We start from the raw sequence: 55,958 nt of genomic DNA on the forward strand, positions 1-55,958 counted from the left end.
GGGCCAGCACCGGCGGGGGCGGCGTCTGTCCGGGCGGCAGCGCGTCAGGCGCGCGTTCGCCGGCAGGGCCCATGCCGCGGATGAAGCGGTACAGGGCACGGCGGTCCTCCTCGGTCATGTCACGCAGGGCGAAGTCCGGCATGATCGGCCGCGCACGCAGGTGGGCGCTGTACTCCAGCCACTGTTCCTCGCTCAGTTCCTGCATGCGCAGGCGCAGGTTGGTCGCGTAGGTGGTGCCCCAGGGGCCGCTGTAACCCAGCGGCGCCGAGCCGGTCAGCCACACTTCCTTTGGCACCTGGCCCTGGTTTTCCGCATAGCCCGGCGTGTGGCAGTCGTTGCAGCCGGCGACGCGGACCAGGTATTCGCCGCGGGCGACCAGGTCGACGGCAGCGCTGGCGGTGGCCGCGGCATCGGGCGGTGCGGTGGCGGTGACCGCGGGCTGGCAGGCGCCGAGCAGGAACAGGGTCGGGAACAGGAAGGCGACGAGGGCCTGGCGGATGGAACTGGCTTGCATGGAAGGCTCGCATTGGGATGTGTGACTGGCTGGATAACGCCGGTCGCACGCCGGCGAGGCCAGCCGCCTGATGCTCCCCTACGACAGTCACGGTGACTTCGGGCACGGGCCCGTTTCCGCGTCACGGGTGAAAAACGACTTGGGCTGCACGCCGCCATCGGCGAGAATCGCCAGTCCCCACCTCCAACCGGAATGCCGCATGCCCCGCAAGATCGTCGCCAGGAAATCGCCCATCCACGGCAATGGCGTGTTCGCCGTGGCGCCACTTGCCAAGGGCGAGCGCGTCATCGAATACAAGGGGCAGCGGCGCAGCCACGACGACGTCGACAACGACAGCGGTGGCGACGTCGACAGCGGCCACACCTTCCTGTTCACCCTCAACGACGACTGGGTCATCGATGCCACCCGCAGCGGCAACGACGCGCGCTGGATCAACCACAGCTGCGATCCGAACTGCGAAGCGGTGATCGAGGAAGCGGACGGCGGCGACAACCGCAAGGACCGGGTGTTCATCGAGGCGATCCGCGACATCGCCCCGGGCGAGGAGCTGTCCTACAACTACGGCATCACCCTGGCCGAGCGGCATACGCCGCGGCTGAAGAAGATCTGGGCCTGCCTGTGCGGCTCGCCCAAGTGCACCGGGACGATGCTGCAGCCCAAGAGCTGAGCGCGCTGTTCCGCGGCCGGCGCCAGTGCGCCAGTACGCCGGTGCGCATCGTCATGGGTCGGAATGCAGGGCGCCGGCCATGCCGCCGACGTCGCGGTTGAACGTGACCACCAGCCGGCCGTCCTGCACGCCGGCCGACTGCACCGCCAAGCCGCCCAGCAGCGCGGCCATCGTCGGATCGATCCGGTAGACCGGCTCCTTGCGCGCGTAGTCGGCCAGCCATGCATTGAGCAGCTCACGGCTGCCGTCGTCCAGGCTGCCGCTGCCGCTCGGGGGATGGAACGCGTCGATCCGAGGCTGGTCGAGGAAGAAGGCCGCCTGCGCGGTGTCGTAGCGCAACGCGCTGGTCAACTCGAGCTGACCCATCGGTACGGGCGCGCCGCCGGCAGTGGCGAGCGCCAGGTCCATGCCCAGTTGCATCCGCGTCCCTGGCGGGAGCGCCAGCCGTGGCCGGCTGACGGTGACCTCGAACAGGCCGCCGAGCATGTCCTGGCTATGCGGGAACTGCCCTTCGAGGAACTGCTGGGCATCGGCGGCGGCGATCGAGACCTGCCGACCCTGCACGCGCGGCGCTGCGTGCGCTGCGATTGCAACGACCAGGAGGATGAGGAACAGGACGATGGCTGGCAGGCCGGGGTGCGGACGCATGGGCGCAATCCTTGTGGGATGCCGCCATCTTCCCGGCCGCGGGTGAATTGCAGGTTAGCGATCAGTCCAGCGCAGGTTGCAGCGAGGCCGAGGTGATCTCCCAGCCCTGGCCGTCGATGCGCGCGCGCAGGCGATACCAGCCCTGTATTCGCGCCTGGCCGGGGCCGGTCTCCAGGCGCAGGCGCACCGGGATCTCGAACGCGCGCGGTGGCGATTGGCGATCGAGGGCCACTGGCGCATCGTTGAGGATGCGCATGCTGCGCAGGTCCGGAATGCCGCGCAGCAGCGCATCGCCGGCGGGCGTGCCCGGGTTGCCGCCGGTCCAGTAGGCATCGGCGCGGCTGCGGTCAGCGCCGGGCAATGCGCCCAGGTAGGCATGCAACGCCGATGCCGCCTGCTCGGCCGCGGTCGCCGTAGCGCGATCGGCTGCCGCAGCGCCCGGCGCACCTGCATCGGCCGGGGTCGCTGCGCCCGCGTCGGAAGGGGCTGCATCGGGCGCGATCACCGCCGGCGTTTCGGCCGCGGGGTGCCTCTGGCAGGACCAGTAGGCCAGCGGCAGGACGAGCAGCGCGGGCAGCAGCAGGCGCAGGGATGACCGGTCGGACATGGGGACGTGCCGGTGTGGGCTGGCGGCAGGATAGCGCGCGGCCGACGTCGTGCGCCGCCGCGCGACGACGCGTGGGTCAGGCGGGAGGCACGCCCACCCGCTGCAGCAGCGCGCCCAGCGGCGCGCGAAGTTCGGCGAGCGGATCCTCGGACGTCCCTGGCGGGCGGCGGGCAAGCCCGTCCAGCAGGCGCAGTCCAACCACCAGGGCGGTGCGTTCGTCGCCGCTGAAACCGGGCAGGCGCTGCGTGCCTTCGACCAGGCGCATCCAGTCATCGCCGCATGCCTGGTCGAATTCGATGCTGCAACGCCCGCGGCAGGGCAGGCCGTCACGTTCGACCGGAGTGACCGTGATCCGGTAGCGGTGCGGGGAGGGAGGCATGGCTTGAACCTTGTTCGTATGACATGGACAAGGTAGGCCCGGTGCCGCACCAGAACGAGGGGGATGGCCACGATGGACCGTTCCACCGGGGCCGGATGTGGTTCAGCGCGCGGCACGCATCCGCGGCAGCGGGTCGAGCGCACCGTCTTCGCCATAGATGCCGTAGTGCAGGTGCGGGGGCGTCGTCCGCGCGTTGCCGGTGTTGCCCACCGTGCCGATCCGGGTGCCCGGCAGGATCACGTCGCCTTCGGCCAGCGCTGGAGACCAGTCGTCCAGATGCGCGTAATAGTGCCGTTCGCCGGCCGGACCCAGCACCCAGACTTGGCGTCCGCCGAGTCCGCGCTCGCGGATCGACAGGACCACGCCGCGCGTGGTGCTGCTGACCGGGGTGCCGCGCGCGGCGAAGATGTCGATGCCGGCGTGCTCGCGGTCGGCTCCGCGCGGCGCACCGAAGGTGGCGGCGATCTGGCCGGGTGCGACACCCTGCACGGGGACCGGCAGCGACGACGGCGGCGGCATCCGCGACAGTTCCCACAGCGCGCGTGGACGTTCCAGGAACGGCTGTCGCCAGGCCCAGGCCGCAAGCGCGAACAGGATGCCGGCGAGGACCGCAGCCAGGAGCAGGCGCGCCAGCCGGGCGGCGATGGAGCGAGGGAGCGGTTTCGCAGGCGTGGCCACGGACCGAGTTTCGCGGTCACGCCGCGAGCGTAGCGTGACCTGCGACCCGGCTTGCACGCACGTCCTGCGCGACCCCGTAAAAAGAAAGGGCGGCATCGCTGCCGCCCCTTCTGGAAACCTTGGATCTCGCGCCAATCAGGCCGCGGCGTCCTTGAGCTTCTTCAGCGGACGCACCTTCACCTTGACCGAAGCCGGCTTGGCAGCGAACCACTGCTCTTCCTTGGTGAAAGGGTTGATGCCCTTGCGCTTGGCCTTGGCCGGAACCTTGACCGAGGTGATCTTGAACAGGCCCGGCAGGGTGAAGCTGCCAACGCCCTTCTTGCTGATCGCGCCGGAAACGGCGTCTTCGACCGCAGCCAGCACGGCCTTGACGTCCTTGGCGGCCACGCCGCTGGCTTCGGCCAGATGCTTGACCAGGGCGGACTTGCCCAGCACTTCCTTCAGCGGCTTGGCAGCAGCCGGAGCCGCCTTCTTCGGAGCGGCCTTCGCCGCTTTCGGCGCGGCCTTCTTGGCGGCCGGCTTCTTGGTGGTCTTCGCCATAACTTTCCTGTTCCGTTCGAATTGGATGGATTTTTCGGGTACCGACTGCGTCGGCAAGGCGAATGTAGGCCATGCGCGGCCCGCCGCCAAGGGGAAAAGCAGGAAAAATCGCGGCAAACGCGATCCGGGCCGGGGCGCGGGCGGGCGCCGGGGCTGGATCGACCTGCCTTCAGCGGCTGGCGGCGATGTCCTCGGCCCTGCGGATGCGCTTGCGCTCGGCCACCTTTTCGCCCGCTTCCCGCTCGCGTGCATCGCGCACCATCTCGGTCAACCAGCCCACCAGGACGTCGGTATAGGCCTTCTGTTGCGGCTTGCCGGAGAAGGCGTGGTCGGCATCGGCGATCCGCCGCCGGGTAAGCGATGCAGCCGTGGCCAGTGCGGCGGCGTAGTTCTCGATGACCGGGTGCGGCACGATTTCGTCGTGCTCGGCTTCCACCAGCAGGACGTCGCCGCCGAAGCCATGGCATGCGGCCAAGGCGCGGTTGTCCTGCCAGGGCAGCGGACGGCGGCGGAACGCATGCAGGTCCGGATCCTCGTGCAGCCTGCGCTTGGGCAGGTCCCAGCCCTCGTCCTTGTAGAGGGCGGGCGATCGCAGTGCCAGCCAGCGCACCGGCCTCAGCGCGGTCAGCAGGCTCGACAGGTAACCGCCATAGCTGATGCCGACCACCGCGATCGCAGCCGGGTCCACGTCGGGACGGGCGACGAACCAGTCGTAGGCGGCGAGCAGGTCGTCGAGGTTCTGCGGACGGCTCACCGTTTCCCATTGCGCCGCCGTGCGTTCGTGTCCGCGCAGGTCGAAGGTCAGGCAGACGCAGCCGATGCCCGCGGCCTGGCGTGCGCGGCCCAGGTCATGTTCCTGGCTGCCGCCCCAGCCATGCACGAACAGCACGCCCGGCAGCAGCGGCGCGGGCGAGAGCAGGGTGCCGGAAACCTGTTCCTGCCCGGTGCCTATCTCGACGGTATCAAGCCGGACTTCCATCGCCTCCTTCCACCCGTGCGTACTTGAGCGCCGGTCCGGATGCGGCCGCCGGATCGTGGTAACTCACCTGGGCGCCCTGCGGAACGGGCTGGCCCGGATCGTGCGACTCGTGGCAGGAGACGTCCAGCACCGCAGGCGCCCCCGGTTGCAGGAATGCGGCCAGGGCCAGGATCTCCGCCGGCGAGGCGCCGCCCATCCGCCATGACTGTTCGAGGACGCCGCAGCGCCAGCGGCCCTGCGCATCGTGCCCGGCCACCACGTCGTAGTTGCGGCGCGAGGCGAAGAAGCCCGGATACGCCGCCGACACCGCCGCGTCGTAGCGCATCGCCTGGCGCAACGCCGCGCGTTCGGCCGGGTCAGCGGCGATCGCTTCCAGCGCGTCGAGTCCACCCTGCAGCACCCGCAGGTGCGAGCCGCCATAGACTTCGTTGCCGTTCCCGTCATCGATCTGGCGTTGCGTGCCCAGGTAGGCCAGCCGCCGGCCCGCGACGCGGATTTCGCCGACGCTGCAGGTGGTGGCGTGCTCCAGGTTCTGCTCGAGCACGACACCGTGGCGTCGCACCGTGTCGCGGTCGAGCGTGGCGACGACGTCGCGCAACGTGGCGGCGTCGGTGAACAGATGCTGGCCGTTGCCACCACGTGCCTGCGCCTCCTTGAGCCGGACCGTCCCGCCCGACGCAAGCAGGAGCTGTCCGGCAGCTTCGATCAAGTCCGCATCGAACACGCTGAAGCCGGAAAGCACGGCACCGGCCAGGCCGGCCGAAAGGCGCGGCTGCCAGCCGGGCGGCGCCGGTGAGGTCGCGGTAGGCAAAGGGTGGGTGATGACCTTGCTGGCGACGAAGGCATGCGGCACCACGCCGCCGAACAGGTCGTCCTCATCGATGATTCCCAGCGCCGCGGCCTGTGCCGCATCGAGCGTCTCGTCGGGGACGAAGTACGGCCGGGCCGACGCTGCATGCCCGGACTCATACTCGCCACCGAACTCCCAGCCAAACAGCGTCGCCAGCCGCTGCGCCACCCATGCCTGGCTGGCGCGCTCGTGCGTGCAGCGTGGCTGGGCGTCGGCGCGCAGGGTGAACACGGTACGCGGCGCGGCGGCGGGAGATTTCGATGCCATGCGGACCTTCCTGGGAACCTGGCCCCACGCTGCCCGTTCACGGGTGAACCGTCCGCGAAGGCGCCAGTCGTCGCGTCGTCGCCCGCATGACATTCAGCGCATCGTCGCGCCGCGCACACGGAGTCGCGACGCTGCTGCGCCTAGATTGTGCATATCCGTCGCAGCCATCGGAGGGACAGCATGCCCGGCAAGGCGAAAAAGCGGATCAATCCGCCGCAGAAGCAGGCACGCCAGCCTGGTGTGCAACGCGCCATGCGCCCGGCACCCGTGGTCGTTCGTGATGGATACCGTGGCAGCGGGCGCCTGTCCGGAAAGGTCGCGCTGGTGACGGGTGGCGACAGCGGGATCGGCCAGGCCGTGGCGGTCCACTTCGCCCTGGAGGGCGCGAAGGTGGCGATCGCGTATCTGTCACCGCGCGAAGCCGACGATGCCGCCGAAACCATCCGGCGGGTGGAAGCCGCAGGCGGCGAATGCCTGGCGGTACGCGTGGACCTGCGCACGCCGGCCAAGTGCCGTCGGCTTGTCGAGCGCGTGGCAAGGCATTTCGGATCGCTCGACGTGCTGGTAAATAACCACGCCCAGCAGTACCCGGTGGAGGAGGCGGAGGAACTCACCCCGGCGCGGGTCCGGGCGACCTTCGAGAACAACCTGTTCTCGTTCTTCTGGCTGGTCGACGCGGCATTGCCGCACCTGCGCCGTGGCAGCTGCATCATCAACACCGGTTCGGTCACCGGCGCGCGTGGCCACGCCACCCTGCTGGACTACGCCTCGACCAAGGGCGGCATCCACGCGATGACCTTCTCGCTGGCCCAGTCGCTGGCCGATCGCGGGATCCGGGTCAACGCAGTGGCACCGGGTCCGATCTGGACCCCGCTGATCCCCGCTTCGTTCAAGCCCAGGCAGGTGGCCGAGTTCGGCTCGGACACGCTGATGAAGCGGCCGGGACAGCCGGCCGAGGTCGCGCCCGCCTACGTCTACCTGGCCAGCGAGGACGCGAGCTTCGTCACCGGCCAGATCATCCACGTCAATGGCGGCAGCCATATCGCCGCCTGACGGATACGACGGCGTGGCGGGTCACACCGCCTGCGCGAACAGGACCCCGAAGGCGGGCAGGCGCACGCGGCCGTCGACCACCGCAACGGCAGGCAGGCCGTGTCCGTGCACGGCCTGCCAGTCACCGGTCGGCAGCGCGAGTTCGGCCGGGTCCGCGGACAGGTTGAAGGCGGCGAGCAGGGCCTGCCCCTCGCCGTCGCGGACGAAGGCCAGGACCGGTTCGGCGGTTTCGAGGAAGGCGATGTCGCCGCGCACCAGCGCCGGCTGTTCTTTGCGCCACGCCATGAACGCGCGGAACGCATTGAGCACCGAGTCCGGGTCGGCATCCTGCGCGGCCACCGACAACGCGCGGTGCGCGTCGGACACCGGCAGCCAGGGCGTGCCACGGCTGAAGCCGGCATCGGCATCGCCGGTCCACGGCATCGGCGTGCGGCAGCCGTCGCGGCCCTTGAAGTTCGGCCAGAAGGTGATGCCATAGGGATCCTGCAGCGCCTCGAACGGCACGTCGGCTTCGGGCAGCCCCAGTTCCTCGCCCTGGTAGATGCAGACCGAGCCGCGCAGCGAGCAGACCAGCGCGACCAGCAGGCGCGCCAGTTGCGGGGACGGGTTGGCACCGCCCCAGCGGGTCACCGCGCGGCGCACGTCGTGGTTGGACACGGCCCAGCACGGCCAGCCCTCGGTCATCGCCGCTTCGAGGCGCGAGACCGTGTCGCGGATGTAGCCGGCGCTGAAATCGTCGACCAGCAGCTCGAAGCTGTAACCCATGTGCAGGCGGTTGCCGGAGGTGTATTCGGCGGTGGTGGCCAGCGAGTCCTCGGAGGAGATCTCGCCCAGGGTTACCGCGCCCGGATAGCGGTCGAGCAGGGCACGCACGCGTTCCAGGAACGGGATGTTCTCCGGCTGGGTGTTGTTGTGCCAGTGGTACTGGAAGGCGTACGGATTGTCGGCGCTGAAGCCGCGGCCCACCCGCATCTCCACCGGCTTGGCCGGGTTGTCGCGCAGCTGGGCGTCGTGGAAGCAGAAGTTGATCGAATCCAGGCGGAAGCCGTCCACGCCCCGGTCCAGCCAGAACTGCACGTAGTCCAGGGTGGCCTGCTGCACGTCGGGGTTGTGGAAGTTGAGGTCCGGCTGCGAGGACAGGAAGTTGTGCAGGTAGTACTGGCAGCGGCGCGGCTCCCAGCGCCAGGCCACGCCGCCGAACAGCGACATCCAGTTGTTGGGCGGGGTGCCGTCTTCGCTTGCGTCGGCCCACACGTACCAGTCGGCCTTGGGGTTGTCGCGGCTCTGCCGGCTCTCGCGGAACCATTCGTGCTGGTCGGAGGTGTGGCTGAACACCTGGTCGATCATCACTTTCAGGCCCAGCGCGTGCGCCTTGGCCAGCAGCCGGTCGAAGTCTTCCAGCGTGCCGAACAGCGGATCCACCGCGCGCTGGTCGGCGATGTCGTAGCCGAAGTCGGCCATCGGCGACTTGAAGAACGGCGAGATCCAGATCGCGTCCACACCCAGCGAGGCCACGTAGTCGAGCCGGTCGACGATGCCGGGCAGGTCGCCCACGCCGTCGCCGTCGGTGTCCAGGAAGCTGCGCGGGTATATCTGGTAGATGACGGCGCCGCGCCACCAGGGGGAGTGACTCATAGGGGTTCCATTCCGGTCTGGCCAGCAGACCGCGCTCCGGGCGGCCCGACATGCGGAAAGTGCCGCCGCGCCACCCGCGGGTGGCGCGGCGGAAGCCCCGCCACGGGCGTGGCGGGGTGGGAGGTGACGTCAGAAGCGGTAGTTCACGCCGAAGGTAATGGTGCGGCCCCATTCGATGAACTCGAGGGGACGGTCCTTGCTGCCGGCGTAGGTCTGGTAGGCCTCGTTGGTCAGGTTGCTGCCCTGCAGGAGCAAGGTCATCCCGGCCAGGCTGCCGCTGCTGAAGCTGTAGCTGAGCTGGGCGTCGGTGATGTTCTCGCCGACCACGTAGCGCAGCGAACGGTTGCCGTTGAAGTTGCCGATCTCGCCGATGAAGTCCGAACGGCGGCGCTGGTTGACGCGGGCTTCGAAACCGTTGCGCTCGTAGTACAGCGTCCAGTTGTAGACCCGGTCAGACAGGCCCGGCAGGGCGATCGGGTCGCTGCCCACGCTCGACGCGCTTTCCGGATCGAGGATCTCGATGTCGCTGTCGAAGAAGCTGGCGCTGGCGACCATGCCGAAGCCGGTCAGCGCATCGCTGAACAGTTCGAACGGTAGCGAGGCGGTCAGCTCCAGGCCCTGCAGCGCGCCGCCCTTGCCGTTGAACGGCGCGGTGAAGTTGCCGGTGTTCTGCACGACGGCGCCCGGCGGCAGCGTATTGGCATTGGCCTCCATCCAGGCGGCGACCTGGTCGGTGAAGTCGTAGTCGTCGCGGGTCTGGGTGTAGATGTAGCTGCGCAGGTCCTTGTAGAAGTAGGCCGCGGCCACGTAGGCCTTGGTGCCGAAGTATTTCTCGTAGGAAATGTCGAACGCGTTGGCACGCCATGGATCCAGTTCCGGGTTGCCGCCGCTGGCACCCGGCCTGAGGTTGGCGACGTCCACGCCGAACTCCATCGACGAGCGCAACTGGTCGACGCGCGGGCGCGCCACCTGGCGGGCCAGGGCCACGCGCAGCATCTGCTCGTGCTCGAAGGAGAACGCCAGGTTCATGCTCGGCAGCACGTCGGTATAGGTCTTTCCCTTCTCGATCGGAATCACCTGGCTGCCGACCGGCTGCGAGCCGTCCCAGTAGTTGGACGAGGACGACTGGTCGACATGCTGGACCTGCACGCCGATGTTGCCGGTCACCGGAACGCCACCCCACTCGGTGTCGATGTCGGCGCGGGCGAAGCCGCTGGTGATTTCCTCGTTGACCGTCCATGCCTTGGGAATCAGGTAATTCAGGTCATCCACCGGCTGGAAGCTCATGTAGCGTTCGACCGCGGCCGGGACGTTCCATGCGGGGATGTAGCCGATCCCGGCGAAGCCCAGGTTGACGGGGCTGTACTGCAGGTCGGCGCCGACCGGTACCGGGCCCTGGGCGCCGAGGTTGATGTTGCCCTCCGGCTGGGTCTTGTCCTTCTTGCGGTCGGCGTAGTTCAGGCCGACGTCCACGCCGGAGAACCAGCCGCCGGCCGGGATCGTGCCGACCAGCCTGAAGGTCTTCAGCTCGTCCTCGACGCTGGGCACCTTGCCGTAGCCGGAACCGTAGATGGTGTTGTTGAGGTACAGCGCCGACGGATCGGAGTAATCCAGGCCCGGGGCGAGCTGCGAGAAGCCGGACTGGGAAACGACCAGGTCGACCGAGTCGAGCTGCGGCATCGGATAGAGCTGAAGGTTGTTCTCGAGGTTGAGCTCGTCGCGAGTGGCCTTGGAGTAGCCGACGTCGGCGACGATTTCGACCTGGCCGACGCTGAACTCGTTGAGCCAGCCGAAGGCGTTGATCTCATCCTCGCGCTTGTTGTACATGCCGCGCACCAGCGGATAGACGTTGTTCGCCGTGCCGCCGGTGAAGGTGCCGTTGCCGTTGGTGGTCACGTCCGTCAGCAACAGGCCGGGGCTGTAGCCGCCATTCCAGCCGCTGAGATTGACCTCGAACTGGTTGGCGGTGTCCTCCTGCTCGGCCTTGGTATAGAACAGGTCCAAGGTGCTGGTCCAGGCATTGGACGGGCGGAACTGCAGGGTGGCCATCAGGCCGTCGCGGTCGGCGTAGCCGGTGCGGCGCAGTGCCTTGACGCCGTCGGAGTAGTAGGTGCCGGCGTCCACGCCCGGACGCCAGCCGTCGCCCACCTGCTGCCAGGGCTCGTACCAGCCGACCTGGTTCTCCTGGATCGCCCCGTTGATGTGCGAGTAGCCGATGGCGATGCCGAAGGTGTCGTCGGCGAACTTGCCGATCCAGGTCGCATTGAGGCGCTGGCCGTCGGCGTCGGCATTGGCTGCGCCGTCGAGCGAGTTGCGGCTGTAGCGCCCGCCGATCATGACCGCCGAGCCGTCGTAGGCCAGCGGCCGGATGGTCTGCATGTCGATCGTGCCCGACAGGCCCTGGCCGACCAGGCTGGCGTCGGGGGTCTTGTATACGGTGACGCCGTTGACCAGTTCGGACGGGTACTGGTCGAACTCGACGCTGCGGTTGTCGCCGGTGCTGACCATTTCGCGGCCGTTGAGCAGCGTGGTCGAGAAGTCCGGCGAGAGGCCGCGGACGCTGATCACCTGCGCGCGGCCGGCAACGCGCTGCGCTGCCAGGCCGGGCAGGCGGGCGATGGATTCGGCGATGCTCACGTCGGGCAGCTTGCCGATGTCTTCGGCCGAGATCGCTTCGACGATGGAGCTGGAGTCGCGCTTCTTCGAGATCGCGCCCTCGATGCCGGCGCGGATGCCGGTGACCACGACCGTGTCGAGTTCGGTGGCCTCCGGCTGCGTGTTGGTTTCGTCGCCGGTGGCGGTCTGTGCGTGGACGCCGGTGGCGGCCAGCGTGATCGCCGACGCGAGCGCTACGCTCAGCAGGTTGCGCTGCAGGTTCAACATTTTCCCCTCCCAGGTAATGTCGGTACTTCTCGGGTTGTGGTGTGCGGCCGTGCCGTTGTTTGTTGTCGCTATGGCGCGCCGATGGCGGCGTTACGGTGCGTGGCTATGGTAGTGGCGCGCTGTTCGCCGGGAAGATGGCTGCATACGTATTCATTGCGCTTTCGCGCGTGCAGCGAAGCAATCGGGCGCGCACGGAAGCACGCCCCGCGTCCAGCGGGTGTGCATGTTGCTCTGCGGCATCGCGTGCCGGTGAGGGATGGATGCCCGCGCCGGACTCAGCGCGGGGATCGATCGAGTGGCACGAAGCGGATCGCCTGTCCGCCGCCGGCGGCCAGGTGCAGGGGCAGGGTGTCCTGGCTGCCGACTTCGCGGGTTTCGCGCACGAACTCGAACGGCGCGGTCCTCCAATGGGCGCGCTCGCCATCGCGGTAGATCTCCGCACGGTAGCGGCGGCCCGGGTCGAGGAATGACAGTTTGACCTGGAGGTCATGCGCCTCCTCGCCGCCCGTGCTGCCGAGGAACCATTCCTCGCCGCCGCGTGCCTTCCGCGCGAAGGTCACGTATTCGCCGACCTCGCCGTTCAGCACGCGGCTTTCCTCCCAGTCCACGGCTACGTCGCGGATGAACTGGAACGCGTCCGGATGCTCGGCATAGCGTTCGGGCAGGTCGGCGGCCATCTGGATCGGGCTGTAGAGCACGACATACAGCGCCAGCTGCTTGGCCAGCGTGCTCGGGATCTGCTGGCCGCCACGACCTTTCAGGCTGACGATGCCGGGCGTGTAGTCCATCGGTCCGGCCAGCATGCGGGTGAAGGCCAGCGTGGCTTCGTGCTCCGGCGGATTGGGTGGATTGCCCCAGGCGTTGAACTCCATGCCGCGCGCGCCCTCGCGCGATACCCAGTTCGGGTACGTGCGGCGCAGGCCGGTGTCCTTGATCGGTTCGTGCGCGTTGATCGCGATGTGGCGCTGCGCCGCCGCCTCGACCACGCGCAGGTGGTGGTTGCTCATCCATTGGCCTTCATGCCATTCGCGCAAGACCGGACCACCCTCGCGGTCCTGGCGCTGGATGTCGCCGGCGTCGCAGACATAGCCGGTCTTGACCACGTCGACGCCATTGCGTGCGTACAGCGCCAGTGCATCGGGCAGCTGTCGCTCGTAGTGGCTGACCGCGCAGGCGGTCTCGTGGTGGCCGATCAGGTGCACGCCCTTGCCGGCGGCGTACTTCGAAAGCCCTTCGAGGTCGAAGTCCGGGGTGGGGCGGGTGAAGTCGAAGCCCCAGCCGTTGGCGAACCAGTCGCCATCCCACCCCGGATTCCATCCTTCCACCAGTACCCCGCGGAAACCATTGGCGGCAGCGAAGTCGATATAGCGCCGGGTATTCGCCGTGGTCGCGCCGTGCTTCGGCCCGGTCGCCCAGGTTTCGGTTTCCAGGTGCAGCGACCACCACACCCCGACGTACTTGGCCGGGGTGAACCAGCTGACGTCGCCCAGGCGGTTGGGCTCGTTGAGGTTGAGGATGAGGCTGGATTCGGCCAGGTCGCCGGCGCGCGCGCCGATCTGGATCGTGCGCCAGGGCGTGGCGAACGGAGCGGTGCGTACCGCCGCCGTGCCGCGATCGCCGCCACCGGGCGTGAGCGCGGCGCGCAGCACGCCGCCATCGCCCTGGGCCAGGTTCATGCCGGCGTAATCGACCAGGGCCGCTTCATGGATCGACAGGTGCAGCCCATCGTCGGTGCGCAGGGTGAGTGGCGTCTGCGCGATGCCGACCTGCGACAGCGGCGTGCGCGAATACAGGTATTCCTCGCGGTTCCACTCGAAGGCCGGGATCCACCAGGCCGTTGCCGGCCGGGCGACGGCGAACTCGGTCAGTTCCTGGCGGATGCGGACCTCGCCGGTTGCGCCGGCCTGCTTGGGGAACTCGTAACGGAAGCCGATGCCGTCGTCGTAGACGCGGAACACGACGTCAAGGCGCCGGCCTTCCTTGCGCCCGCCGGACGCCTTCTCGGCGAAACCCGCGCGCAATTCGTTGTAATGGTTGCGGGTCAGGCGCCGCTCGCCCCAGGGCTGTTCCCAGGTCTCGTCGAAGCTGCGGCTGGACTGGCCGGTCAATAGCAGGTTGCGCTCCAGGCGTCCGTCGCCGAGCAGGAAGCCCAGCCGCGAAGGCGCGATCACCGCCGTGCCGTTGCGCTCGACGCGGTAGGCCAGGCGGTCCTCGTGCTGCGATTCCAGGATCACCACCAGCGCGCCGTCGGGCGACGCCACCCGGGCAAGGTCCTTGGCGGTGGCGTGGGCACAGACCAGCAGCGCGATAGCGGGCAGCAGCGTGCGCCAGCGACGGGGTGGGGCAGGGTGTTGGCGATTCATGGCGGTCCTCACTCCAGGACGTAGACGAGGGCGGTGCGCGGCGGCACGGTGAAGCGGCCACGGGCGGGATCGAAGCGGGCCTGTTCGCGCGGGCGTGTATCGGCTGCATCGGCAGCCAGATGCACCGGATGCAGCACGTAGCGCTTGCCGCGTTCGGCGGGCAGGTCGAGCACCTGCGCCTGCGGCGAGACGTTGAGCAGGTACAGGATCTCGCCGAATCCGCCGTCGGCCAGGCCTTGGCCATCCAGGTGCCCGGCGATTACCAGCGCGTTCTGCGCCGGGCCGGTGTTGGGAAAGCTAAGACGCCTGGAAACCTCGGCCGCCTCGTCGAGGCGGAACAGCGGCGAGCTGGCGCGTATGCGCAGCAGGTCGCGCAGCGCGTCGCGGGCGAAGGCGATGTCCGCCGGCGCCGGTCGGATCGATGCATCGGCCAGTCGTGGCGCGATCCAGGGCCAGCTGGCTTCGTTGCCGCTGGCCGGCGGCAGGCCGGTGCCGAAATGGTTGTCGCCGTATGTCCAGTCCAGCCGGTTGAACCAGTCGCCCGAGTCGAAGCTGTTGCGGTCCATGGACTTGGAGCGCAGCGTGTCGATGCCCGCATGGAAGTACGCCACGCCCTGGCTCAACGCGGTGAACGCCATGCCCAGCACCTGCACCCGCGCGCGGTCGTGGGCGGAGGTGCCGCGCGGCAGGCGGAAGGCGTTGAGGTCGAACAGGGTCTCGTTGTCGTGGTTCTCGACGTAGTTGACGACTTCCCCCGGCGCGCTGGCATAGCCGGCCGGCTGGCCGTTGTAGTCGATGTCGCGCAACGCCCGCGCACTGCCGTCGGCGGTGGTGAGCACGTAGTCGCGCAGCGTGCCGGCCAGGCCGACGCGCACCAGGTCGGCGCTGCGCAGCAGGTCGGTGCGGCCCAGTGCCGGATCGGCCAGCTCGTTGGGCGCGTAGACCAGGCCGTTGAGATAGCCCTGGCGGGCGACCTTGTCCGCGCCGCTGTCGCCGGGGCTGCCACCACGCAGCGCATCGCGGCCGCGATCGCTGAAGGTGCCGATGCCGCTGCCGCCCAGCGACAGCTGCGAGGCCTGGACGAAGCGTGCGCCGTCGGCGACCTCGCCGAAGTTCCAGCCCTCGCCGATCAGCTGCACGTGGCGCCCGGCGGCGGCATCCACGCGACGTTGCAGCGCTTCCATCGCCGCGCGCGGCTGGTGCCCCATCAGGTCGAAGCGGAACGAATCGATCCGGTACTGGCGCACCCACAGTTCGGCCGAGTCGATCATCAGCCGCGCCATCATCATGTGCTCGGTGGCGGTGTTCTCGCAGCAGGTGCTGCGTTCGATCCGGCCGGCTGCATCGAGGCGGTGGTAGTAGCCGGGCACGATCCGGTCCAGCACCGAGCGCTGGTCCTGTCCGGCGGCGAAGGTGTGGTTGTAGACCACGTCCATGCCCACCCGCAGGCCGAGCCGGTGCAGCGCCATCACCATCGCGCGGAATTCGCGCACGCGCGCGCCGCCGTCGGACGGATCGGTGGCGTAGCTGCCTTCGGGTGCGTTGAAATGGAACGGGTCGTAGCCCCAGTTGAAGCAGTCGGCGGCGGCGTGGGCCATCACCGCGGCCTGCTGGCGGGGACTGTCCGCGGCGGCGTCGGGGACCTTCGGAATGACGCATCCGGTTTCGGGCACGCTGCCGAAGTCGTACACAGGCAGCAGGTGCAGGTCGGTCAGTCCAGCCTGCGCCAGTGCGCGCAGGTGGGCCATCCCGGCGCTGTCTCCGGTGAAGGCCAGATACTTGCCGCGGTGCGCGGGGGCGACCGTCGTGTCGCTGATCGAGAAGTCGCGCACGTGCAATTCGTAGATCGACATGTCGGTCTGCGCGCGCAGCGGCTCCGGTCGCGGCGTTGCCTCCCATCCGGCGGGCTTGAGCGCCGGATCGTCCAGGTCGGCGATGAAGCTGCGCCGCGAATCGCTGCCCAGGCTGACCGAGTACGGGTCGGTGACGCGATTGCGCACCTGGCCGGTGCCACGCACCTGGACCTCGACCAGGTAGTCGTAATAGCGGCCACGCAGGTCGCCGGGCAGCGTCGCCGACCACAGGCCGGTGGCCGGATCCAGGCGCAGCGGCTCGCGCTTGTACGCTCGTTGCCTGTCGTCGGCGTACAGGCAGACCGAAACGGTGCGCGCCGTCGGTGCCCAGAGGCGGAACGCCGTTGTCGAAGGAGAGGGGTGCGCACCCGGCGCCGGCGCGTCGACCGCTGCCGCGTAGAGGTCGTCCAGCGCGCCGGGAAGCTGCAGTCCGGTGGCCCGCAGCACGCGCCCGGCGCGGTCTTCCTGGACCAGCACCAGTGACTGGCGCAGCAGGGCGCGCAGGCCGGCGTCGTCGACGTCCAGGGTAAGGGTGGTGCCTGGGCCGACATGGGCGAAGCGTTCGCGAACCGCATCGGGTCGCGGCCCATCCGCGGCAAGGATGCGCAGCGGAATCGCGCCGTCGGCGCCTTCGACCTTGCCGTCCGCGGCAGTGCGGATACCGCCCCCATCGGCGTGATAGAGGACATGGCGCCGTGATGGATCGACCGTGTGACCGGGTGAGGCATCGGCATCGGGCCAGCGCAAAGTGCGCCGGTCGAGCCAGATGCCACGCGCTTCGGCGGGGGCACCGCTGTCGGTCGACAGCACCGTCTCGTAGCCGGCATCGCAATCGCCCAGGGGCTGTGCGGCGATAGGGTTGGCGGCCACGGCAGCGGCCGGCAGCCACAGGGCCACCAGCCAGCGTCGTGCGATATGCCCGACGCGATCTGGGACGCGGCGGCCTTCGCCGTCGCGTGTCCGATGTCGCATCCTGCCCTCCCAGGCATCCATGTGTCGTCCGCAGCCAGCACGGACCGCGCATCGCGCGGTCTTTCACTATTCACGCAGACCGTGCGCCACGGCCACCCTTCGAGGCATGAATACGTATGCACCAGCTGGGCGCCGTCGCTGCGGGGCCTCTACCATGGCTGCGGCGTCGCGCCATCCTGCGTGCGCCATCACATCGCATCCGTGATTCCCGGAGGGGGGAACCGCTTGATGGAAAGCAGACCGCGCCTGTCGTTCTGGCAGATCTGGAACATGTGTTTCGGCTTCCTGGGCATCCAGTTCGGATTCGCCCTGCAGAACGCCAACGTCAGCCGCATCTTCCAGACCCTGGGCGCGGACATGGACCAGGTGCCCGGCCTGTGGATCGCCGCACCGCTGACCGGCCTGCTGGTGCAGCCGGTGGTGGGCTACTTCTCCGACCGCACCTGGACGCGCCTGGGTCGCCGGCGCCCGTACTTCCTGGCCGGCGCGGTCCTGGCCACGCTGGCGCTGTTCGTCATGCCCAACTCGCCGACCCTGTGGATCGCGGCCGGCACGCTCTGGATCCTGGACGCATCGATCAACATTTCGATGGAACCGTTCCGCGCGTTCGTCGGCGACCAGCTGCCGCCGTCGCAGCGCGCCGGCGGCTATGCGATGCAGAGCTTCTTCATCGGCGTGGGCGCGATCGTCGCCAGCCTGCTGCCGTGGCTGCTGGCCAAGGCGGGCGTCGCCAACACCGCCGGAGCAGGGGAAGTACCCGACACGGTGCGCTATGCCTTCTATTTCGGCGGCGTGGTGCTGTTCGCCGCGATCGCCTGGACCGTGCTGCGCACGCGCGAGTACCCGCCGGAAGTGCTGGCATCGTTCGAGGAGGCGCCATCGACGCCGACGACCGCACCGCCGGCAGGCAAGGCCCCGGCCATCGCGGCACTGGCCTGGTCGCTGGCGGGCCTGGCCATGGCCGCGGTGATCGCAGTACAGGGCTGGGACCGGATGCTGTACGTGCTGGCCGGCATGCTGGTCGCCTACGGCGCGCTGTTGCTGCTGTCGCGCGTACTGCCGGCGGGCGGCATGCTGCCTACGATCGTGGCGGATGTGCGGGCGATGCCGCAGACCATGCGCCGGCTCGCGGTCGTGCAGTTCTTCTCCTGGTTCGCCCTGTTCGCGATGTGGATCTACACCACCGCCGCGGTGGCCGGCACGCATTTCGGCAGCAGCGATCCGGCCTCGGCCGCCTACAACGAAGGCGCCAACTGGGTGGGCGTCCTGTTCGCCGCCTACAACGGGTTCGCCGCGCTGGCCGCTATCGCGATCCCGTGGATGGCGCGCACGCTCGGCCTGCGCCTGACCCATCTGGTCAACCTGTGGCTGGGTGCGGCCGGCCTGCTCTCGTTCCTGCTGGTGCGCGACCCGCAGTGGCTGCTGTTGTCGATGGTCGGCGTGGGCTTCGCCTGGGCCTCGATCCTGTCGCTGCCCTACGCGATGCTGTCCGACAGCCTGCCGGCGACCAAGATGGGCGTGTACATGGGCATCTTCAATTTCTTCATCGTCATCCCGCAGCTGGTCGCGGCCAGCCTGCTGGGTTTCCTGCTGAAGTGGCTGTTTGGCGGAGAGCCGCTGTGGGCGCTGGTGCTGGGCGGGGCGAGCCTGCTGGTCGCCGGATTGAGCGTGCTGGCCGTACCTCGCCTGGTCGCGCAGGAGGCCAGGGCATGATCCGTTCCCTCGCCCTCGCATCGGGCCTGGTATTCGCCGGTTCCGCAGTTGCTTCGGAGGACTACTACGGCACGCTGGAGCCGTTCGCGCAGGAAGCGGTCTACTTCGTCATGACCGATCGCTTCGTCAATGGCGATCCGGCCAACGACCACCGCGACCAGGGCGGCGCCCGCTCCCATCCGGAGCTGCGGACTTTCGACATCCCGTTGTCGCCCTGCGACGGCCAGGTCGGCAACATCGGGTACCTCGGCGGCGACTTCCGCGGCCTGCTCGACAACGCCGCCTACATCCACGACCTGGGCTTCACCGCGGTCTGGCTCACGCCGATCGTCGACAATCCCGACGAGGCCTTCACGGGTGGCGACAAGGTGACATGCGACGGCTTCCTCACCGATCGCGGCAAGACCGGCTTCCACGGCTACTGGGGCGTCAACTTCTACCGCCTGGACGAGCACCTGCCCAGCGAAGGCCTGGATTTCGCGGGGCTCACCGCGGGGCTGCGCGCACACGGGCTGAAGACGGTGCTCGACATCGTGGGCAACCACGGCTCGCCGGCCTGGACCATGCCGGTGGCGCAGGCGCAGTTCGGCCAGCTGTTCGATGGCAACGGCACGCTGGTCGCCGACCACCAGAACCTGCCGCCAGGCAAGCTGGACCCGGCGCACAACCCGCTGCACGCGTTCTACAACACCCAGCCGGACCTGGCCCAGCTGTCCGATCTCGATGCCGACAACCCGGCGGTGATGGACTACCTGGTCGGCGCCTACCTGCAGTGGATCGGGCAGGGAGTCGACGCGCTGCGCATCGACACAATCCGCCACCAGCCCCTGGCGTTCTGGAAAGCCTTCGCCGACCGGATCCGCGCCGAGCATCCGGGCATGTACATGTTCGGCGAGGCCTTCGACTACGACGCGGCGAAGATCGCCCCGTTCACCCTGGCCGAGAACGGCGGCATCAGCGTGCTCGATTTCCCGATGAAGCAGGCGATGGACGAGGTGTTCGGCCGCAAGGGCGCCGGCTTCGAGCGCATGGCTCCGGCGCTGCAGCTGGAGCACGCGCCTTACGCCAATGTCTACGACCTGGCGACCTTCTACGACAACCACGACATGCGCCGCCTCGATGCCGACGATGCCGGCTTCATCGACGCGCACAACTGGCTGTTCACCGTGCGCGGCATCCCGGTGGTGTACTACGGTTCGGAAACCGGCTTCATGCGCGGCCAGGCCGAGCATGGCGGCAACCGCAGCTACTTCGGCCAGGCGCGGGTCGATGCCGCGTCGTCCAGCGACATCCATCGCAACCTGAAGCGCATCGCCAGCCTGCGGCGGGAGTCGCCGGCGTTGCAGCGTGGCCTGCAGCTCGACGTCGAGCTGTCGGGTGACGTGGCGGCCTTCTATCGGGTCTACCAGCGGGGTGGCGTCAACCAGACCGCCCTGGTGCTGCTGAACAAGGGTGACCGGCCGCAATCGATGGCAGTGTCCGACTACCTGCAGCCCGGTCGCTGGCGCGACGGTTTCAGCGGAGCGACGCAGGAAGTCCGCAGGCAGTTGCGCGCCGAGGTGCCGGCGCATGGTGTCCGCGTATTCTTCTTCGACCAGCCGCTGACCCGGCCCGACCTGCGCGCGCGCCTGTCGGGTCTGATGGCGCATTGATTGCCCACAAGCCGGGCTAGCCCGGCTCTACGCGGCGCGCGACCGCCCTGCGTGGAACGGGGCTGGTGCCGCTGTGCTTTCGCATCCGCGTCCAAGAGCCACTGATAGCTGCGGCTCCACGAGCCATCCTGTCCTGCAGCGCGGGTGCTCAGCCCGCGCTGGTGGAGCCGCGCAGGACCAGCTTCACCGGCAGGGTCCTGCTCTCCAGCGACTCGCCCTGGATCAGTCGGATCAGGCTGTCCACCAGCACTTCGCCGGCCTGCTTGGTGTCCTGCTGCACGGTCGACAGGCCCGGCTGCACGAAACTGGCCATGGCGATGTCGTCGAAGCCCGCGAGCGCCACGTCTTCCGGTACGCGCAGGCCGTGCTCGCGCAGGCCGTTCATCGCGCCCAGCGCGATCAGGTCGCTGGCCGCGAACAGGGCGTCGAACCGCGCGCCCGATCCCAGCAGCGTCCTCGCGGCCTCGTGGCCGGACTGCTCGGTGGTGATCGCGTCGACCTGCAGCAGCGCCTCGGGCTCCAGGCCGGCCTCGTCCAGCGCCGCCGCATATCCGCGATAGCGCTCGAAGAACTCCGGGTAGTGGTCGGAGGCATGGCCCAGGAACGCGATCCGGCGCCGCCCCTGCGCCAGCAGGTGGGACGTGATGTCGTACCCGCCCTGGAAGTTGTCGCAGCCGATCGACACCCCCGGCTCGCCGGGCAATGCAGCGCCCCAGCGCACGAAATGGGTGCCCTGTTCGACCAGGCGCTGCAGCTTGGATTCCGCTTCCAGGTAATCGCCATAGCCGAGCAGGATCAGCCCGTCGGCCTTGTGGCTGTCCTCGAAGTCGGCATGCCAGTTCGTCGAGAGCTGCTGGAAGGACACCAGCAGGTCGAAGCCGCGCAGGGCGCAGGCGCGGGTGATCGAGCCCAGCATCGAGTGGAAGAACGGGTTGATCAGCGAATCGTCGGGGGTGGGGTCCTCGAAGAACAGCAGGGCCAGCGTGCCGGACTGCTGGCAGCGAAGGTTGGAGGCGTTCTTGTCGACCTTGTAGTTGAGCTCGCGGGCGATGGCGAGGATCTTCTGCCGCGTCTCCGGGTTGACCGACGGGCTGCCGCGCAGCGCACGCGACACCGTGGGCTGGGAGACCCCGGCCAGGTGGGCGATGTCGAGCGAGGTCGCCTTGCCCTTGATGGTCATGCCGGGCCCCCTCCGGGCCGGTATGCGTGGTGCAGGTGCGCATGATGCCATGTGGCCGTGGCCCGGTTTGCGCCATCCCGGCGCGACTGGGCTAGAATTCCCGCAAGCCGCCGGCATCGCGCCGGCGACCTGATCACAGGGTGGCCTGCGGCAACGCCGGCCGAGCGTGCGACATGAGCACTACCACCGCCCAACGCTGAAGGCCACCGGGGTACCGCGATCCGCAGGCGCCTTCGTGGCGCTTTTATTTTGCCCGCCCGAGGGCGAAGCGCCCGCACCCCGTGCGGACATCCAATGCAACAGCGCCGGCCCCGGCCGGCTGCGAAGAAGGCCAAACCGCTCCCCATGATCACGATCACGCTTCCCGACGGCAGCCGCCGCGAGTTCGATGCCCCCGTCTCCGTGCTCCAGGTTGCCCAGTCGATCGGCGCCGGGCTGGCCAAGGCCACCGTGGCCGGGCAGGTCGACGGCCGCCTGGTCGACGCCGGCGACGTCATCGACCACGACGCGACGCTGCGCATCATCACGCCCAAGGACGAGGAGGGCGTGGAGATCATCCGCCACTCCTGCGCCCACCTGGTCGGCCACGCGGTCAAGCAGCTGTACCCGGACGCGAAGATGGTGATCGGCCCGGTGATCGCCGAGGGCTTCTACTACGACATCCACAGCGAGCGCCCGTTCACGCCGGACGACCTGGTCGCGATCGAGGCGCGCATGCGCGAGCTGATCGCCCAGGACTACGACGTCATCAAGAAGGTGACCCCGCGCGCGGAAGTGGTGGAGGTGTTCAGGGCCCGCGGCGAGGACTACAAGCTGCGCCTGATCGAGGACATGCCCGACGACGTCAAGGCGATGGGCCTGTACTACCACCAGGAATACGTGGACATGTGCCGCGGCCCGCACGTGCCCAATACGCGCTTCCTGAAGGCGTTCAAGCTGACCCGCACGTCCGGCGCGTACTGGCGCGGCGACGCCAAGAACGAACAGCTGCAGCGCATCTACGGCACTGCCTGGGCCGATGAGAAGCAGCTCAAGGCCTACATCCAGCGGATCGAGGAGGCCGAGAAGCGCGACCATCGCCGCATCGGCAAGCAGCAGAACCTGTTCCACCTGCAGGAGGAAGCGCCGGGCCTGGTGTTCTGGCATCCCAAGGGCTGGTCGGTGTGGCAGGTGGTGGAGCAGTACATGCGCCGCGTCTACCGCCAGACAGGCTATGGCGAGGTGCGCTGCCCGCAGATCCTGGACGTGTCGCTGTGGCAGAAGTCCGGCCACTGGGACAACTACAAGGACAACATGTTCTTCACCGAGTCGGAGAAGCGCACGTACGCGGTCAAGCCGATGAACTGCCCGGGCCATGTCCAGGTGTTCAACCAGGGCCTGCACAGCTATCGCGACCTGCCGATCCGCTACGGCGAGTTCGGCGCCTGCCACCGCAACGAGCCTTCCGGCGCGCTGCACGGCATCCTTCGCGTGCGTGGCTTCACCCAGGACGACGGCCACATTTTCTGCACCGAGAACCAGGTCGAGTCCGAAGTCCGCGCGTTCCACGAGCAGGCGCTGAAGGTCTACGCGGATTTCGGTTTCCAGGACATCCAGATCAAGATCGCCCTGCGCCCGGATTCGCGCCTGGGCGACGACGCCACGTGGGACAAGGCCGAGGACGCGTTGCGTTCCGCGTTGCGCGCCTCGGGCGTGGAATGGCAGGAGTTGCCGGGCGAGGGTGCCTTCTACGGCCCCAAGATCGAATACCACCTCAAGGACGCCATCGGCCGGACCTGGCAGCTGGGCACCATGCAGGTGGACTTCATGATGCCGGCCCGCCTGGGCGCCGAGTACGTGGACGAGAACAGCCAGCGCCGGAACCCGGTCATGCTGCACCGCGCGATCGTGGGATCCATGGAGCGGTTCCTGGGCATCCTGATCGAGCACCACGCCGGTTCCTTCCCGGCGTGGCTGGCCCCGGTCCAGGCCGTGGTCATGAACATCACCGACGCCCAGGCTGAATACGTCGCTGAAGTCCAGAAAATCCTTTCGAATCAAGGGTTCAGGGTCGAAGCCGATTTGCGCAACGAGAAGATCGGCTTTAAGATCCGCGAGCACACGCTGCAGCGGGTGCCGTACCTGCTGGTGGTCGGTGACCGCGAGAAAGAGAACGGTGCCGTGGCATTGCGCACGCGTTCCGGGGAAGATTTGGGCACAATATCGGTGTCCGCGTTCGCCGAAATGCTGCGTTCGCAGGAATTGGCTTAACCGAAAAAGGTGTGGCCGGCCCCCCGCCGGCCCTCCGCCCAGTCCACCCCTGGAGACCGAAACATCAGTACCCCAGATAAACAAAACCGGAAGAACGGCGAGATCCGCGTCCCGCGCGTGCGCGTGATCGGGTCCGACGGCGAGATGATCGGCGTGCTGTCGCGCGATGAAGCGCTGCGCATGGCCGAAGAGGAAGCACTCGACCTCGTCGAGATCCAGCCCAACGCCGATCCGCCGGTCTGCAAGATCATGGACTTCGGCAAGTTCAAGTTCGAGCTGCAGAAGAAGGCCAACGAGGCCAAGAAGAAGACCAAGCAGGTCGAGATCAAGGAGCTCAAGTTCCGTCCGGTCACGGACGAGGGCGACTACCAGATCAAGCTGCGCAACATGCGCCGTTTCCTGGAAGAGGGCGACAAGGTCAAGGTCAACATCCGCTTCCGTGGCCGCGAGATGAGCCACCAGGAACTGGGCCGGCAGATGGCCGCGCGGATCGAGGCCGACCTGGGCGAAGACATTGTCATCGAGTCGCGCCCGCGCCTGGAAGGGCGGCAGATGGTGATGATGATCGCGCCGAAGAAGAGGTGACCGGGGCGGCGCTTGCGCCGCTGACCGGATCCCGAAGGGGCGCCCATGGCGCCCCTTCGCTTTTGGCCCGCGGCCGACAGGTGCCTGGCTGATTGCGTGGATGCGTGCCTGGCCCTTTGCTGGAACGGGCGACTGGCCCTTCTGGCCCGGTCCGCGACGGGAAGGGGTCGCCTCGCGGGCCATCGGAACCCCCTGAATTGCAAAGGAAACCTGCGCCGGGCATAATGCGCGGCTCCGGTTCGCCGGAGAGGGCTGGAAACAGCTTCAGGACCCGTCGGGTTTCCGTAAGGAATCAACGACTTACCGACCGGTGTGGGCAAGGATGGAAAGCGTGGCGAAGGCCACCGCCCGCGCCAGTGAGAGATCTGAAAAGGACATAGCAATGCCCAAGATCAAGACCAACCGGGCGGCGGCCAAGCGATTCCGCAAGACCGCCTCCGGCAAGTACAAGGCCGGCCACGCCAACCGTAGCCACATCCTCACCAAGAAAGCGACCAAGCGGAAGCGCAACCTGCGGCAGACGAACCACGTCCGCGCCGAGGATGCAGGCCGTCTGGACCGCATGCTTCCGTATCTCTGAGGAGGACTGACAAATGGCACGAGTTAAGCGTGGCGTCCAGGCGCGCCGCCGTCACAAGAAGGTCCTCAACCTCGCCAAGGGCTACTACAACGCCCGTCGCAAGGTTTTCCGCGTCGCCAAGCAGGCGGTCATCAAGGCGCAGCAGTACGCCTACATCGGCCGCAAGCAGAAGAAGCGCAATTTCCGCTCGCTGTGGATCACCCGCATCAACGCGGCTGCCCGCAGCAACGGCATGAGCTACAGCCGTTTCATGAATGGCCTGCTCAAGTCCGGGATCACCCTGGACCGCAAGGTGCTGGCGGATATCGCCGTGCACGACGCGGCCGGGTTTACGGCGCTGGCCGAGAAGGCCAAGAGCGCCCTGGCGGCCTGAGCCGCCTCTCCACCGTAATTGCTGCATACGGGCGGTTCACCGCCCGACACGTGGGGAAGGGCGCAAGTCCTTCCCCATTTGTTTTTCCAGAGACCGGAAATCCATGAGCGAAATCGAATCCCTGTCCGCGCGCGCACTGGCCGACATCGCCGCGGCGCGCGACCCCGACGCACTCGAGGGGCTGCGGGTCGGCCTGCTCGGCAAGCAGGGCAGCATCACCACGCAGCTCAAGCAGCTCGGTGCCCTGCCGGCCGAGGAGCGCAAGGCGGCGGGCGAGGCGATCAACCGCATTCGCGATGCCGTGGGCCAGGCGCTGGCCGAGCGCAAGGCGGTGCTGGAGGAAACCGCGCTCGATGCGCGCCTGGCCGGCGAATCGGTGGACGTGACCCTGCCCGGCCGCGATGCCGGACGCGGTGGCATCCATCCGGTCTCGCGCACGCTCGAGCGGATCGCGGAAATCTTCGGGCGGCTGGGCTACGAGCTGGCCGACGGTCCGGAAATCGAGGACGACTGGCACAACTTCGAGGCGCTGAATTTCCCGCCGCACCATCCGGCGCGGGCCATGCACGACACGTTCTACTTCCCGCCCGACGCGAGCGGGGTGGCGCGCCTGCTGCGCACCCATACCTCGGGCGTGCAGGTCCGTTACATGGACCAGGCCGTCGCCGACGGCAGCGGCCCGCCCTTGCGGATGATCGCCGCGGGCAAGGTCTACCGCAGCGACAGCGACCAGACCCACTCGCCGATGTTCCACCAGGTCGAGGGCCTGCTGATCGACGAGCACGCGACCTTCGCCGACCTCAAGGGGACGCTGGCCGAGTTCGTGCGCGCGTTCTTCGAGCGCGACTTCCAGATGCGGTTCCGCCCCAGCTATTTCCCGTTCGTCGAGCCGGGCGCCGAGGTCGACATCGCCTGGCAGCAGCCCGACGGCAGCGTGCGCTGGCTGGAGGTGCTCGGATGCGGCATGGTCCACCCGAACGTGCTGCGCAACTGCGGCATCGACCCGGAGCGCTACACCGGCTTCGCTTTCGGCCTGGGCGTGGAGCGGTTCGCCATGCTGCGCTACGGGGTGAACGACCTGCGCGCGTTCTTCGAGAACGACGTGCGCTTCCTGCGCCAGTTCGCCTAGGGCGACTACGCCGGACCGTCGCAACCCAACGACTTCAACGGCGGGCCAGGCCCGCACCATGGACCACGATCAACGATGAAATTCTCCGAAAACTGGCTGCGCAGCCATGTGCCGACCTCGGCCAACCGCGACGGGCTGGCCGCGACCCTGACCGCGATCGGCCTGGAGGTCGAAGAGGTCACCGCGCTCGGTGACGGCCTGGCCGGCGTGGTGGTCGCGCGGATCGTCGCGGCGGCCAAGCACCCGGAGGCCGATCGCCTGCAGGTCTGCCAGGTCGATATCGGAGATGGACAGCCGCTGCAGATTGTCTGCGGCGCCCCCAATGCGCGCGCCGGGCTGGTCGCGCCGCTGGCCATGGTCGGCTCCAGCGTGGGCGGCATCGCGATCAAGGCGGCGAAACTGCGCGGCGTCGAATCAAACGGAATGCTCTGCTCGGCGAAGGAGCTGGGCCTGGATGCCGATGCGTCCGGCCTGCTCGAGTTGCCGGCTGACGCACCGGCCGGTGCGTCGCTGGCGGACTACCTCGGCCTGCCCGACGCCAGTATCGAGATCAAGCTGACCCCCAATCGCGCGGACTGCTTCAGCATCCGCGGCATCGCCTATGACGTCGCCGCCGCGCTGGCCAGCGAAGTGGTGCCGCTGGACATCGCGCCGGTCCCCGCGCAGGACGCCTCGGCGATGGAAGTACTGCTGGAAGCGGGCGAGCGCGTGCCGCGCTTCGCGGGTCGGGTGGTCCGGGAAGTGGACGCCACCGTGCCCACGCCGGCGTGGATGGCCGAGCGGCTGCGTCGCTCCGGCGTGCGCCCGATCAGCTTCCTGGTCGACGTCACCCAGTACGTGATGCTGGAGCTCGGGCAGCCGATGCACGCCTTCGACCGCGACTCGCTCGAAGGTCCGGTCGTCGTGCGCCCGGCGCGCGCGGGCGAGCGGGTGAAGCTGCTCGACGGTCGCGAGGCCGAGCTGGACGCGGAGTTCCTGGTCGTCGCCGACAGCCGCGGCGGCCATGCGGAGCGCGCGGTCGCGCTGGGCGGGATCATGGGCGGGGAGGACACCAAGGTCACCGATGCCACCCGCAACGTATTCCTGGAGGCGGCGCACTGGATCCCTTCGGCGATCATCGGTCGCAGCCGCCGGCTCGGCCTGCACACCGACGCCGGCCACCGCTTCGAACGCGGCGTGGATCCCGAGCTGCCACGCGTGGCGGTCGAGTACGCCACGCGCCTGATCCTGGACATCGCCGGGGGCACGCCCGGGCCGCTGACCGAGGCCACCTTGGCGGACCACCTGCCGCGGACGGGCACCATCGGCCTGCGCCGCGCACGCGTGGCCCGTGTCCTCGGCATCGGTATCGCCGACGCCGAGATCGAACGCATCCTGCGCGCGCTGGGCATGCAGGTCGCTGCGGCCGGGGACGGCTGGCAGGTCACGCCGCCGAGCCGGCGCTTCGACATCGCCATCGAGGAAGACCTGATCGAGGAACTGGCCCGCATCCACGGCTACGACCGGATCCCGACCACCGTGCCGGGCGGGCCGGCGCGCATCGCCGCACCGAGCGAGACGCGACTGGCCGAAACCGACATCCGTCGCCAGCTGGTCGCGCGCGATTACCTGGAAGCGGTGAGCTTCGCTTTCGTCGAAGCTGATCTGCTGGAGGCGTGGCACAGCGCCGCGGCCACCGTGCCGCTGGCCAACCCGCTGAGCGCCGAACTGGCGGTGATGCGGCCGCGGTTGCTGCCTGGGCTGGTCGATGCGTTGGCGCGCAATGTTTCGCGACAGGCCGGTCGCGTGCGCCTGTTCGAGCTGGGGCGAACCTTCGCGGAAGCCGATCCGGCGCTGCGTGTTCCGGGCGTCCCGGCAGCGGCGCCGGTGGAGACCCGGCGGATCGCCGCCGTGGCCTGTGGCGACGCCGGTGCCGAGCAATGGGGGCACGCGGCGCGCCCGGTCGACTTCCATGACATGAAGGGCGACCTGGAATCGCTGGCCGCCGCGTCCGGGGCGACCCTGCAGTTCCGCCCTTCTTCGGAGGCCTTCGGCCACCCTGGACGCAGTGCGGACGTATACCGCACCGACGGCGACGCCAGCGAGGTCCGGCTGGGCTGGATCGGCCAGCTTCATCCGCGCCTGCAGAAGGCGCTCGACCTGGGCGTGGACGTGGTCGCCTTCGAACTGGACCTGGCGCCCCTCGAGCGGCGTGCCCTGCCGCGTGCCGAGGCGTTGTCGCGCTTCCCGCCCGTGCGTCGCGACCTGGCCTTTGTGGTCGGCGTCGACGTGCCCTGGGCGGCCTTGGCCGCCAGCGCCCGCGAGGCCGCCGGGCCGGTCCTGCGCGACCTGGTGCTGTTCGATCGATACCAGGGGGCAGGCGTGGAATCCGGTTGCAAGAGTCTGGCTATGGGCTTGATTTTGCAGGACAACGCGCGCACTCTGACCGACCAGGACGCGGATGCGCTGGTGGAGCGGGTGGTGGCCCGGCTGGGCCGCGACCACGCTGCCAGGATCCGCGGCTGAAACAGGGGATGTATCCAGGATGGCATTGACCAAGGCGGAGATGGCCGAGCGTCTGTTCGACGAAGTCGGCCTGAACAAGCGCGAGGCGAAGGAATTCGTCGACGCGTTCTTCGAGGTGTTGCGCGAGGCGCTGCAGGGCGGACGGCAGGTGAAATTGTCGGGCTTCGGCAACTTCGACCTGCGCCGCAAGAACCAGCGGCCCGGGCGCAACCCGAAGACCGGCGAGGAGATCCCGATCTCCGCGCGCACCGTGGTCACCTTCCGCCCCGGCCAGAAGCTGAAGGAGCGCGTGGAGGCTTACGCCGGAGCCGCGCCGCATGCTTGATCCCGGCAGCAACCGCGAGCTTCCGCCGATCCCGGCCAAGCGCTACTTCACCATTGGCGAGGTCAGCGAGCTGTGCGACGTGAAGCCGCACGTGCTGCGTTACTGGGAAACCGAGTTTCCGAGCCTGAGTCCGGTCAAGCGCCGCGGCAACCGCCGCTACTACCAGCGCCATGACGTGCTCATGGTGCGCCAGATCCGCGGCCTGCTTTACGAACAGGGCTATACGATCGGCGGCGCGCGCCTGCGCCTGGAAGGCGAGGGGGCAAAGCAGGAGTCCGCGCTGAGCAGCCAGATCGTGCGCCAGGTGCGCATGGAGCTGGAAGAAGTACTGCAGCTGCTCAGGCGCTGAGAATTCGTGGTTTCGCCATTGCGGCCTCGCCGCGGGCGGCGCCGAACCGGTATAATCGCCGGCCCGCCTAGGCGGGAAAGCTGCTTCGGGGTATAGCGCAGCCTGGTAGCGCACCAGTCTGGGGGACTGGTGGTCGTCGGTTCGAATCCGGCTACCCCGACCAATTCGTGTTGCGAAAGAGCCCGCCCAGTGCGGGCTTTTTCTTGCGCGCGCACCAGCGCGTCAAACGGTGCCTGAACAGGCGGCGCACGGCGGACGGGGCGGTGCTTCGCGCTCTGTCGCCGCTGCGTATGCTCGGCCGGTCGTTCACTACACGGATGCAGGCATGGCGGCGCGGATGATGGCGTTGTTGCTTTCCCTCGCCGGCGCCCTGCCGGCGATGGCGCAGGAGTCGGCCGCCGGTGCGACGCCGGTCGTGGACATGGATGCGGTCGTGGTCACCGGCGTGCAGCCTGGGCCCGGCATGTGGCGGGCCGTGCGGGATGGGCACGCCCTGTACATCCTCGGGACCCAGTCGCCCCTGCCGCGGGGCATAACCTGGCAAGCCAGCGAGACACGCGAAGTGCTCGCGCAGGCCGGTGCCGTGCTCGGGCCGCCGGGAGTGACGATCAACGCCGACATCGGCTTCTTCCGCGGCCTCACCCTGGCGCCGTCCGCCTTCAAGGCGATGAAGAATCCAGATGGGGAAACCCTCGACGAGGTGCTGCCTCCCGAGATCTACGCACGCTGGAGCGTGCTCAAGCAGCGCTATCTCGGCCGCGATCGCGGCGTGGAAAAGAAGCGCCCGCTGATCGCCGTCTACGAGCTGTACAAGGCGGCTCTCAAGGACAACGGCCTGCGCGAGGGCGGTGTGGTCGGGCCGGTCATCGACAAGGCGTTGAAGGAACGCGGACTGGAACGCACGCCTGCCTTGCTGGCGCTTAAGATCGACGACCCGCGCGAAGCGATCGCCGACTTCCGCAAGGAAGGACTCAAGCCCGAAGACCTGGCCTGCTTCAGCGGGACCCTGGACATCATCGAACGCGACCTGCCGCAGATCGTGGCGCGCGCCAATGCCTGGGCGGTGGGCGACCTGGATGCGCTGCGGACCATGCCCAGCGGTCGCGACCAGGTGCTGGCATGCCTGTCGGCCTGGACCCGGACCGAGACCGCGCGCAAGCGCGGGCTGGTCGATATCGACGCACGCATCCGCGACAGCTGGCTGGCGACGGTGGACGCGACGGTGGCCGCGCATCCGGTGTCCTTCGCCACGATGTCGATCGACGAGCTGCTGCGCGACGGGGGCTACCTCGCGGAACTGCAACGGCGCGGCTACCGCGTCGAGGCGCCGGACGAGTACGAGGACGACGAGCCAGCGGACGCGCCGCCGGCCGATGCGATTGCGCCATCGCCCCTGTAGAGCGTGCACCATTGCCCCCTTTGCGGAGCGGGGCTTGCCGCACAGCTCTCTTGCTGGAATCCAGGCGCTTGGTGGTTTGATGGCGAAGCAACCGGGCAAGCCCGGCTCCACAAGGCGTGGTTGCTCAGCCGCCGGCGGCGCGCGGCAGGCCGCTTTCCGTTTCCGCCAGCTGCGGCCAGCGCTTGAGCACGGCGGCGCGGATGCCGGCCGCGTCGATGCCGGCTTCGCCCAGCAGGTCCTCGCGGCTGGCATGGTGCTGGAACGCGTCTGGCAGGCCCAGGTGCAGCAGCGGCAGCAACACCGCTTCGGCGTTGAGCAGTTCGGACACCGCTGAACCGGCACCGCCGGCAACCACGTTGTCCTCGATGGTGACGAAGCCTTCGTGGCTCTTCGCCAGTTCCAGAACCAGCGCGCGATCCAGCGGTTTGACGAAGCGCATGTTGACCACGGTCAGGCCGAGCTCGGCGCCGACCTGTTCGGCGGCCGGCACGGTCGCGCCGAAGGCGAGCAGGGCGATGCGGCTACCGTTGCGGCGCAGCTGCGCCTTGCCGATCGGCAGCGTCTCCAGGCTGTCGTCGATGGCCGCGCCGGGGCCTGTGCCGCGCGGATAGCGCACCGCGGCCGGGCCTTCATGGCGGAGGCCGGTGCTCAGCATCTGCCGGCACTCGTTCTCGTCGGCCGGGGCCATGAGCACCATGTGCGGCACGCAGCGCAGGAAGCTCAGGTCCAGGTTGCCCGCATGGGTGGCGCCATCGGGACCGACCACGCCACCGCGATCGACCGCGAACAGGACGTCGAGTTTCTGCGTGGCCACGTCGTGCACCAGCTGGTCGTAGCCGCGCTGCAGGAAGGTCGAATAGATCGCGACCACCGGCTTGGCGCCCTGGGTGGCCATGCCGGCGGCCAGGGTCACCGCATGCTGTTCGGCGATCGCCACGTCGAAGTAGCGCTGCGGATATTCCTTGCTGAAGCGCACCAGCCCCGAGCCCTCGCGCATGGCCGGAGTGATCGCAAGCAGGCGTGGCTCGGCGGCGGCCATGTCGCACAGCCAGTCGCCGAACACATCGGTATAGGTCGGCTTCTTGGCCCCGGCCTTGGCGACCAGGCCCTTGGCCGGATCGAACGGACCGACGGCGTGGTATCCGATCTGGTCGCCTTCGGCCAGCTCGTAGCCCTTGCCCTTGGTGGTGATCACGTGCAGCAGCTGCGGGCCCTTGAGGGTCTTGAGCGTCTTCAGTGCGTTGACCAGGGCGGGCAGGTCGTGGCCGTCGATCGGACCGGTGTAGTGGAAGCCCATTTCCTCGAACAGGGTGGACGGCACGAACATGCCCTTCCAGTGTTCTTCCCACCGGCGCACGAAGCGCGCCGGCGGCTTCTTCTTGTCGCCCAACAGCTTCTTGCCGCCTTCGCGCAGCTTGTTCAGCGTGGCGCTGCCGGTCAGCCGGCCGAGCATCTTGGTCACCCCTCCGACCGCTTCGGAAATCGACATCCGGTTGTCGTTGAGGATCACCAGCAGGTTCGGCTCGTCGTCCATGCCGCCGGCGTGGTTCAGGGCCTCGTACGCCATGCCGGCGGTCATCGCGCCATCGCCGATCACCGCCACGACCTTGGGCGCGTCCGCCTTGGCGTCGTCGCCGGTCTGCCGTTGCAGGGCGATGGCCATGCCCAGCGCCGCGGAGATCGAGGTCGAGGAATGGCCGACGCCGAAGGTGTCGTACTCGCTTTCCTCGCGCTTGGGGAACGGCGCCACGCCGTCCTTCTGCTTGACCGTGTGGATGCGGTCGCGGCGGCCGGTGAGGATCTTGTGGGGATAGGTCTGGTGGCCCACGTCCCAGACCAGCTGGTCGACGGGGGTCTCGTAGAGCCAGTGCAGGGCCACGGTCAGCTCGACCACGCCCAGGCCAGCGCCGAAGTGCCCGCCGCTGCGACCCACCGACTCGATCAGGTAGGCGCGCAGTTCCTCGGCGATGGCCGGCAGTTCGGCCTCGTCGAACCGGCGCAGGTCGGCTGGCGAATCGATGCGAGACAGGCGCGGATAACGGACGGGGTCGATGCTCATCGGGACTGGCGCGATACGGGTCGCCATTTTCCTCCCCGGGGGCGTGACGGAGCAAGCAAGGTCGTTCAGGCGCGCGCCGGAGCCTTCCCGGCAAGGACGCGTTGCCCGCCGGAATCGGCGGCTGCGGCCAGCGTCCTCCGTCCGCGGTGTCCGCGGGACCGGTCTGTGGGCGGCGGAATCAGGCGGACAGCTTGGAGCGCTTGGGCAGCTGCGACCGCAGGAACGCCATCTGGTCGGCCAGGATGTTGCGGTTGGACAGGATCAGGTGCTCGATCCAGCTGGGCCGGTAAGGCACGGCCAGCAGCGGCATGTGCGCCTGCTGGGGGGTGCGATTGCCCTTGCGAGAGTTGCAGTGGAAGCAGGCGCTGACCACGTTTTCCCAGGCATCACGGCCGCCCTTGGAGAGCGGCATGACGTGGTCGCGGGTCAGGTGTGGCCGGGCGAACTGTTCGCCGCAGTACAGGCACAGGTGGGCGTCGCGGGCGAACAACGCGGTGTTGGACAGGCTGGGGGTGGGGTCCAGGGCGCGTGCATGGGCATGCCCGCGGGTGGCGACGATCGGATGCAGTTCGATCAGGCTGCGCGCGCCGGTCATCCGGCAAATGCCGCCGCGCACGCGCAGACAGGGGTCGCCGAGGGTCCACGCGATGGCATCGCGTGCGTAGAGGCAGGTTGCGTCCTGCCAGCCGATCCAGTCCATCGCGCGACCGTGCGCGTCCAACGACAGGACCCTTACCGCAGGTGCATGCTCCCGCGGGGGTGGGGCGGCGACCGGGGCGTTCGCTCCGGCGCAGACCAGACCTAGCGTTGCTGTGTCCGTCTCCATCGGGATAACAGCTTATACCCGAATGTTGACGAGATGTGTATGTCGTGCTGCATCAGCGCAGCACGCCTTCCAGCCCGGGCGCCGGATTGAGCGAGCTGCGGTCATCGACCTGGAACTCGCGCGGCTTGCTGGCCTCTTCAGGGGTGGCGTTGACCGTGCCTTCGAGGCGGTAGGCGATCGACCTGCGGCTGGCCAGCGCATCGGCTACTGCGATGCGGGCCATGCCATCGGGCTTCATCGAGACCCTGACCACGTCGGCCGACGTGGGCCCGATCGAAATGGCCGGCGAGGCCTGGAGGACGCCGGCGCCATGTTCGTCCACGCTGACCTGAAGGCGCACCGCATCGAACCGCATCGAGACGCTGCTGAAGTTGTGCAGGCGCAGGTCCACCGCCCAGTCGCCGTTGGCCTGCACGGTCAACTGCTGGATTGCAGCCGACGGCGGCGACACGCGGCGCGTGTTGCCACTGCACGACACCAGCACGAACAGCGCGAACGTGGCCATCGACAGCTTCAGGATGGACTTCATGCGGACTCCGGATATGCGACTGGGCAGGATAGTACGCTGCGACACACGGTCAACGCAGTGGCGCAGCCACTACCAGCGGTGCCAGGTCGTAGCCCATCGCCTCGGCCTTGGTCTTCAGGCGGGAGAACAGTTCGGCGTCCATCGAAGGTTCGCGCGAGAGGATCCACAGGTACTCGCGATCCGGATCGCCGACAACCGCCCACTGGTAGTCAGGGTCCAGCGCGATCACCCAGTAGTCGGCCCATACCAGCGGCAGCCAGGACAGCCAGCCCGGGACAAAGCGCACCTGAAGCCGGCCCGGGTGGCCTTCCACGGTGCGGGCGACGCCTTCCGCGATCGCCTGGTCGCCATCGCGCGTGCGGCAGGTGTTGCGGACATTGATCGTGCCGTCGGCGCGAAGCGCATAGGCGGCGGTGATGTCGCCGGCGCATCGACGCTGGAACGACACCGGGAGGTGCGCGATCTCATACCAGTGGCCGGCGTAGCGCGTCAGTTCCAGCTCGGGTACCGAAGCCACAGGCGATGCGGCCGAGGCCGGCAGGATCGAGGATGACAGGGCGATGCAGGTCAGGAGCAGCGTCGGAAGGGCGCGCATGGTGCCTCCATGGGACGGCGCGCCGATCCTAGCATCGGGCCTGTTAGGGCAAGTGTCGCGGCCGTGGGGCCAGGCAGGCGGGAAGCGCTAGCGGAACGCGCCGGGTGCCCGAGGTGGCGGGCCCGGGCGACAGACTTCCACCCGTCCCGGCAAACCGTTGCGCAGTGCGCTGGCATCGGCCAAGGTCTGGGCCAGTTCGAGTGCCGCCGCGATCGAGTGGTACCAGGCCAAGGGCCGCCCGCCATCGAGCAGGGTGCAGCCACGGGGGTCCTTGCGGACGACGAGCAGGCGTTGCTCCATGGCAGGATCCCCGTTGGCTCCGGCGCGCGATCGGCCGGAAAGGGCTGCAGTCTGCGACGGGCCGCGGCCCGTGGAAATCGGGCCACACCCCCGCTCGGTGTAGGAAATCTCCGAACCGGGGGCAGGGATCGGGCCGATCCCACGGGCAAAACAAAAGGGCCTTGCGGCCCTTCGTGTGTACTCGCCGGAACATGGTGGCCGGGGAGGGAATCGAACCCCCGACACGGGGATTTTCAATCCCCTGCTCTACCAACTGAGCTACCCGGCCATGCGCGACTAGTGTCGCGGCGAGGGGCCGAATCATACCGGGGCCCTCGCGATCCGACAAGCCGCACATGTGCCATGTGGCCGGTTGAGGTTGCCGTGGGAATGGGCGCATGATCGGCCGGAGTCCACCCGAAGAAGGAAGAAGCCATGAAGAAGCTGCTTTCAGTAGTGGTATTGGCGATAGGGATGACCGTTGGCCTGGGTGGATGCAGCAGTACCCCCAGGGCCACCCCCGCTGAGCGGCTGGCGTTCTACGAGGCCCATGCCGGCGATCCGGTCCGCAGCTTCCGCATGTTCGGCCGGCTCAATGGCTGGACGCCACTGGGCAACAACGCGATGGTCGTTTGGACGAGGCCCAACGAGGCGTGGCTGCTGAACTTCAGCGGTCCGTGCCAGGACCTGCAGTTCGCCACCTCGATCACCATCTCGCACTTTTCCAACACGGTCACCGCGCGCTTTGACACGGTGACGCCGATCGGCCCCGGCATCAGCACCGTAGGACGCATCCCCTGCCGCATCGATACGATCCGGCCGATCGACACCCAGGCGCTCAACCAGAGCAGGGAAGAAATCCGCCAGGCCGAGAGCGCGGCGCGCCAAGACGCTCCGCCTGCCGAGCCACCGTCGAACTGACGGGCGGGCAGGCACTGCCGGCATGGCCTCAAGCGCCGTGCCGGCAGTCTCGTTCCCGATGGGATGCCGTCAGGATTCAGGCGGCACGTAGCCGGCAGGTTTCTGCGCGTCGCCGCCGAACAGGAATTTTTCCAGCTCTTCCTGCAGGAAGGCGCGGTGCTTGGGATCGCGCGGCGACAGGCGGTTCTCGTTGATCAGCATGGTCTGGTGCGCCAGCCAGGATGCCCAGGCCGGCTTGCCGACATGGGCAAGGATGCGCTGGCCGAGTTCGCCCGGCCAGGGCGCGAAATCCAGCCCTTCGGCGTCGCGTTGTTCGTACTGGCAGAAGACGGTACGGGACATGTTCCGTGGATCCTGGATGGGGTAGGTCAGGGCGCGTCGAGCAGCCGGCGGATGGGCGCTGGCAGGCCGAGCGCGCCCAGGTCGGCGCGCGCCACCCAGCGCTGCGCCTCATTGTCGCCGACCCGGGGCCGCGGGGCGACCCGGCGCAGGCGGCGCGGCTGCAAGTGCAAGCGGTAGTGGCTGAAAGTGTGGACGATCACAGGCAGCTCTTCGGCCGCGTCGTAATCGCCGTCCACCTCTCCTTCGAACCATTCGCGCAGCTGGGCTTCGGTATCGGCCTGGGGCAGCGTCCACAACGAGGCCCAGATGCCGGTCGGCGGACGTCGCTGCAGGAGCAGTTCGCCGTGTTCGTTCTCCAGGACCAGCGCCACCGCCTCGCGCTCGGGCAGGACCTTGCCGGGACGCGGCGTAGGCAGCGCCTGGACCAGCCCTTCGCGCAGCGCGACGCAGGTGCTTTCCAGCGGACAGGCGGCGCAGGCGGGCCTGGCGCGCGAGCACAGGGTGGCCCCGAAATCCATCTGGGCCTGGGTGTAGTCGGCCATGCGTCCGCTTGGCACTGCGGCCAGGTGTGCTTCGGCCAGCGCCCATAGCTGCTTTTCGACCGCTGGCGTGCCCGGCCAGCCGGCCACGCCATGCCAGCGCGCGAGTACGCGCTTCACGTTGCCGTCGAGGATCGCGAAACGATCGCCCCAGGCCTGGGCGAGGATCGCGCCGGCGGTGCTGCGGCCGATGCCAGGCAGCGCATGCAACGCGTCGAAATCGCGAGGCAGTCCGCCGTCGTGGTGCTCCATGCATTGTTTCGCGGCAGCGTGCAGGTTCCTGGCGCGGGCGTAGTAGCCCAGTCCCGCCCAGTGCGCCATCACCTCGTCGGTGGATGCGGCGGCCAGGTCGGGCAGGGTCGGGAAGCGGTCGACGAAGCGCAGGAAGTACGGAATGACCGTCGCGACCTGGGTCTGTTGCAGCATGATTTCCGACAGCCACACGCGGTACGGCGTGCGCGGTCGTTGCCAGGGCAAGTCGTGGCGTCCATGGCGTTCGAACCACGCCAGCAGCGGCGCGGCGAATGCGCCAGTCGTCTTCCGGGCAGCCACGGTCGTGGCGGTCAGGCGCCCAGCGCCTCGGGCAGCAGCGCGTCGACGAAGGCCTCCGGGTCGAACACGCGCAGGTCCTCGGGGCGTTCGCCGATGCCGGCGAAGCGGATCGGAATGCCGAACTCGCGGGCCAGGGCGAACACGACGCCGCCCTTGGCGGTGCCATCGAGCTTGGTCACCACCAGGCCGGTCACGCCGACGGCTGCATGGAACTGGCGAAGCTGGCTCAACGCGTTCTGGCCGGTGGTTCCGTCGATCACCATCAGGACTTCGTGCGGCGCTGCGGCGTCGAGCTTCTGCAGCACGCGCTTGATCTTGCCCAGCTCGTTCATCAGTCCGGTCTGCGTGTGCAGGCGGCCGGCGGTGTCGGCGATCAGGACCTCGGTGCCGCGCGCCTTCGCCGCCTGCAGGGCGTCGAAGGTGACCGAGGCGGCGTCCGCATTCTGGCCCTGTGCGATCACGGTCACGCCATTGCGCTCGCCCCAGACCTGCAACTGGGCCACGGCGGCGGCGCGGAAGGTATCGCCGGCGGCAAGGACCAGGCTGCGCCCCTCGTCCTTGAAACGCCGGGCGAGCTTGCCGATGGTGGTGGTCTTGCCGACGCCGTTGACGCCCACGGTCAGCAGTACGAAAGGCCTGGCGTCGCGGTCGATCTGCAGCGGTTTCGCCACCGGCTGCAGCAGTGCGACCAGCTCGGCGCGCAATGCGGCCAGCAGGCCGCGGGCGTCGGCGAACTCGCGCGCCTTCATCCGCTTGCGCAGGCCTTCCACCAGTGCAGTGGTGGCGGCGACGCCGACATCGGCGGTGAGCAGGGCGGTCTCGATCTCGTCGAGAAGGTCGTCGTCCAGCTGTGGATTGCGCGAGAACAGGCCGCCCAGGCTGCGGGCGAAACCGCTGCTGCGCAGGCGTTCGCGCCAGCCCGGCTTGCCGGGGGCTGCGGCCGGCTGGACCAGGGTTTCCGCGTCGGCCACGGTGCCCGTGTCGGGGCCGACTACGATCGCGATTTCCCCGTCTGCCGGCGATTGCCCGACGACCGCCGGATCGACCACAACCGGTCCGACCACAACGGGCTCGACTGCGGCCAGTTCGACCAGCGTCGCGCCGGCTGCGGCATCGACGCCGTCCGCGGGTGCCGTGCCGGGTGCCTGCGGGAACGCGGCGGCCAGCTCTTCGGCGCTGTAGCGGCTGGCGGGGGCAGGGGCGTCCTGCGGCTTCTTGCGGCGGAAGAAACTGACCATTGACTGCGAATGTCGGAGAATGCGCGCCATGCTAGCACCGCGTCCCACTGCCACCCGATGAACAGGCCGCCGCGTCCGCGCTCCGCCACGACCGCGCGCATAGCCGGCAACGTGCGCATCGTCGGCGGCCGCTGGCGGGGGACCCGCCTGCCGGTGCCGGACATCGAGGGGCTGAGGCCAACCTCCGACCGGGTCCGCGAGACGCTGTTCAACTGGCTGCAGCCGGTGCTGGCCGGAAGCCGCGTCCTCGACCTGTTCGCAGGCAGCGGCGCGCTCGGCCTGGAGGCGGTGTCGCGCGGCGCAGCCAGCGCGGTGCTGGTTGAGCGGGATCCGGCACAGGTGGCGGGGTTGCGGGCCGCGGTCGACCGGCTGCAGGCGGGTGCGCAGGTACAGGTGGTGCAGGACGATGCATTGCGCTGGCTGGCCGGACAGGAGCCGGCGGACGTGTTCGACCTCGCCTTCATCGACCCGCCGTTCGCCGCCGGGCTCTGGCACGGCGCGCTGCAGGCATCGGTGGCGCGCCTTGCGCCGGATGGATGGTTGTATCTGGAGTCGCCCTCCGACCAGGTTCCCGAGATCCCGGCGGGCTGGACGCTGCATCGCGAGCTGCGCACCGCACAGGCGCGCGCGGCGCTCTATCGTGGCCCCGGACAAGGACGCGCTGATACACTCCCTGCCGCCGATCCGGCGCCCTGAACGACACCGTCCCGTGGTCCAACGCCGTACTGCCGTCTATCCCGGCACCTTCGACCCGATCACCAACGGCCATATCGACCTGGTCGCGCGGGCCGCGCCGTTGTTCGAGAAGGTGATCGTAGGCGTGGCCACCAGCCAGGCGAAGGGCCCGACCCTGTCGCTGGAGCTGCGCGTCCGCCTGGCCCGTGAAGCCCTGGCCGGGCACGCCAACGTCGAGGTCATGGGCTTCGATTCGCTGCTGGCACATTTCGTCCGCGACGTCGGCGCCGGCGTCCTGCTGCGCGGCCTGCGCGCGGTGTCGGACTTCGAATACGAATTCCAGATGGCGAGCATGAACCGCCACCTGATCCCGGAGGTCGAAACCCTGTTCCTGACCCCGGCCGAACAGTACAGCTTCATTTCCTCTTCGCTGGTGCGCGAGATCGCCCGCCTGGGAGGCGACGTCTCGGGCTTCGTGACACCGGCGGTGGCCGCTGCGTTGCAGGAAGCCAGGCTCAATGGTGCGGTTTCCGAGTGATGCTCAATTTCCAGAACGAAGGGAGGTTCCTGATGAACAAGACGACGCGCGCGCTCCTGCTCGCCTGCATGCTGGTTTCGCCGCTGCTGCTGACGGCCTGCAAGAAGGAGGCGGCGGTGGGCAACGAGGCTGCCGCGGCCAAGGTCCTGACCGCGCCGGCCAAGGATGACGATGCGGGCTGGAAGGCGTACCTGCCGGCGGTGGTCCAGGAAAACATGGGCACCATCACCAACAATCCGTTCCTGTACTACCTGCCGCCGGAGTCCGATCCGGAGTTCGCGGCCAAGTACGAGCGGCAGGTGGAGTCGGCCAAGACCGCGATGGCCCGCGGCGTCCAGAAGGGCAACCTGCTGGCCTTCGGTTCGCCGGCTTCGGCCAAGATGGCCGACCTGATGCAGGTCGCCTTCGCCGACGTCCCGGCCGACACGCTGAAGGGCGTGCGCATCCTGTTCATCGGCGAGGCCGTCGACAACGAGCGCGTGCAGGCGGCGCTGGCGCCGACCGGCGCCGAATACGTCTTCGTCGAAGCCAAGTAAGAGGATCGTGGCGGCGGGCATCGCCTGACGATGCCCGCTGTCGCAAACCACCGTGTCGCTCCGGATCAACGAACTCTGCGTCAATTGCGACGTCTGCGAGCCGGCCTGTCCCAACCAGGCCATCTCGATGGGCGAGACCATCTACGTGATCGACCCGGCCCGCTGCACCGAATGCGTCGGCCACTTCGACGAACCGCAATGCGTGGTCGTCTGCCCGGTCGAATGCATCGACCCCGATCCCGCGCATCCCGAGAGCCAGGAAGCGCTGCTGGCCAAGCTGCGCCGGCTCGAGCGCGAAAATCCCGAGATCTACCTGCCGGAGGCCCGATGACCCGTGCACTGCCGCGCCTGATGCTGGCGCTGTTCCTGTTTGTGCCGTCCGTGCTGCCGGCCGTTGCGCGCGCGGATGGGCGCACCGTCGCCAACGCACCTGCCGAAGTCGCGCAGCGTCCCGGCCAGGCGGCGATCGCCAGTGCGCACAAGCTGGCCACCGACGCCGGTTTCGAGGTGCTGGACAAGGGCGGCAACGCGTTCGACGCGGCGGTCGCCGTGTCGGCGGCGCTGTCGGTGGTCGAACCGATCAGTTCGGGCCTGGGCGGCGGCGGTTTCTTCCTCCTGCACCAGGCACAGGGCGCGGGCAAGGACGTCTTCATCGATGCGCGCGAGGCCGCACCGGCCGCCGCGACCATGGACCAGTACCGCACCGCCGACGGCAAACTGGACTCGGACCGTGCCGAGAACGGTCCCTGGGCCGCGGCCATCCCGGGCCTGCCGGCGGCACTGGTGCACGTTGCCGGCAAGTACGGCCGCCTGCCACTGGCCGAGAGCCTGGCCCCGGCGATCCGCCTGGCCCGCGACGGTTTTCCGGTTTACGCCAAGCTTGAGCGCGGCTATGCCGCGCGCCGTGACGTGATGGAGCGTTACCCCGGCACGCGCGCGGTATTCCTTGCCGGCGGGCAGCCGCCGCGGCAGGGCCAGCTGCTCAAGCAGCCCGACCTGGCACGGACGCTCGAACGGCTCGCCAGCCATGGCTTCGACGGTTTCTACCGCGGCCCGGTGGCGAAGAAGCTGGTCGCCGGCGTGCGCGCCGAAGGCGGGCGCTGGACTGCCGACGAGCTGGCCGCCTATCGCGTGCACGAACGCGAGCCGCTGCGCTTCGGCTATCGCGGCTGGGAGGTGGTTACCGCGCCGCCGCCCTCTTCCGGGGGCGTGGCGCTGGCGCAGATGATGCAGATCCTCGCTGGCTGGGACCTGGCCCGACTTGATCCGGCGCTGCGCACCCACCTGACCATCGAGTCGATGCGTCGCGCCTTTCGCGACCGCACCTTCTACCTGGGCGACCCGGACTTCGTGCACGTGCCGGTCGACGTGCTGACCAGTCCGCACTACGCGGCCGGCCTGCGGGCCACGATCAACCCCGAGAAGGCGACGCCCAGCGACAGTTTCTCGGGCCGGCCGACGCCGCTGGAGGACGACGAGACCACCCATTTCTCGATCGTCGACGCCGACGGCAACCGCGCAGCCGTCACCCAGACGGTGAACCTGCTGTTCGGCTCGGGCCTGGTGCCGCCGGGCACGGGCGTGCTGCTCAACAACGAAATGGATGACTTCGCCTTGCAGCCGGGCCAGCCCAATGCCTTCGGCGTGATGGGCTTCGAGGCGAATGCGCCGGCGCCGGGCAAGCGCCCGCTCAGCTCGATGACGCCGACCTTCATGGTCTCGCCCGACCACGTCGCCGTGCTGGGTACGCCGGGTGGCAGCCGCATCATCACCATGGTGCTGCTGGGCGCGCTGGGTTTCGCCGACGGCCTCGGCGCGCAGGAGGTCGCCGCCTTGCCGCGCTACCACCACCAGTGGATGCCCGACGTGGTCCAGGCCGAGAGCGGCGCCTTGGATCCCGATGTCGCGGCGAAACTGCGCGCGATGGGCCACGTGCTGAAACTGCCCGAGGACACCGTCAGCGGGCGTGCTTCCAGCCACACCTGGGGCAACATGCAGACGGTGTTCTGGGATCGCCGTGGCAACGTGTTGAGCGGGGGTAGCGATCCGCGCAATGACGTGGGCAGTGCGCAGGTGCGGGCGACGGCCCCGGTCGCGCCCTGAGCGCCGCGATTGGAGTAGAGGCCCGCGTTGCGGATTCTTAACCGGGCCGCCGCTAGCATTCGCGCATGAAACTCTGGTCCATCCGCGGCAATTCGCAGAAGCTCGACGGCGGCTCGATGTTCGGCAATGCGCCGAAGGCCATGTGGGAAAAGTGGTCGCCGCCCGACGAGCACAACCGCATCGACCTGGCCTGCCGCGCGCTGCTGGCCAGTCCGCTCAATGGCCGCACGGTGCTGTTCGAGACCGGCATCGGCGCGTTCTTCGAGCCGAAACTGCGCGAACGCTACGGCGTGCAGGAGGACCGCCACGTGCTGGTGGATTCGCTGCGCGCGGCCGGATTCGAGCACGAGGACATCGACGTGGTGGTGCTCAGCCACCTGCATTTCGACCACGCCGGCGGACTGCTCGCACCGTGGGCCGAAGGGCGTGCGCCGGAACTGCTGTTCCCGAACGCGACCTACCTGGTCGGTGCCGCGCACTGGGAGCGTGCCAGGCACCCGCATCCGCGCGACCGCGCCAGCTTCATCCCGGAACTTCCGGGCCTGCTGGAATCCAGCGGCCGGCTCGAGATCGTCGATGGCGCGCATTCGCGCGCGCTGGGCGAGTCGGTGCGTTTCAGCTTCAGCGACGGGCATACGCCTGGACTGATGCTGGCGGAGATCGCCGGGCCGGAAACGGTGGACGGCCAGCCACATGGCGGCGTCGTGTTCTGCGCCGACCTGATCCCCGGACGCTCCTGGGTGCACCTGCCGATCACCATGGGCTACGACCGCAACGCCGAGCTGCTGATCGACGAAAAGCGCGCCTTCCTGGAAGACAAGCTCGCGCGCAACGTGCACCTGTTCTTCACCCACGACCCCGGCTGTGCGCTGGCCCAGGTGGTGCGCGACGCGAAGGGGCGGTTCGGCACCGCCCACGAAGTCGCCGAATTGCAGGCCCGGCCGCTGGCAGCCTGAGGCTGGCACAATCGCCGGGTCTTCCGACCTGGACCTTGCGCATGGCCCCGACGCCCCGCATCTCCCTGCTGGTCGCTTCGCTGCACGTCCTGTTCTACCTGTTCCTGTCGATGCGAGTGATCCTGCATCGCAAGGCGCACCGGATCGGCGTGGGTACCGGCGGCAACGAGGCGATGACGCGCAGGGTGCGGGTCCATGCCAATTTCGCCGAGTACGTGCCGCTGGCCCTGCTGATGCTGGCCCTGCTCGAACTGTCCGGTACCGCCGCAGGCGTGTTGTGGGCCTGCGGTCTGGTGCTGCTGCTGGCGCGCGTGGCGCATGCGATCGGACTGGGTGGATCGGCCGGCTACTCCGCCGGTCGCTTCGGCGGCACGATCCTGACGTTCGCCGTGCTGCTGGCGATGGCGCTGCTCGGCGTATGGCGCTTCCTCGCGCAGGCCATGCTGTGAGCGCCGGGCTCGCGGCGCGGCTGCTCCTGCTGCTCGGTGGCATCGGGGCGTGTGTGGCGTGCCACACGCAGGATCCGTTCGCCGGAACGACGGCGCAGGCCGGCCAGGTGCGGATGAACCAGCTCGGCTTCCTGCCAGGCGCGCAGAAGCTGGCGGTCGTGGAAGGCGACCGCGCGCTTGCGTTCGTGGTGGAGCGCGAGGAGGGTGGCGGCGTGGTGCTCAGCGGGACGACCACGGCGCCCGCCGTGTGGAAGCCGGCACGGCGCGAGGCGGCCATCGCCGACCTCGGCGCGCTGACCGCGCCCGGGCGCTACCGGGTCCGGGTGGAGGGGTTGCCGCCTTCCGATCCGTTTCCGGTGGACGCGCAGGCCTATTCTGCATTGGCCGACGCATCGCTGAAGTCGTTCTACCTGATCCGTTCGGGCACGCCGGTCGAAGCCGCGCATGCGGGCCAGTTCGCGCGCGCAGCCGGCCATCCGGACGAAACCGTCGAGATCCACGCCTCCGCTGCGTCGCCGGGGCGCCCGGCCGGAACCGTGGTCTCCGCGCCCGGCGGCTGGTACGACGCCGGCGACTACAACAAGTACGTGGTCAATTCCGGCATCACCACCTGGACGCTGTTGGCGGCCTACGAACATTTCCCGGAATTCTTCCGCGGCCGCGAACTGGGCATCCCGGAAAGCGGCGACGGCGTGCCGGACATCCTCGACGAGGCCTGGTGGAACCTGCGCTGGATGCTGGCGATGCAGGATCCCGGCGACGGCGGCGTGTACCACAAGCTCACCAACCTGCGCTTCGACGGCATGGTGATGCCCGACCAGGCCGTCAAGCGTCGTTACATGGTCGGCCGTTCCACCGCGGCGGCGCTGGATTTCGCCGCAGTGATGGCCACTGCCAGCCGCGTCTATGCCAGCTACGAGGCGCAGTTTCCCGGCGAGCCGGCGCGGATGCGTGCGGCAGCCGAAGCCGCGTGGCGCTGGGCGCAGGCCCATCCCGATTCGTTCTACCGGCAGCCGCAGGACGTGCGCACGGGCGCCTACGGCGACGAGAAGCTGGACGACGAGTTCGCCTGGGCCGCGGCGGAGCTGTACCTGCTCACCGGCGATGCGCACTACCTCGAGGCGTTCGCCAGGCACGCACGCGATGCGGACGTGCCGAACTGGGCCGATGTCGGCGCGCTGGGCTGGATCTCCCTGGCCGCGCACCGCCAGCGGTTGCCCGCGGCGTCGCGGGATGCGGCGGAACGGCAGGTCGGCCAGCTCGCCGCGCGCCTGGCCGCGCAGTCGCGGGAGTCGCCATGGCGGGTGGCGATGCAGCCGCGCGACTTCGTCTGGGGCAGTAATGCCGTAGCGCTGAACCAGGCCATGGTGCTGCTGCAGGCCTACCGGCTGGAGCGGGAACGTACGTACCTGGACGCGGCGCAGTCGCAGCTGGACTACGTGCTCGGCCGCAATCCACTGGGCGTGTCCTTCGTCACCAGCCACGGACTGCGCACGCCGATGCACATCCACCACCGGCCGTCGCAGGCCGACGGCATCGCACCGCCGGTGCCGGGCCTGCTTTCCGGTGGGCCCAATCCGGGCCAGCAGGACCGGGCCGACTGCAAGGGCGTGGCGCACTACCGGAGCGCGGTGCCCGCGCTGTCGTGGATCGACCACGACTGCAGCTACGCCAGCAACGAGACCGCGATCAACTGGAACGCGCCCCTGGTCTACGTCAGTTCCGCGATCCAGTACCTGGCGCCCTTGTAGGCGCCGCCTGAAGTGGGCTCCTGCAGGAGAAAATCTGTTGGACGTGGACGCAGCGTCGCCCGACGCGGCTACAGGCGCGTGCCGAAGATGCGGTCGCCCGCATCGCCCAGGCCCGGCAGGATGTAGCCCTTCTCGTTGAGTCGCTGGTCGATCGCGGCCGTGTAGACCTCCACGTCCGGATGCGCCGCTTCCAGGTTCGCCAGCCCTTCGGGCGCGGCGACCAGGAAGACGCCCTTGATCCGGCGCGCGCCGGCGCGCTTGAGCATGTCGATGGTGGCGATCAGGGTGCCGCCGGTCGCCAGCATCGGATCCAGGATCAGCGCATCGCGCTCGTCGAGGCGGCCGGTCAGGCGCTCGAAGTACGGCACCGGTTGCAGCGTTTCCGCGTCGCGCGCCAGGCCCACCACGCTGACCTTGGCTGCGGGAATCAACGCCAGCACGCCCGGCAGCATGCCCAGTCCGGCGCGCAGGATCGGCACCACGGTGATCTTGGCTCCGGCAATGCGCCGCACCTGCACCTCGCCAGCCCAGCCGGGCAGGGTCGCCGCCTCGGTTTCCAGGTCGGCGGTGGCCTCGTAGGCGAGCAGGGTGCCCAGTTCGGTGACCAGTTCGCGGAAGCCCTTGGTGCTCAGTCCGGCATCGCGCAGCAGGCCGATCTTGTGCTGGACCAGCGGGTGGCGGACTTCGACGGTTTTCATGGCAGCGGCTCCGGATTTGCGGGCAGTCTGCCTCAACGCGCCTGCCGGTTGGAAGCGGCGCAGACGGAAAAAGCCGGCTTGCACCGGCTCTCCCGTGGCTTGTCGTCGCCGATCAGAACGACCAGCGCATGACCAGCTGGTAGCGCGGGCCGGCCCATTCGGACTCGATTTCGTACTCGTCGAAATCGCGGTCGACCTGGTCGGCCTGGTTGTCGAACTTGCTGAAGTACTCGCGCTTCTTCGCATCAAGCAAGTTGGCGCCGCTCAGGCGCACCGAGAAGCTGTTGCCGAAGCGCTTCTCGACGAACACTTCCAAGTCGGCGTCGTAGGTGGTCAGCACTTCCTCGCCCAGGACCCGGGCGAACGCATCGCCCTGCTTGCGGTAGCTGGCGCCGAACGAGGCCGCCAGGTCCGGCAGGTCCTGGATGAAGCCGACGTTGTAGACGTACCTGGCCTGGTTGTTGAAGCGGCGCTTGCCGATGAAGTCCTCGATCTCGCTGTCCAGCCAGGAGTAGTTGGCGAACACGCCGGTGTTGGGCAGGCCGATCACCGTCAGCGGCGCGGCCACGTCCAGCTCCACGCCCCAGACCTGCCCGTCGCCGACGTTGTCCATCGTGTAGATGAAGCTGGTGGGCTCGAACGGGACCGCCGCCTCGGCGGTGTCCTGGTCCACGCCGTTGTCGTCCATGTAGTCCTCGACGTCGTCGGCCCAGTCGTCGTACGCGGTTTCGTTGGGCACGCCTGTGTTGACCAGCTCGATCACGTCCTTGACGTCGCGGTAGAAGAAGTTGATGCCCGCCACGCCGCGCTCGCCCAGCTGCTGCTCGAAGCCCAGGTCCAGGCCGTTGGCGGTTTCCGGCTCCAGCAGAGGGTTGCCGATGAAGTCGTTGTCGCCGAACTCTTCCGGGAGCAGGGCCGGGATGATGTCGTTGAAGTCCGGGCGGCGCAGGCTGCGCGCCACGGAGAAGTTGATCCGGCTGGCCTCGGTCAGGTCCCACTTCAGGTGCGCCGAAGGCAGGAGCACGTCGTAGTCCTGCGAGACGGTCTCGGCCGGATCGTCCAGCGCGCCGCGATAGCTGATCTCCGAGTCGGTGGTCTCCCAGCGCAGGCCCGCTTCCCAGGACAACGCGCCGGCGCTGCTGGAGAACATCAGGTAGGGGTCCAGACGGGTTTCGTTGATCAGGCTGTGGACAACGCCGTCCTCTTCGTAGACGACCGGGTCGCCTTCGTCGTCGGCCTCGAAGGCGTAGTACACGTGGGTGGTGTCGCGCTTCTTGTCGCGGTAGTCCACGCCGAATTCCATGCGCACCGCCGAGTCGCCCAAGTCGCGCTTGTGCGCGGCCTTCAGGCCGGTCTCGCGATCATCCACGTCGATGTCCAGCGCCTCGGCCTCGTGCGCGTCCCACTCGCCGTCGACGAACTCGATCTTCTCCTCGCTCTCGTTGCTGCGGTCCTTGAAGCCGGCGTACTTGATGCCGAACTCGGTGGTGCCGCCGGCCATGTCCTGCACGTACTCGATGCCCAGGCCCCAGTTGGACTGGTCGACCTGCGTCAGGCCCGGAACGTCGGAGGTGACCACCTCGTCGCCGTCGTACTCCTCCTCGTGGGAAACCTCGACCTGTTCGCGATCGGTCTTGACGTAGAAGCCGTCGATCGACACCCGGCCGGTCTGGCCCACTTCGGCGGTGTAGGACACGTTGCCCGAGTAGTCCTGGCCGTCGCGCGTGTCGGTCTGGTCTTCCCAGGAGACCAGGTTCATGTCGTCCGGATTGTCGAAGCGGTCGCTGCGCTTGACCTTCGGGTTGTAGCGGTCCTGCACGTTGAAGCCGGCGAGGATGCGGCCGCCCAGCGCCTCGCCCGAGGCCACGCCGCCGTAGGTCGGCTGGATCTCGCCGTCGTCGTAGCGCATCGCGCCGACCCGCAGGTAGGCGCCGTCGAATTCGTAGGCGTCGCGCAGGACGATGTTGACCGCGCCGGCGATCGCGTCGCCGGACCGGTTCGCACTGCCGGAGCGGATGATCTCGATGCGCTCGACCATTTCGGCGGGGATCCGATCGACCCAGAACGAGCGGTCGTCTCCGGCGCCGGGCACGTCCTTGCCGTTGATCAGCACGCGGGTGTAGCTCGGTGCCAGGCCGCGCAGCTGCACCGCGTCGTACTCGAGCACGTCGGAGACGAACGCGGCGCTGGGCAGGCGCTTGATCATGTCGCCCACGGTGGACGGCTCGAAGCGCTGGAAGTATTCCAGGTCGTAGGACAGCACCGGCGCGATGTCGGCGGTGCGGTTGCGGTAGGTGATCTCGCCCTGCACCACGACGGTGTCGAGCTGGCGGGGCTCGCCCGATGCTTCGGCGGATCCGTCCGGCGCGGCGGAGTGCGCGAATGCTGTGCCGGCGGGCAACAGTACGGCGCAGGCGAGGGCGCGTGTCAGGGCAGTGGCGAGGGTGTTGCGCTTCATCGGGATGGAAGTTCCGTGGGGGGTAAATGAACGGAACTTTCACCGCGCGATGTGGCACCGATGTGACACGAGCCTTCTCGTCATGCGCGCCGGGTTCTCGTGGTTGTCACAATTGCTTCATAGGATTCTCCGCATTCCGTCAAACCACCATCCGGGGATACCTGCATGAGTTTCCGCTGTCTTGTACCGGCGTTCGTCCTGCTGCTCGCTTCCTGTTCGACCGCACCCCTCGCCGGCACCGGTGACGGGCGCGAGCCGGACGAATACGAGGCCGACGACGTCCTGTTGCGGAACCATGACGTGCCGCACGTGGTGGTGCGGGAAGCGTTCATTACCGCGTCGACGCCGGATGACAACATCGACTCGCCCGCCAGTTGGTCCCAGGATGGGCGGCGCATGCTCGTGGCCACGGCCAAGGCCACCGACCTGCTGGTGGTCTACGACGGCGACACGGGCCAGCGCCTGCGCACGGTTGGCGGCACCGGAACCGCACTGGGCAAGCTGCAGCGTCCCAACGGCATCGCCACCATCGATGACCGTTACGCCTTCGTGGTCGAGCGCGACAACCGCCGCGTGCAGATGTTCCAGTTGCCGGACTTCACCCCGCTGCTGGCGTTCGGCGACGACGCCCTGCAACAGCCCTACGGATTGTGGGTACGGCGCAAGGGCGACGGTTACGAGGTCCTGGTCAGCGACGCCTACATGGCGGGTGAGGACGCCCAGGGGGAGGACATCGTTCCACCGCTGGCGCAGCTTGACCGCCGCTTCCGTCGCTACGAGCTGAGTCACGCCAGCGGGGCGTGGAGCGCACGCGCGGCGGGCACCTTCGGCGATACCAGCGCGGCCGGTGCGATCAGGGTGCCCGAGTCGCTGTTCGGCGACGCCGACAACAACCGCCTGCTGGTGGCCGAGGAGGATGTGCCCACCGGGACCCGGTTGCGCGAATACGACCTGCAGGGTCGCTACCTCGGCCGCGACGTGGGGCGAGGGCAATACGTCGCCCAGGCCGAAGGCATCGCGCTGATGCGTTGTGCCGACGGCAGCGGCTGGTGGGTGGCCAGCGACCAGTTCGCCGACCGCACCGTGTTCCACCTGTTCGACCGCCGCAGCCTGGCCCACGCCGGTTCCTTCGCTGGCGAGAAGGCCGGGCTGACCGACGGCGTATGGCTGGACGCACGCGGTGACGCGCGCTTCCCGGAGGGCGTGTTCTACGCCTCCCACCTGGACCTGGGGGTAGCCGCGTTCGACTGGCGCGACATCGCCGCCGCGCTGGGGCTGCCGAAGTGCATGCGTTGAGGCGTGGCATCGGGCGCACGGCGCAGGCGCTGCTTGCCGTCGCGCTTTCGTTGGGGTCCCTGCCGGCACTCGCGCAGGAGGCCGCGCGGCTGCCGGAGCCGAACACCCGCGTGCCGCCGGGCGTCGTGCGCTATGCGCCCACCGTGTTCCCCGACCGCGTCGTCGCCTCGCCGGCGCAGGCGGCGGCGACCGGCTTCTCGGTCGCATGGCGTACCGACGCGAGCGTCGACTCGCCGCTGCTGGAAGTGGTGGTGGCGGGCGACTCTCCCGACATGGGCGCGCCGGTACGGGCGAGGGCGACATCGCGCGAACTGCGTACCGAGAACGGCACGGCGCACCACCACCGTGCCGAGGTCGGCGGGCTGCAGCCGGACACGCTTTATGCCTGGCGCGTGCAGGGGGGCGGCACCTGGAGCGCCTGGCACCACACCCACACAGCCGCGGCGTCCGGTGCGCCGCTGACCCTGCTGTACTTCGGCGATACCCAGAACAAGAACGTCAGCCTCACCACCCGCGTGGTGCGCGAGGCGATGCGGCAGGCGCCAGACGCACGGCTGGCGCTGTTCGCCGGTGACCTGGTCAGCGGCGGCGATGGCGAGGACGACAACGAATGGGGCGAGTGGTTCGAAGCCGGCGGAGCACTGCCGACTTCGATGGTAGTCGCGCCGGCGCCGGGCAACCACGAATACTTCGAGGAGTTCGAGGACACCCCGCAGGAGCGCCGCGTGCTCGGCGCGCACTGGCCACTGCAGTTCGCGCTGCCCGGCAACGGGGCACCGGGTGCCGAGCGCACCAGCTACTGGTTCGACTACCAGGACGTGCGCGTGGCGGTCGTCGATGGCACCTCGGCACTGGACCTCGGCACGGCGCAGGCACAGGCACGCTGGCTGGAAAGCGTGCTGTCGGCCAGCACCGCGCGCTGGAACATCGTGTTGACCCACCAGCCGTTCTACTCGCCGCGCGAAGGCCGCGACAATGCGATGCTGCGCCGGCACCTGCTGCCGGTGATCCGCAGGCATCGCGTCGACCTGGTCCTGCAGGGTCACGACCATGTCTACGGGCGGCGCCTGGCGGGTGACGAGCCGACACCGGTGTTCGTGGTGTCCGTGGCCGGCGCCAAGCAGTACCGGCTGGCGGAACAGGCCCGCAAGACGATGCGGCCCGTCGCCGAGGACATCCAGCTGTTCCAGGTGCTGCGCATCGAGGGCGATCGGCTGCGCTACGAGGCGCGCACCGCCACCGGGCGGCTCTACGATGCCTTCGAACTGGTGGACGAGGGCGACGCGAGGCGCTTGGTCGAGTTGCCTGAAGGTCGCATCGAGGAACGCAACTGCGCGCGGGCGCAGACCCTGAAGGGCCGCGCCGACCGGTGCTGGGAATGAGCGGCGCCGTGCGTCCGCCCGCGGCCCGGGTGCGCCGGCGTGCCAAGCCCGTGTGCATGCGCGCCATGGCATGGCTCTGCCTGCTTGCGCTGCCATGGACCGCGGCCGCGCTGGAGCCGCAGGTGCGCCATCCGTTCCTCGCCACGCAGCCGGAACAGGCGCCGGACGAAGTGCTGCTGGCGGTCGAGATCCCCGCCGGCAGCTTCACCAAGTACGAGATCAACGAGGCAGGCCTGCTCTACGTCGACCGCTTCCAGTCGATGCCGGTGGCCCATCCGGCCAATTACGGTTCGATGCCGCGCACGCTGGCCGGCGACGGCGACCCGCTGGATGCGCTGGTGCTGACCCGCGAGCCGCTGAGTCCGGGCGTGCTGGTCAGGTTCCGCCCGATCGGCGTGCTGCGCATGCTCGACAAGGGCGAGCAGGACGAGAAGATCATCGGTGTGCCGACCGACAAGGTCGATCCGACCTACGCCGGCATCCGCGACCTGGCCGACCTGCCGCTGGTCGAGCGCCAGCGCATCGAGGCGTTCTTCAGGGTCTACAAGGACCTGCCCGAGGGCCGCAATCCGGTCGAACTGCATGGCTGGGGCGATGCCGCCGAGGCGAAGGCGAAGATCGCCGGGTCGCTGCGCCGGTTCGATGAGCACGACGCGCAGGCAGGCAAGCCCGCGCGATAGCGGCAAGGAGCGGAAGGGCTCGCCCGGAAACGCGAACGCCCGGTCCAGGCCGGGCGTTCGCGCATGCGCAGGATGGGGAAGTGCTCAGGCCGCCGAGGCCTGCTCCCGTTGCGGACCCTCGCGCAGGGCGCGACCGACCAGCGACACCAGCAGGTCGAGCTCTTCCTCGTCCATGCCGAAGTGCGGGGTGAAGCGCAGCGAGTTCTCGCCGCCGTGGATCACGTTGACGCCCTGCTGGCGCAACCATTCCTCGGTGGAGCCGGCGCCGTAGCACTTGAACTGGGGGGCCAGTTCGCACGAGAACAGCAGGCCGGTGCCCTGGACCTTGGTGATCAGGCCACCGAGTTCGGCCTTGAGGCGTTCGAGTTTCTGCACGGCCTGTGCGCCGCGCACGCGGATGTTCTCGCGCACCTGCGGGGTCAGCAGGGCCAGCGTCGCGCAGGCCACTTCCAGCGCGCGCGGATTGGTGGTCATGGTGTTGCCGTACACGCCCTTGCGGTACAGCGAGGCGGCGTGCGCGGTCACCGCCAGCACCGACAGCGGGAACTGGGCGGCGTTGAGCGCCTTGGAGTAGGTCTCCATGTCCGGCGGTTCGACGCCCTCGAAGCCGGGGTAGTCGACCAGCGAGAGCACGCCATGCGCGCGCAGGCCGGCCTGGATCGAATCGATCAGCAACAGGCTGCCGTGGTCGCGGGTCAGTTCGCGCGCGGCGGCGTAGAACTCCACCGGCACGGCGCGGCCCGGGTCGCCTTCGCCCATGACCGGCTCCAGGAACACCGCTTCGATGAACCAGCCTTTCGTCGCCGCGTCGGCGAAGGCCTGGCGCAGCGCGGCCACGTCGTAGGGCGGGATCACGATCACCGAGTCCTCGCCGCGGTAGCTGGCCAGGTGCTGCACGTAGGCGCGGCGGCTGGAATCGGAATACAGGCCCGGGCGGTCGGTCCGGCCATGGAAGCTGCCCTTGACCACGACGCGCTTGATCGTCGCGCCGGCGTGGCGCGCGCCCGGGTCGGTCTGAAGCTTGGCGGCGATGTCGACGATGCGGGTGGCCAGGCCCACGGCTTCGGAGCCGGAGTTGAGGCACATGAAGCGCTCGTAGGGGCAACCGCCGCGGGACTGCCCGATTTCCCGGCGCAGCGCGCCGATGAAGCGGTGCTGGGCCAGGTTGGGGGTCATCACGTTGGCCATCACCTGCGGCCGGGCCATCGCCTCGAGCACCGCGGCCGGGGCGTGGCCGAAGCCGAGCATCCCGTAGCCGCCGGCGTCGTACAGCACGGCGCCCTTGAGGGTCACCACCCAGGGGCCACGCGCGGCGAGGGCGACATAGGGGGTGATGCAGTCGTCGGCATAGAAGTTGACGAAGCCGGCCTGCAGCGCCTCGATCTGCGCGCTTTCGTCCAGGTCGAGCAGCCCGGTGATGTCATTGCGCAGGCGGGCGTACTCCGCAGCGGCAGCCTCGATGGCGGCGGACAGGTCCGGATGCGAGCCCGCCAGGCGGGTGACGCTGGCGTCGTCCAGGCCGGCGGTCAGGCGTTGGCCTGCGTGCGAGCGCAGAGGGGCGAGGGGGGCAAGGACGGACATGCGGATCTCCCGGACAAAGGGCCCTGACAATGGGCTATCAGCCTATTATCTGGATGGGATCGTCGATTGGCAGCTATGATCCGCGCAGGAATCCATTGAATTTCGTCGAATCGACGAAACCGGACGGGCGAATTGAAGATCACCGATGCCGACGAACAGCTCCTGTCCCTGCTCAGGGAGGACGCGCGCGCCTCGACCGCGCAGATCGCGCGCCGTCTCGACCTGTCGCGGACCACGGTGCAGAGCCGGATCGACCGGCTCGAGCGCGCCGGCGTGATCCGCGGCTACACCGTGCGCGTGGACGAAGGCGTGGAGCAGGCGCGGATCCGGGCGCACATCATGATCACCGTGTTTCCCAAGAAGATGGCTGTGGTGGTCAAGGAACTGCACGCGATCCCGGAAGTGCGCACGCTGCAGTCCGTCAGCGGCACTTACGACCTGGTCGCGCTGGGCGTGGTGGCCGACGTGCACCAGATGGACCTGCTGACCGACCGGATCGGCGCGATCGACGGGGTCGAGCGCACCTCCTCGGCCATCGTGCTGTCGACCAAGTTCGAGCGCTGAGGCTTCGCGGGCCAACCGGGGCGGGCCGCTACAATGGGCGGCTTCCACCCGCGCCCAGGCGCCCGCCGAACCGCTGCCTTGAAGAAGTCCGATTTCAACTACGCGCTGCCTGAGGAACTGATCGCCCAGGCCCCGCTGGCGGAGCGATCCGCCAGCCGGTTGCTGCTCGTGCCGCCGGTCACGGGTGCGTTCTCCGACCTGCAGGTGCGCGACCTGCCCGGGTTGCTGCAGCCGGGCGACCTGCTCGTGTTCAACGACACCCGGGTGATCCCGGCGCGCCTGTTCGGACAGAAGGACAGCGGCGGCCGGGTCGAGATCCTGATCGAACGGCTGCTGCCCGGCGAGCAGGCGCGTGCCCAGGTACGCGCAAGCAAGTCGCCCAAGCCGGGCAGCAAGATCGCGCTGGACGGCGGCGGCCGGGCCGAGGTGCTGGGTCGCGATGGCGAGTTCTACGACCTGCGCTTCGAGGTCAAGGGCGGACTGGAGGCGTGGCTGCTGAAGGTCGGCCGCCTGCCATTGCCGCCCTACATCCGCCGCGAGCCGGGCCAGGACGATGCCGAGCGCTACCAGACCGTGTTCGCCAGGCAGGTGGGCGCCGTGGCCGCGCCCACCGCCGGCCTGCACTTCGACGAGCCGCTGCTGGCCACGCTGCGCGAGCGCGGAGTGCAGTTCGGACACGTGACCCTGCACGTGGGCGCGGGCACCTTCCAGCCGGTGCGGGTGGACGACGTGCGCCAGCACACCATGCACAGCGAATGGCTCAACGTCGGCGCCGAGCTCGTCGCGCAGGTGAGGCGCACGCGCGAAGCCGGGGGCAGGGTGGTGGCGGTGGGTACGACGGTGGTGCGCGCGCTCGAGAGCGCGATGCGCGACGGCGAGCTCGCGCCTTTTGCCGGCGAAACCCGTATTTTCATCTTCCCCGGCTACCGGATCCGCAGCGTCGACGCGCTGCTGACCAACTTCCACCTGCCCGAAAGCACCTTGCTGATGCTGGTGTCGGCCTTCGCCGGCAAAGAGCGGGTGTTCGATGCCTACCGCCACGCGGTGGAGCAGCGTTACCGCTTCTTCTCCTACGGCGACGCGATGCTGCTGTGGGGGCAGGATTCCCAGGCGCGAAGACGCGCCGCAGCCACTGCCTGGGCCTAGCCCGAGCCGCGCCGGCCCCGGGGACTTGCGTCGCCAGCCGCCACGCATCCGGTGCGGAAGCCGATCGGCGACAATACGTCCCCCAACGTCCCCAGTAGTTCAATGTCCCGATTGCAGTTCCAGCTCCAGACCACCGATGGCGCGGCGCGCCGCGGCCGCCTGGCTTTCCCGCGCGGCACGGTGGAGACGCCGGCGTTCATGCCGGTCGGCACCTATGGCTCGGTCAAGGGCGTGCTGCCGGACCAGGTCCGCGCGCTGGGCGCCGAGATCATCCTCGGCAACACCTTCCACCTGTACCTGCGTCCGGGCCTCGAGGTGATCGGCGCGCATGGCGGCC

Annotated in this window: 52 protein-coding genes and 2 tRNA genes (1 of these 54 running past the window's edge); 29 read left to right on the top strand and 25 right to left on the bottom strand. The window is 68.9% G+C overall.

Annotated elements, in window-relative coordinates; translation table 11 throughout:
• The coding region (locus CSC65_RS03215; RefSeq protein WP_162408555.1) for a c-type cytochrome at positions 1-514 on the bottom strand (514 nt) is incomplete at its 3' end.
• 199 nt (positions 515-713) lie between these two features.
• Here CSC65_RS03215 and CSC65_RS03220 point away from each other — a divergent pair.
• Positions 714-1,181: an SET domain-containing protein gene (locus CSC65_RS03220; protein WP_162408556.1), complete on the top strand. Its 468-nt coding sequence runs from the start codon at positions 714-716 to the stop codon at positions 1,179-1,181.
• A 51-nt stretch (positions 1,182-1,232) separates the two neighbouring features.
• On the opposite strand, the gene CSC65_RS03225 is transcribed toward CSC65_RS03220, so the two are convergent.
• From CSC65_RS03225 to CSC65_RS03255, 7 genes are all read right to left on the bottom strand, one after another.
• On the bottom strand, positions 1,233-1,829 hold the full coding sequence (locus tag CSC65_RS03225) for a YceB family lipoprotein (RefSeq protein WP_162408557.1): 597 nt from the start codon (positions 1,827-1,829) through the stop codon (positions 1,233-1,235).
• A 61-nt stretch (positions 1,830-1,890) separates the two neighbouring features.
• Positions 1,891-2,436: a hypothetical protein gene (locus CSC65_RS16175; protein ID WP_238390261.1), complete on the bottom strand. Its 546-nt coding sequence runs from the start codon at positions 2,434-2,436 to the stop codon at positions 1,891-1,893.
• A gap of 76 nt (positions 2,437-2,512) precedes the next feature.
• Positions 2,513-2,815, bottom strand: a complete 303-nt coding sequence (locus tag CSC65_RS03235) for a DUF3861 family protein (RefSeq protein ID WP_162408558.1) — start codon at positions 2,813-2,815, stop codon at positions 2,513-2,515.
• Between the two features lie 102 nt (positions 2,816-2,917).
• On the bottom strand, positions 2,918-3,493 hold the full coding sequence (locus CSC65_RS03240) for a M23 family metallopeptidase (RefSeq protein WP_238390262.1): 576 nt from the start codon (positions 3,491-3,493) through the stop codon (positions 2,918-2,920).
• Positions 3,494-3,628: 135 nt separating this feature from the next.
• On the bottom strand, positions 3,629-4,033 hold the full coding sequence (locus CSC65_RS03245; RefSeq protein WP_162408560.1) for an HU family DNA-binding protein: 405 nt from the start codon (positions 4,031-4,033) through the stop codon (positions 3,629-3,631).
• 169 nt (positions 4,034-4,202) lie between these two features.
• Positions 4,203-5,012: an alpha/beta hydrolase family protein gene (locus CSC65_RS03250; protein ID WP_162408561.1), complete on the bottom strand. Its 810-nt coding sequence runs from the start codon at positions 5,010-5,012 to the stop codon at positions 4,203-4,205.
• Entirely contained in the window at positions 4,996-6,129 is a 1,134-nt protein-coding gene (locus CSC65_RS03255; protein ID WP_238390263.1) for a DUF3182 family protein, read from the bottom strand. Before CSC65_RS03255 ends, CSC65_RS03250 begins: the two co-directional genes overlap by 17 nt.
• A 180-nt stretch (positions 6,130-6,309) precedes the next feature.
• Between CSC65_RS03255 and CSC65_RS03260 the strand changes: the two genes are divergently transcribed.
• Positions 6,310-7,182, top strand: a complete 873-nt coding sequence (locus tag CSC65_RS03260) for an SDR family oxidoreductase (RefSeq protein ID WP_162408562.1) — start codon at positions 6,310-6,312, stop codon at positions 7,180-7,182.
• 21 nt (positions 7,183-7,203) lie between these two features.
• Here CSC65_RS03260 and CSC65_RS03265 read toward each other — a convergent pair whose 3' ends face one another.
• The 4 genes from CSC65_RS03265 to pulA all read right to left on the bottom strand — a co-directional run bounded on the left by CSC65_RS03265 (position 7,204) and on the right by pulA (position 16,888).
• A complete protein-coding gene (locus tag CSC65_RS03265) occupies positions 7,204-8,817 on the bottom strand; it encodes an alpha-glucosidase (protein WP_162408563.1) in 1,614 nt (537 codons plus the stop codon).
• A gap of 129 nt (positions 8,818-8,946) precedes the next feature.
• Positions 8,947-11,700 (bottom strand): TonB-dependent receptor, encoded by a 2,754-nt coding sequence (locus CSC65_RS03270; protein WP_162408564.1) that lies wholly within the window; start codon positions 11,698-11,700, stop codon positions 8,947-8,949.
• A 275-nt stretch (positions 11,701-11,975) separates the two neighbouring features.
• Entirely contained in the window at positions 11,976-14,063 is a 2,088-nt protein-coding gene (locus CSC65_RS03275; protein ID WP_162408565.1) for a glycoside hydrolase family 97 protein, read from the bottom strand.
• 8 nt (positions 14,064-14,071) lie between these two features.
• Positions 14,072-16,888: a pullulanase-type alpha-1,6-glucosidase gene (gene pulA / locus CSC65_RS03280; RefSeq protein ID WP_162408566.1), complete on the bottom strand. Its 2,817-nt coding sequence runs from the start codon at positions 16,886-16,888 to the stop codon at positions 14,072-14,074.
• Positions 16,889-17,116: 228 nt separating this feature from the next.
• Here pulA and CSC65_RS03285 point away from each other — a divergent pair, with 228 nt between their 5' ends.
• Together CSC65_RS03285 and CSC65_RS03290 are read left to right on the top strand one after the other, a co-directional pair.
• Entirely contained in the window at positions 17,117-18,601 is a 1,485-nt protein-coding gene (locus CSC65_RS03285; RefSeq protein WP_162408567.1) for an MFS transporter, read from the top strand.
• Entirely contained in the window at positions 18,598-20,253 is a 1,656-nt protein-coding gene (locus CSC65_RS03290) for an alpha-amylase family glycosyl hydrolase (RefSeq protein ID WP_162408568.1), read from the top strand. Before CSC65_RS03285 ends, CSC65_RS03290 begins: the two co-directional genes overlap by 4 nt.
• Positions 20,254-20,401: 148 nt before the next feature.
• On the opposite strand, the gene CSC65_RS03295 is transcribed toward CSC65_RS03290, so the two are convergent.
• Positions 20,402-21,433 carry a LacI family DNA-binding transcriptional regulator gene (locus CSC65_RS03295; RefSeq protein WP_162408569.1) on the bottom strand — a complete coding sequence of 344 codons (1,032 nt, stop codon included), beginning with the start codon at positions 21,431-21,433 and terminating at the stop codon, positions 20,402-20,404.
• Between the two features lie 345 nt (positions 21,434-21,778).
• Here CSC65_RS03295 and thrS point away from each other — a divergent pair, with 345 nt between their 5' ends.
• The 10 genes from thrS to CSC65_RS03345 all read left to right on the top strand — a co-directional run bounded on the left by thrS (position 21,779) and on the right by CSC65_RS03345 (position 30,928).
• Positions 21,779-23,683: a threonine--tRNA ligase gene (gene thrS / locus CSC65_RS03300; RefSeq protein ID WP_162408570.1), complete on the top strand. Its 1,905-nt coding sequence runs from the start codon at positions 21,779-21,781 to the stop codon at positions 23,681-23,683.
• 63 nt (positions 23,684-23,746) lie between these two features.
• Positions 23,747-24,268 carry a translation initiation factor IF-3 gene (gene infC, locus CSC65_RS03305; protein ID WP_162408951.1) on the top strand — a complete coding sequence of 174 codons (522 nt, stop codon included), beginning with the start codon at positions 23,747-23,749 and terminating at the stop codon, positions 24,266-24,268.
• Between the two features lie 382 nt (positions 24,269-24,650).
• On the top strand, positions 24,651-24,848 hold the full coding sequence (rpmI, locus tag CSC65_RS03310) for a 50S ribosomal protein L35 (protein ID WP_010342861.1): 198 nt from the start codon (positions 24,651-24,653) through the stop codon (positions 24,846-24,848).
• A gap of 13 nt (positions 24,849-24,861) precedes the next feature.
• Complete coding sequence (gene rplT / locus CSC65_RS03315) at positions 24,862-25,221, top strand: 50S ribosomal protein L20 (RefSeq protein WP_162408571.1); 360 nt, start codon at positions 24,862-24,864, stop codon at positions 25,219-25,221.
• Between the two features lie 103 nt (positions 25,222-25,324).
• Complete coding sequence (pheS, locus tag CSC65_RS03320; RefSeq protein ID WP_162408572.1) at positions 25,325-26,350, top strand: phenylalanine--tRNA ligase subunit alpha; 1,026 nt, start codon at positions 25,325-25,327, stop codon at positions 26,348-26,350.
• Positions 26,351-26,425: 75 nt separating this feature from the next.
• Positions 26,426-28,855 carry a phenylalanine--tRNA ligase subunit beta gene (gene pheT, locus CSC65_RS03325; RefSeq protein WP_162408573.1) on the top strand — a complete coding sequence of 810 codons (2,430 nt, stop codon included), beginning with the start codon at positions 26,426-26,428 and terminating at the stop codon, positions 28,853-28,855.
• Positions 28,856-28,874: 19 nt separating this feature from the next.
• Complete coding sequence (locus CSC65_RS03330; protein ID WP_162408574.1) at positions 28,875-29,180, top strand: integration host factor subunit alpha; 306 nt, start codon at positions 28,875-28,877, stop codon at positions 29,178-29,180.
• Positions 29,173-29,529 (top strand): MerR family transcriptional regulator, encoded by a 357-nt coding sequence (locus CSC65_RS03335; protein WP_028916088.1) that lies wholly within the window; start codon positions 29,173-29,175, stop codon positions 29,527-29,529. The genes CSC65_RS03330 and CSC65_RS03335 overlap by 8 nt, the downstream gene beginning before the upstream one ends.
• An 86-nt stretch (positions 29,530-29,615) precedes the next feature.
• A tRNA-Pro gene (locus CSC65_RS03340) sits at positions 29,616-29,692 on the top strand.
• 162 nt (positions 29,693-29,854) lie between these two features.
• Entirely contained in the window at positions 29,855-30,928 is a 1,074-nt protein-coding gene (locus CSC65_RS03345) for a TraB/GumN family protein (RefSeq protein WP_238390264.1), read from the top strand.
• Positions 30,929-31,052: 124 nt separating this feature from the next.
• On the opposite strand, the gene dxs is transcribed toward CSC65_RS03345, so the two are convergent.
• The 6 genes from dxs to CSC65_RS03375 form a co-directional block, all read right to left on the bottom strand.
• Positions 31,053-32,987 carry a 1-deoxy-D-xylulose-5-phosphate synthase gene (gene dxs, locus CSC65_RS03350; RefSeq protein ID WP_162408575.1) on the bottom strand — a complete coding sequence of 645 codons (1,935 nt, stop codon included), beginning with the start codon at positions 32,985-32,987 and terminating at the stop codon, positions 31,053-31,055.
• Between the two features lie 178 nt (positions 32,988-33,165).
• The gene (locus CSC65_RS03355) at positions 33,166-33,813 is read right to left on the bottom strand and encodes an HNH endonuclease (RefSeq protein WP_162408576.1); all 648 of its coding nucleotides are present in this window, start codon (positions 33,811-33,813) and stop codon (positions 33,166-33,168) included.
• A gap of 52 nt (positions 33,814-33,865) precedes the next feature.
• Complete coding sequence (locus CSC65_RS03360; RefSeq protein WP_162408577.1) at positions 33,866-34,342, bottom strand: LEA/WHy family protein; 477 nt, start codon at positions 34,340-34,342, stop codon at positions 33,866-33,868.
• 49 nt (positions 34,343-34,391) lie between these two features.
• Entirely contained in the window at positions 34,392-34,937 is a 546-nt protein-coding gene (locus tag CSC65_RS03365; protein WP_162408578.1) for a lipocalin family protein, read from the bottom strand.
• 87 nt (positions 34,938-35,024) lie between these two features.
• Positions 35,025-35,237, bottom strand: coding sequence for a hypothetical protein (locus CSC65_RS03370; RefSeq protein WP_162408579.1), 213 nt, complete (start codon positions 35,235-35,237; stop codon positions 35,025-35,027).
• A 192-nt stretch (positions 35,238-35,429) separates the two neighbouring features.
• Positions 35,430-35,505: transfer RNA gene (locus CSC65_RS03375), tRNA-Phe, on the bottom strand.
• Between the two features lie 146 nt (positions 35,506-35,651).
• On the opposite strand from CSC65_RS03375, the gene CSC65_RS03380 reads away from it, so the two are divergent.
• Positions 35,652-36,137: a DUF6491 family protein gene (locus CSC65_RS03380; protein ID WP_162408580.1), complete on the top strand. Its 486-nt coding sequence runs from the start codon at positions 35,652-35,654 to the stop codon at positions 36,135-36,137.
• A 69-nt stretch (positions 36,138-36,206) separates the two neighbouring features.
• On the opposite strand, the gene CSC65_RS03385 is transcribed toward CSC65_RS03380, so the two are convergent.
• The 3 genes from CSC65_RS03385 to ftsY are packed head-to-tail and all read right to left on the bottom strand — an operon-like array spanning position 36,207 to position 38,808.
• A complete protein-coding gene (locus tag CSC65_RS03385; protein WP_162408581.1) occupies positions 36,207-36,479 on the bottom strand; it encodes an oxidative damage protection protein in 273 nt (90 codons plus the stop codon).
• A gap of 26 nt (positions 36,480-36,505) precedes the next feature.
• Positions 36,506-37,570, bottom strand: coding sequence for an A/G-specific adenine glycosylase (mutY, locus tag CSC65_RS03390; RefSeq protein ID WP_162408582.1), 1,065 nt, complete (start codon positions 37,568-37,570; stop codon positions 36,506-36,508).
• Positions 37,571-37,581: 11 nt separating this feature from the next.
• Entirely contained in the window at positions 37,582-38,808 is a 1,227-nt protein-coding gene (gene ftsY, locus CSC65_RS03395) for a signal recognition particle-docking protein FtsY (protein WP_162408955.1), read from the bottom strand.
• 57 nt (positions 38,809-38,865) lie between these two features.
• Here ftsY and rsmD point away from each other — a divergent pair, with 57 nt between their 5' ends.
• The 8 genes from rsmD (at position 38,866) to CSC65_RS03435 (ending at position 45,816) form a co-directional block, all read left to right on the top strand.
• Positions 38,866-39,504, top strand: a complete 639-nt coding sequence (rsmD, locus tag CSC65_RS03400) for a 16S rRNA (guanine(966)-N(2))-methyltransferase RsmD (RefSeq protein ID WP_162408583.1) — start codon at positions 38,866-38,868, stop codon at positions 39,502-39,504.
• A 13-nt stretch (positions 39,505-39,517) separates the two neighbouring features.
• The gene (coaD, locus tag CSC65_RS03405; RefSeq protein WP_162408584.1) at positions 39,518-40,021 is read left to right on the top strand and encodes a pantetheine-phosphate adenylyltransferase; all 504 of its coding nucleotides are present in this window, start codon (positions 39,518-39,520) and stop codon (positions 40,019-40,021) included.
• A 32-nt stretch (positions 40,022-40,053) separates the two neighbouring features.
• Positions 40,054-40,557, top strand: a complete 504-nt coding sequence (locus CSC65_RS03410) for a hypothetical protein (protein WP_162408585.1) — start codon at positions 40,054-40,056, stop codon at positions 40,555-40,557.
• 52 nt (positions 40,558-40,609) lie between these two features.
• Positions 40,610-40,888, top strand: a complete 279-nt coding sequence (locus CSC65_RS03415; RefSeq protein ID WP_162408586.1) for a YfhL family 4Fe-4S dicluster ferredoxin — start codon at positions 40,610-40,612, stop codon at positions 40,886-40,888.
• Entirely contained in the window at positions 40,885-42,660 is a 1,776-nt protein-coding gene (gene ggt / locus CSC65_RS03420; RefSeq protein WP_202922821.1) for a gamma-glutamyltransferase, read from the top strand. The genes CSC65_RS03415 and ggt overlap by 4 nt, the downstream gene beginning before the upstream one ends.
• Positions 42,661-42,725: 65 nt before the next feature.
• Positions 42,726-43,616 carry an MBL fold metallo-hydrolase gene (locus tag CSC65_RS03425; protein ID WP_162408587.1) on the top strand — a complete coding sequence of 297 codons (891 nt, stop codon included), beginning with the start codon at positions 42,726-42,728 and terminating at the stop codon, positions 43,614-43,616.
• A 41-nt stretch (positions 43,617-43,657) separates the two neighbouring features.
• Positions 43,658-44,065: an MAPEG family protein gene (locus tag CSC65_RS03430; protein ID WP_162408588.1), complete on the top strand. Its 408-nt coding sequence runs from the start codon at positions 43,658-43,660 to the stop codon at positions 44,063-44,065.
• Positions 44,035-45,816 (top strand): glycoside hydrolase family 9 protein, encoded by a 1,782-nt coding sequence (locus tag CSC65_RS03435; protein ID WP_162408589.1) that lies wholly within the window; start codon positions 44,035-44,037, stop codon positions 45,814-45,816. Before CSC65_RS03430 ends, CSC65_RS03435 begins: the two co-directional genes overlap by 31 nt.
• A gap of 68 nt (positions 45,817-45,884) precedes the next feature.
• Here CSC65_RS03435 and upp read toward each other — a convergent pair whose 3' ends face one another.
• Positions 45,885-46,514 carry a uracil phosphoribosyltransferase gene (gene upp, locus CSC65_RS03440; RefSeq protein ID WP_162408590.1) on the bottom strand — a complete coding sequence of 210 codons (630 nt, stop codon included), beginning with the start codon at positions 46,512-46,514 and terminating at the stop codon, positions 45,885-45,887.
• Between the two features lie 112 nt (positions 46,515-46,626).
• On the bottom strand, positions 46,627-48,972 hold the full coding sequence (locus tag CSC65_RS03445) for a TonB-dependent receptor plug domain-containing protein (protein WP_162408591.1): 2,346 nt from the start codon (positions 48,970-48,972) through the stop codon (positions 46,627-46,629).
• A 165-nt stretch (positions 48,973-49,137) separates the two neighbouring features.
• Here CSC65_RS03445 and CSC65_RS03450 point away from each other — a divergent pair, with 165 nt between their 5' ends.
• From CSC65_RS03450 to CSC65_RS03460, 3 genes are all read left to right on the top strand, one after another.
• Positions 49,138-50,268 carry a phytase gene (locus tag CSC65_RS03450; RefSeq protein WP_162408592.1) on the top strand — a complete coding sequence of 377 codons (1,131 nt, stop codon included), beginning with the start codon at positions 49,138-49,140 and terminating at the stop codon, positions 50,266-50,268.
• Positions 50,265-51,650, top strand: coding sequence for a purple acid phosphatase family protein (locus CSC65_RS03455; RefSeq protein WP_425501303.1), 1,386 nt, complete (start codon positions 50,265-50,267; stop codon positions 51,648-51,650). The genes CSC65_RS03450 and CSC65_RS03455 overlap by 4 nt, the downstream gene beginning before the upstream one ends.
• A 65-nt stretch (positions 51,651-51,715) precedes the next feature.
• A complete protein-coding gene (locus CSC65_RS03460; protein WP_202922822.1) occupies positions 51,716-52,330 on the top strand; it encodes an inorganic diphosphatase in 615 nt (204 codons plus the stop codon).
• Between the two features lie 84 nt (positions 52,331-52,414).
• Here CSC65_RS03460 and CSC65_RS03465 read toward each other — a convergent pair whose 3' ends face one another.
• Positions 52,415-53,911 carry an aminotransferase class III-fold pyridoxal phosphate-dependent enzyme gene (locus CSC65_RS03465; RefSeq protein WP_162408594.1) on the bottom strand — a complete coding sequence of 499 codons (1,497 nt, stop codon included), beginning with the start codon at positions 53,909-53,911 and terminating at the stop codon, positions 52,415-52,417.
• A 132-nt stretch (positions 53,912-54,043) separates the two neighbouring features.
• Here CSC65_RS03465 and CSC65_RS03470 point away from each other — a divergent pair, with 132 nt between their 5' ends.
• From CSC65_RS03470 to tgt, 3 genes are all read left to right on the top strand, one after another.
• Positions 54,044-54,475 (top strand): Lrp/AsnC family transcriptional regulator, encoded by a 432-nt coding sequence (locus CSC65_RS03470; protein ID WP_162408595.1) that lies wholly within the window; start codon positions 54,044-54,046, stop codon positions 54,473-54,475.
• 33 nt (positions 54,476-54,508) lie between these two features.
• Positions 54,509-55,621 (top strand): tRNA preQ1(34) S-adenosylmethionine ribosyltransferase-isomerase QueA, encoded by a 1,113-nt coding sequence (gene queA / locus CSC65_RS03475; protein WP_162408596.1) that lies wholly within the window; start codon positions 54,509-54,511, stop codon positions 55,619-55,621.
• Between the two features lie 102 nt (positions 55,622-55,723).
• Positions 55,724-55,958 carry the 5' portion of a tRNA guanosine(34) transglycosylase Tgt gene (tgt, locus tag CSC65_RS03480; RefSeq protein WP_162408597.1) on the top strand. Its footprint extends 902 nt past the window's final position, so only the first 235 of its 1,137 coding nucleotides appear in the window; it begins with the start codon at positions 55,724-55,726; its stop codon lies off the right edge, out of view.

Source organism: Pseudoxanthomonas daejeonensis (assembly GCF_010093205.1).
GTDB lineage: Bacteria > Pseudomonadota > Gammaproteobacteria > Xanthomonadales > Xanthomonadaceae > Pseudoxanthomonas > Pseudoxanthomonas daejeonensis.

Bases quoted from the DNA above. Each gene is read 5' to 3' on its own strand.
- CSC65_RS03365 (WP_162408578.1), bottom strand. From the start codon at position 34,937: ATGCGCGCCCTTCCGACGCTGCTCCTGACCTGCATCGCCCTGTCATCC.
- pheS (WP_162408572.1), top strand. From the start codon at position 25,325: ATGAGCGAAATCGAATCCCTGTCCGCGCGCGCACTGGCCGACATCGCC.
- CSC65_RS03465 (WP_162408594.1), bottom strand. From the start codon at position 53,911: ATGTCCGTCCTTGCCCCCCTCGCCCCTCTGCGCTCGCACGCAGGCCAA.
- CSC65_RS03380 (WP_162408580.1), top strand. From the start codon at position 35,652: ATGAAGAAGCTGCTTTCAGTAGTGGTATTGGCGATAGGGATGACCGTT.
- ggt (WP_202922821.1), top strand. From the start codon at position 40,885: ATGACCCGTGCACTGCCGCGCCTGATGCTGGCGCTGTTCCTGTTTGTG.
- CSC65_RS03450 (WP_162408592.1), top strand. From the start codon at position 49,138: ATGAGTTTCCGCTGTCTTGTACCGGCGTTCGTCCTGCTGCTCGCTTCC.
- rpmI (WP_010342861.1), top strand. From the start codon at position 24,651: ATGCCCAAGATCAAGACCAACCGGGCGGCGGCCAAGCGATTCCGCAAG.
- CSC65_RS03220 (WP_162408556.1), top strand. From the start codon at position 714: ATGCCCCGCAAGATCGTCGCCAGGAAATCGCCCATCCACGGCAATGGC.
- CSC65_RS03250 (WP_162408561.1), bottom strand. From the start codon at position 5,012: ATGGAAGTCCGGCTTGATACCGTCGAGATAGGCACCGGGCAGGAACAG.
- CSC65_RS03425 (WP_162408587.1), top strand. From the start codon at position 42,726: ATGAAACTCTGGTCCATCCGCGGCAATTCGCAGAAGCTCGACGGCGGC.
- CSC65_RS03370 (WP_162408579.1), bottom strand. From the start codon at position 35,237: ATGGAGCAACGCCTGCTCGTCGTCCGCAAGGACCCCCGTGGCTGCACC.
- CSC65_RS03295 (WP_162408569.1), bottom strand. From the start codon at position 21,433: ATGACCATCAAGGGCAAGGCGACCTCGCTCGACATCGCCCACCTGGCC.
- CSC65_RS03445 (WP_162408591.1), bottom strand. From the start codon at position 48,972: ATGAAGCGCAACACCCTCGCCACTGCCCTGACACGCGCCCTCGCCTGC.
- CSC65_RS03435 (WP_162408589.1), top strand. From the start codon at position 44,035: ATGGCGCTTCCTCGCGCAGGCCATGCTGTGAGCGCCGGGCTCGCGGCG.
- CSC65_RS03345 (WP_238390264.1), top strand. From the start codon at position 29,855: ATGGCGGCGCGGATGATGGCGTTGTTGCTTTCCCTCGCCGGCGCCCTG.
- CSC65_RS03430 (WP_162408588.1), top strand. From the start codon at position 43,658: ATGGCCCCGACGCCCCGCATCTCCCTGCTGGTCGCTTCGCTGCACGTC.
- CSC65_RS03360 (WP_162408577.1), bottom strand. From the start codon at position 34,342: ATGAAGTCCATCCTGAAGCTGTCGATGGCCACGTTCGCGCTGTTCGTG.
- CSC65_RS03260 (WP_162408562.1), top strand. From the start codon at position 6,310: ATGCCCGGCAAGGCGAAAAAGCGGATCAATCCGCCGCAGAAGCAGGCA.
- CSC65_RS03275 (WP_162408565.1), bottom strand. From the start codon at position 14,063: ATGAATCGCCAACACCCTGCCCCACCCCGTCGCTGGCGCACGCTGCTG.
- CSC65_RS03330 (WP_162408574.1), top strand. From the start codon at position 28,875: ATGGCATTGACCAAGGCGGAGATGGCCGAGCGTCTGTTCGACGAAGTC.
- CSC65_RS03460 (WP_202922822.1), top strand. From the start codon at position 51,716: ATGGCATGGCTCTGCCTGCTTGCGCTGCCATGGACCGCGGCCGCGCTG.
- queA (WP_162408596.1), top strand. From the start codon at position 54,509: ATGGGCGGCTTCCACCCGCGCCCAGGCGCCCGCCGAACCGCTGCCTTG.
- CSC65_RS03270 (WP_162408564.1), bottom strand. From the start codon at position 11,700: ATGTTGAACCTGCAGCGCAACCTGCTGAGCGTAGCGCTCGCGTCGGCG.
- thrS (WP_162408570.1), top strand. From the start codon at position 21,779: ATGATCACGATCACGCTTCCCGACGGCAGCCGCCGCGAGTTCGATGCC.
- upp (WP_162408590.1), bottom strand. From the start codon at position 46,514: ATGAAAACCGTCGAAGTCCGCCACCCGCTGGTCCAGCACAAGATCGGC.
- CSC65_RS03335 (WP_028916088.1), top strand. From the start codon at position 29,173: ATGCTTGATCCCGGCAGCAACCGCGAGCTTCCGCCGATCCCGGCCAAG.
- CSC65_RS03245 (WP_162408560.1), bottom strand. From the start codon at position 4,033: ATGGCGAAGACCACCAAGAAGCCGGCCGCCAAGAAGGCCGCGCCGAAA.
- dxs (WP_162408575.1), bottom strand. From the start codon at position 32,987: ATGAGCATCGACCCCGTCCGTTATCCGCGCCTGTCTCGCATCGATTCG.
- CSC65_RS03255 (WP_238390263.1), bottom strand. From the start codon at position 6,129: ATGGCATCGAAATCTCCCGCCGCCGCGCCGCGTACCGTGTTCACCCTG.
- pulA (WP_162408566.1), bottom strand. From the start codon at position 16,888: ATGCGACATCGGACACGCGACGGCGAAGGCCGCCGCGTCCCAGATCGC.
- CSC65_RS03290 (WP_162408568.1), top strand. From the start codon at position 18,598: ATGATCCGTTCCCTCGCCCTCGCATCGGGCCTGGTATTCGCCGGTTCC.
- rsmD (WP_162408583.1), top strand. From the start codon at position 38,866: ATGAACAGGCCGCCGCGTCCGCGCTCCGCCACGACCGCGCGCATAGCC.
- CSC65_RS03235 (WP_162408558.1), bottom strand. From the start codon at position 2,815: ATGCCTCCCTCCCCGCACCGCTACCGGATCACGGTCACTCCGGTCGAA.
- CSC65_RS16175 (WP_238390261.1), bottom strand. From the start codon at position 2,436: ATGTCCGACCGGTCATCCCTGCGCCTGCTGCTGCCCGCGCTGCTCGTC.
- pheT (WP_162408573.1), top strand. From the start codon at position 26,426: ATGAAATTCTCCGAAAACTGGCTGCGCAGCCATGTGCCGACCTCGGCC.
- CSC65_RS03385 (WP_162408581.1), bottom strand. From the start codon at position 36,479: ATGTCCCGTACCGTCTTCTGCCAGTACGAACAACGCGACGCCGAAGGG.
- CSC65_RS03410 (WP_162408585.1), top strand. From the start codon at position 40,054: ATGAACAAGACGACGCGCGCGCTCCTGCTCGCCTGCATGCTGGTTTCG.
- CSC65_RS03225 (WP_162408557.1), bottom strand. From the start codon at position 1,829: ATGCGTCCGCACCCCGGCCTGCCAGCCATCGTCCTGTTCCTCATCCTC.
- ftsY (WP_162408955.1), bottom strand. From the start codon at position 38,808: ATGGTCAGTTTCTTCCGCCGCAAGAAGCCGCAGGACGCCCCTGCCCCC.
- CSC65_RS03285 (WP_162408567.1), top strand. From the start codon at position 17,117: ATGGAAAGCAGACCGCGCCTGTCGTTCTGGCAGATCTGGAACATGTGT.
- rplT (WP_162408571.1), top strand. From the start codon at position 24,862: ATGGCACGAGTTAAGCGTGGCGTCCAGGCGCGCCGCCGTCACAAGAAG.
- CSC65_RS03265 (WP_162408563.1), bottom strand. From the start codon at position 8,817: ATGAGTCACTCCCCCTGGTGGCGCGGCGCCGTCATCTACCAGATATAC.
- CSC65_RS03355 (WP_162408576.1), bottom strand. From the start codon at position 33,813: ATGGAGACGGACACAGCAACGCTAGGTCTGGTCTGCGCCGGAGCGAAC.